The sequence below is a fragment of the Leisingera sp. CC-HEC093 genome, assembly GCF_059429195.1.
This window is the reverse complement of record NZ_JCAIJR010000002.1, coordinates 1-57,374: the sequence shown is the minus strand read 5'-3', so window position 1 is coordinate 57,374 and position 57,374 is coordinate 1. Positions and strand designations below refer to the sequence as shown.

At 65.7% G+C, this 57,374-nt stretch carries 43 protein-coding genes and 1 pseudogene (1 of these 44 running past the window's edge); 14 read left to right on the top strand and 30 right to left on the bottom strand.

Going from position 1 to position 57,374, the window contains the following annotated elements; translation table 11 throughout:
• Together AC5STB_RS20345 and AC5STB_RS20340 are read right to left on the bottom strand one after the other, a co-directional pair.
• Window positions 1–953: the 5' portion of a hypothetical protein gene (locus tag AC5STB_RS20345; RefSeq protein WP_495444684.1), read on the bottom strand. Its footprint begins 142 nt before the window's first position; the window shows 953 of its 1,095 coding nt (coding positions 1–953); it begins with the start codon at window positions 951–953; the stop codon falls past the left edge of the window.
• A gap of 24 nt (window positions 954–977) precedes the next feature.
• A complete protein-coding gene (locus AC5STB_RS20340; protein WP_495444683.1) occupies window positions 978–2,105 on the bottom strand; it encodes a hypothetical protein in 1,128 nt (375 codons plus the stop codon).
• A 199-nt stretch (window positions 2,106–2,304) separates the two neighbouring features.
• On the opposite strand from AC5STB_RS20340, the gene glf reads away from it, so the two are divergent.
• On the top strand, window positions 2,305–3,468 hold the full coding sequence (glf, locus tag AC5STB_RS20335) for a UDP-galactopyranose mutase (protein WP_495444682.1): 1,164 nt from the start codon (window positions 2,305–2,307) through the stop codon (window positions 3,466–3,468).
• Between the two features lie 31 nt (window positions 3,469–3,499).
• Here glf and AC5STB_RS20330 read toward each other — a convergent pair whose 3' ends face one another.
• The 4 genes from AC5STB_RS20330 to AC5STB_RS20315 all read right to left on the bottom strand — a co-directional run bounded on the left by AC5STB_RS20330 (window position 3,500) and on the right by AC5STB_RS20315 (window position 9,633).
• Window positions 3,500–4,537, bottom strand: a complete 1,038-nt coding sequence (locus tag AC5STB_RS20330) for a hypothetical protein (protein ID WP_495444681.1) — start codon at window positions 4,535–4,537, stop codon at window positions 3,500–3,502.
• 7 nt (window positions 4,538–4,544) lie between these two features.
• On the bottom strand, window positions 4,545–5,573 hold the full coding sequence (locus AC5STB_RS20325; protein ID WP_495444680.1) for a glycosyltransferase family 2 protein: 1,029 nt from the start codon (window positions 5,571–5,573) through the stop codon (window positions 4,545–4,547).
• Window positions 5,574–5,582: 9 nt separating this feature from the next.
• Window positions 5,583–6,107: a hypothetical protein gene (locus AC5STB_RS20320; protein ID WP_495444679.1), complete on the bottom strand. Its 525-nt coding sequence runs from the start codon at window positions 6,105–6,107 to the stop codon at window positions 5,583–5,585.
• Window positions 6,108–6,249: 142 nt separating this feature from the next.
• Entirely contained in the window at window positions 6,250–9,633 is a 3,384-nt protein-coding gene (locus AC5STB_RS20315; protein WP_495444678.1) for an exostosin domain-containing protein, read from the bottom strand.
• A gap of 304 nt (window positions 9,634–9,937) precedes the next feature.
• Between AC5STB_RS20315 and AC5STB_RS20310 the strand changes: the two genes are divergently transcribed.
• Window positions 9,938–10,324 carry a hypothetical protein gene (locus tag AC5STB_RS20310; RefSeq protein ID WP_495444677.1) on the top strand — a complete coding sequence of 129 codons (387 nt, stop codon included), beginning with the start codon at window positions 9,938–9,940 and terminating at the stop codon, window positions 10,322–10,324.
• Between the two features lie 32 nt (window positions 10,325–10,356).
• Here AC5STB_RS20310 and AC5STB_RS20305 read toward each other — a convergent pair whose 3' ends face one another.
• Complete coding sequence (locus AC5STB_RS20305) at window positions 10,357–11,406, bottom strand: glycosyltransferase family 10 domain-containing protein (RefSeq protein WP_495444676.1); 1,050 nt, start codon at window positions 11,404–11,406, stop codon at window positions 10,357–10,359.
• Window positions 11,407–11,681: 275 nt separating this feature from the next.
• Here AC5STB_RS20305 and AC5STB_RS20300 point away from each other — a divergent pair, with 275 nt between their 5' ends.
• The 9 genes from AC5STB_RS20300 (at window position 11,682) to AC5STB_RS20260 (ending at window position 21,865) form a co-directional block, all read left to right on the top strand.
• Entirely contained in the window at window positions 11,682–12,653 is a 972-nt protein-coding gene (locus AC5STB_RS20300; RefSeq protein WP_495444675.1) for a hypothetical protein, read from the top strand.
• Window positions 12,653–14,248, top strand: a complete 1,596-nt coding sequence (locus AC5STB_RS20295) for a hypothetical protein (protein ID WP_495444674.1) — start codon at window positions 12,653–12,655, stop codon at window positions 14,246–14,248. The genes AC5STB_RS20300 and AC5STB_RS20295 overlap by 1 nt, the downstream gene beginning before the upstream one ends.
• On the top strand, window positions 14,245–15,216 hold the full coding sequence (locus AC5STB_RS20290; RefSeq protein ID WP_495444673.1) for a sulfotransferase family protein: 972 nt from the start codon (window positions 14,245–14,247) through the stop codon (window positions 15,214–15,216). The genes AC5STB_RS20295 and AC5STB_RS20290 overlap by 4 nt, the downstream gene beginning before the upstream one ends.
• A gap of 83 nt (window positions 15,217–15,299) precedes the next feature.
• Window positions 15,300–16,418, top strand: coding sequence for a GDP-mannose 4,6-dehydratase (gmd, locus tag AC5STB_RS20285; RefSeq protein ID WP_495444672.1), 1,119 nt, complete (start codon window positions 15,300–15,302; stop codon window positions 16,416–16,418).
• Between the two features lie 4 nt (window positions 16,419–16,422).
• Complete coding sequence (fcl, locus tag AC5STB_RS20280; protein ID WP_495444671.1) at window positions 16,423–17,403, top strand: GDP-L-fucose synthase; 981 nt, start codon at window positions 16,423–16,425, stop codon at window positions 17,401–17,403.
• Window positions 17,404–17,420: 17 nt separating this feature from the next.
• Entirely contained in the window at window positions 17,421–18,428 is a 1,008-nt protein-coding gene (locus AC5STB_RS20275; protein ID WP_495444670.1) for a GSCFA domain-containing protein, read from the top strand.
• 2 nt (window positions 18,429–18,430) lie between these two features.
• Window positions 18,431–19,375: a hypothetical protein gene (locus AC5STB_RS20270; protein ID WP_495444669.1), complete on the top strand. Its 945-nt coding sequence runs from the start codon at window positions 18,431–18,433 to the stop codon at window positions 19,373–19,375.
• 53 nt (window positions 19,376–19,428) lie between these two features.
• Window positions 19,429–20,865 carry a mannose-1-phosphate guanylyltransferase/mannose-6-phosphate isomerase gene (locus AC5STB_RS20265; protein WP_495444668.1) on the top strand — a complete coding sequence of 479 codons (1,437 nt, stop codon included), beginning with the start codon at window positions 19,429–19,431 and terminating at the stop codon, window positions 20,863–20,865.
• Between the two features lie 13 nt (window positions 20,866–20,878).
• Window positions 20,879–21,865, top strand: a complete 987-nt coding sequence (locus AC5STB_RS20260; RefSeq protein WP_495444667.1) for an ATP-grasp fold amidoligase family protein — start codon at window positions 20,879–20,881, stop codon at window positions 21,863–21,865.
• 29 nt (window positions 21,866–21,894) lie between these two features.
• Here AC5STB_RS20260 and AC5STB_RS20255 read toward each other — a convergent pair whose 3' ends face one another.
• Window positions 21,895–23,079 (bottom strand): DUF2793 domain-containing protein, encoded by a 1,185-nt coding sequence (locus AC5STB_RS20255; RefSeq protein ID WP_495444666.1) that lies wholly within the window; start codon window positions 23,077–23,079, stop codon window positions 21,895–21,897.
• Between the two features lie 274 nt (window positions 23,080–23,353).
• On the opposite strand from AC5STB_RS20255, the gene AC5STB_RS20250 reads away from it, so the two are divergent.
• Complete coding sequence (locus tag AC5STB_RS20250; RefSeq protein WP_495444665.1) at window positions 23,354–25,588, top strand: calcium-binding protein; 2,235 nt, start codon at window positions 23,354–23,356, stop codon at window positions 25,586–25,588.
• A gap of 634 nt (window positions 25,589–26,222) precedes the next feature.
• On the opposite strand, the gene AC5STB_RS20245 is transcribed toward AC5STB_RS20250, so the two are convergent.
• From AC5STB_RS20245 to AC5STB_RS20215, 7 genes are all read right to left on the bottom strand, one after another.
• Window positions 26,223–26,879 carry a PIG-L deacetylase family protein gene (locus tag AC5STB_RS20245; protein ID WP_495444664.1) on the bottom strand — a complete coding sequence of 219 codons (657 nt, stop codon included), beginning with the start codon at window positions 26,877–26,879 and terminating at the stop codon, window positions 26,223–26,225.
• A 2-nt stretch (window positions 26,880–26,881) separates the two neighbouring features.
• A complete protein-coding gene (locus AC5STB_RS20240; RefSeq protein WP_495444663.1) occupies window positions 26,882–27,661 on the bottom strand; it encodes a sugar phosphate nucleotidyltransferase in 780 nt (259 codons plus the stop codon).
• Between the two features lie 45 nt (window positions 27,662–27,706).
• Window positions 27,707–28,975, bottom strand: a complete 1,269-nt coding sequence (locus AC5STB_RS20235; protein ID WP_495444662.1) for a methyltransferase domain-containing protein — start codon at window positions 28,973–28,975, stop codon at window positions 27,707–27,709.
• A 22-nt stretch (window positions 28,976–28,997) separates the two neighbouring features.
• Window positions 28,998–30,179 carry a class I SAM-dependent methyltransferase gene (locus AC5STB_RS20230; RefSeq protein ID WP_495444661.1) on the bottom strand — a complete coding sequence of 394 codons (1,182 nt, stop codon included), beginning with the start codon at window positions 30,177–30,179 and terminating at the stop codon, window positions 28,998–29,000.
• The gene (locus tag AC5STB_RS20225; RefSeq protein ID WP_495444660.1) at window positions 30,176–31,405 is read right to left on the bottom strand and encodes a class I SAM-dependent methyltransferase; all 1,230 of its coding nucleotides are present in this window, start codon (window positions 31,403–31,405) and stop codon (window positions 30,176–30,178) included. Before AC5STB_RS20225 ends, AC5STB_RS20230 begins: the two co-directional genes overlap by 4 nt.
• 3 nt (window positions 31,406–31,408) lie before the next feature.
• Window positions 31,409–32,455 (bottom strand): NAD-dependent epimerase/dehydratase family protein, encoded by a 1,047-nt coding sequence (locus tag AC5STB_RS20220; RefSeq protein WP_495444659.1) that lies wholly within the window; start codon window positions 32,453–32,455, stop codon window positions 31,409–31,411.
• A gap of 326 nt (window positions 32,456–32,781) precedes the next feature.
• Window positions 32,782–33,720 (bottom strand): hypothetical protein, encoded by a 939-nt coding sequence (locus AC5STB_RS20215; RefSeq protein WP_495444658.1) that lies wholly within the window; start codon window positions 33,718–33,720, stop codon window positions 32,782–32,784.
• A gap of 563 nt (window positions 33,721–34,283) precedes the next feature.
• Here AC5STB_RS20215 and AC5STB_RS20210 point away from each other — a divergent pair.
• Complete coding sequence (locus AC5STB_RS20210) at window positions 34,284–36,707, top strand: right-handed parallel beta-helix repeat-containing protein (RefSeq protein WP_495444657.1); 2,424 nt, start codon at window positions 34,284–34,286, stop codon at window positions 36,705–36,707.
• Window positions 36,708–36,760: 53 nt separating this feature from the next.
• On the opposite strand, the gene AC5STB_RS20205 is transcribed toward AC5STB_RS20210, so the two are convergent.
• From AC5STB_RS20205 to AC5STB_RS20145, 13 genes are all read right to left on the bottom strand, one after another.
• On the bottom strand, window positions 36,761–37,900 hold the full coding sequence (locus AC5STB_RS20205) for a glycosyltransferase family 4 protein (protein WP_495444656.1): 1,140 nt from the start codon (window positions 37,898–37,900) through the stop codon (window positions 36,761–36,763).
• Window positions 37,897–39,072 (bottom strand): glycosyltransferase, encoded by a 1,176-nt coding sequence (locus AC5STB_RS20200; RefSeq protein WP_495444655.1) that lies wholly within the window; start codon window positions 39,070–39,072, stop codon window positions 37,897–37,899. Before AC5STB_RS20200 ends, AC5STB_RS20205 begins: the two co-directional genes overlap by 4 nt.
• A gap of 28 nt (window positions 39,073–39,100) precedes the next feature.
• A complete protein-coding gene (locus AC5STB_RS20195; RefSeq protein ID WP_495444654.1) occupies window positions 39,101–40,282 on the bottom strand; it encodes a glycosyltransferase family 4 protein in 1,182 nt (393 codons plus the stop codon).
• Window positions 40,263–41,252 carry a glycosyltransferase family 2 protein gene (locus AC5STB_RS20190; protein ID WP_495444653.1) on the bottom strand — a complete coding sequence of 330 codons (990 nt, stop codon included), beginning with the start codon at window positions 41,250–41,252 and terminating at the stop codon, window positions 40,263–40,265. The genes AC5STB_RS20195 and AC5STB_RS20190 overlap by 20 nt, the downstream gene beginning before the upstream one ends.
• The gene (locus AC5STB_RS20185) at window positions 41,239–42,090 is read right to left on the bottom strand and encodes a glycosyltransferase family 2 protein (RefSeq protein ID WP_495444652.1); all 852 of its coding nucleotides are present in this window, start codon (window positions 42,088–42,090) and stop codon (window positions 41,239–41,241) included. The genes AC5STB_RS20190 and AC5STB_RS20185 overlap by 14 nt, the downstream gene beginning before the upstream one ends.
• Before the next feature lie 2 nt (window positions 42,091–42,092).
• Window positions 42,093–43,034: a sulfotransferase gene (locus tag AC5STB_RS20180; RefSeq protein WP_495444651.1), complete on the bottom strand. Its 942-nt coding sequence runs from the start codon at window positions 43,032–43,034 to the stop codon at window positions 42,093–42,095.
• Window positions 43,003–44,325, bottom strand: a complete 1,323-nt coding sequence (locus AC5STB_RS20175; RefSeq protein WP_495444650.1) for a hypothetical protein — start codon at window positions 44,323–44,325, stop codon at window positions 43,003–43,005. Before AC5STB_RS20175 ends, AC5STB_RS20180 begins: the two co-directional genes overlap by 32 nt.
• Window positions 44,326–44,368: 43 nt before the next feature.
• Window positions 44,369–46,735: a glycosyltransferase family 4 protein gene (locus tag AC5STB_RS20170; RefSeq protein WP_495444649.1), complete on the bottom strand. Its 2,367-nt coding sequence runs from the start codon at window positions 46,733–46,735 to the stop codon at window positions 44,369–44,371.
• Entirely contained in the window at window positions 46,732–47,904 is a 1,173-nt protein-coding gene (locus AC5STB_RS20165; protein ID WP_495444648.1) for a glycosyltransferase family 4 protein, read from the bottom strand. Before AC5STB_RS20165 ends, AC5STB_RS20170 begins: the two co-directional genes overlap by 4 nt.
• A complete protein-coding gene (locus tag AC5STB_RS20160; RefSeq protein WP_495444647.1) occupies window positions 47,901–48,773 on the bottom strand; it encodes a sulfotransferase family protein in 873 nt (290 codons plus the stop codon). The genes AC5STB_RS20165 and AC5STB_RS20160 overlap by 4 nt, the downstream gene beginning before the upstream one ends.
• Before the next feature lie 9 nt (window positions 48,774–48,782).
• The gene (locus tag AC5STB_RS20155) at window positions 48,783–50,639 is read right to left on the bottom strand and encodes an ABC transporter ATP-binding protein (protein WP_495444646.1); all 1,857 of its coding nucleotides are present in this window, start codon (window positions 50,637–50,639) and stop codon (window positions 48,783–48,785) included.
• 227 nt (window positions 50,640–50,866) lie between these two features.
• A complete protein-coding gene (locus tag AC5STB_RS20150; protein WP_495444645.1) occupies window positions 50,867–51,856 on the bottom strand; it encodes a DUF6492 family protein in 990 nt (329 codons plus the stop codon).
• Window positions 51,857–52,053: 197 nt separating this feature from the next.
• A complete protein-coding gene (locus AC5STB_RS20145; protein WP_495444644.1) occupies window positions 52,054–53,025 on the bottom strand; it encodes a UDP-glucuronic acid decarboxylase family protein in 972 nt (323 codons plus the stop codon).
• Window positions 53,026–53,335: 310 nt separating this feature from the next.
• Between AC5STB_RS20145 and AC5STB_RS20140 the strand changes: the two are divergent.
• A pseudogene (locus tag AC5STB_RS20140) lies at window positions 53,336–53,506 on the top strand (IS110 family transposase); the annotation flags it as partial.
• 76 nt (window positions 53,507–53,582) lie between these two features.
• Here AC5STB_RS20140 and AC5STB_RS20135 read toward each other — a convergent pair.
• Entirely contained in the window at window positions 53,583–54,341 is a 759-nt protein-coding gene (locus tag AC5STB_RS20135) for a hypothetical protein (RefSeq protein WP_495444765.1), read from the bottom strand.
• Between the two features lie 228 nt (window positions 54,342–54,569).
• Window positions 54,570–56,840: a GumC family protein gene (locus AC5STB_RS20130; protein ID WP_495444643.1), complete on the bottom strand. Its 2,271-nt coding sequence runs from the start codon at window positions 56,838–56,840 to the stop codon at window positions 54,570–54,572.
• Window positions 56,841–57,374: the final 534 nt, after the last annotated feature.

The window sequence follows — 57,374 nt, the reverse complement described above, 5'->3', positions numbered from 1 at the left end:
AAAAAGGCCTCCTGGCCGGTCAGCTGGCTGAGATAGGCATGGATCGGGGCAAAGGCCTCTGCCAGCTCTGCCCGCCGGGCGCTGCCGAACAGCTCGACATCGCCGCTGGGGACCGGGCTGATGCCCTGGGGGGCGGTCAGGAAGAATTCGCGCAATGCCTGCGCCTGGTCCGGCGGCAGCGTGTGGTTGGCGCGGCGGATGATTTCATAGGCTGCCCGCGGCAGCCCCTTGTTGGAGGGCCCCTTCTGCGGCAGGCCTTCGGGGAAGCCGCAGCTGACCTGGGCGGTGAAATCCTGCACCGAACCGCCGGCCGCCAGGATGTCGCTGTAATTGCGCAGATGCAGCCGGCAGCCGCTGAACTCGCGCACCCAGGGCTCCACCATGCGGCGGTAGTCGAAATGGATCGAGCCGGTCTTGGTTCCGCCGGGGCTGGACAGCGGTTCAAGCTTGTGGCCGAAGCGCAGCCGCTGGCCGAACCAGGAGGCGGTGTATTCATCGGGCCGCCGCAGCGCGCAGTAGAGCTCGGCCTCCGCATCCGGGAACAGGCTGTGCAGCTTTCTGATCATGTCCTCATGGCCGGCGCCGAGGTTGGCAAACACCTCGGAGCACAGGATGACGGTTTGCGGCTGCAGCACCTCCACCTGATGGCGCAGGGCGTTCAGCATCGCCTGCAGGCCAGGCAGCGGCCCGTGCCAGGGCGGGGTGCTGCCGCCGGTCTTGACAGCCAGCATGCGGAAGCCAAGCGCGTTGTGGGGCTCGCGCACGTTCATGCAGCCCAGGACCGGTTTCTTTTGCCTGCCCAGGGCCTGCGCCAGCAGATGCGACATGCCTTCGCTTTCCACTGCCGGGTAGAGGATGCCCTGCTCCAGCAGGGCCAGTGCATTGCGCGCCAGAAAGGCCTGCAGCGCGGTGGAGCCGACCTTGTGGTGGCCGAAATAGAGGATGACTTTCATGCGGCGGTCTTCTTGGGTTGTGGCTTATTCGGCGGCATCGGCCTTGCGGGCCTTGCGGGCCTTGCGGGCCTGTTCCACGTCGCGCACCCGTTTGGCATGCAGGAAGGCCGGCCAGTTGACACTGGTTTCCTCGAACAGCCCGGCGATCATGCCGGACATCAGTTCCAGCGAGCGCAATTCGGAGGCGCTGAGATAGTCGGCCGGTTCGGTGGATTGCGGTTCGGCGATGGCTTTCTCCACCGCCGCGTGCAGCTCGTTTTCCAGCAGCGGTTCCCCGCCAAAGAATTCCCGGTCCATATTCCGGGCATCGGCCATGTAGGTGTCGCGGATGTCCGCGGCCAGGCGCTTGTGCAGCTGCAGCCTGGTGCGCGCGGGCGGCGGCGGCAGGTGTCCGGCCAGGCGGGCGATTTCCCAGCCTATTTTAAGCCGGAGCTCTTGCGGTGCCTTCAGATGCGCCTGCAGCACCTTCAGCCGCATCAGATCCTCCAGGCAGAGTGATTCATTGGCCTGGCTGTCGCCGGTGATGGTGAATGGAATGCCGCCAAAGGCATGATGGATGAAATCGCTGACCACATCGCCCTGGTGGAGCTGGCTGCGGATCATCGGGCGCAGCGTGAAGGCTTCGCCGAAATGTTCCCGCCAGGCGGCAAACCGGGGCAGATAGATGAACTCCTGCACCTTCTTGCGCCTTTCGGCAAAGGTTTCGAGATCCGCTTTCAGTGTTTTCGGCACCCCGGCTTTGGTGCGCTCCGAAAAACTGGACGTCAGGCGGGCAGCATGCGGGCGCACGTAGCAGAAAACCCGGATCTCATCGGCGGCATCGGCAAAGAAGGTATCGATCACCTCCCGCAGCAGTGCGGCAGGAATTTTCTCAAAGGCTTCCGCCGAGATCAGGGTGAAGTCCGCTTGCGAGTTCCGGACCCGCTCCGCCAGATTCACAATTGGTTTTGCCGCCGCCTGCCTGGCTTCGGGGGTCTTGGCTTTACCGTAATTCAGGCATTGGTCCCCCAAGGCATTACGGGCCAGCTTTGCAGGGTAGAAGACACTGTGCCCGTGCAGCGTGACCAGTTGTTCGGCAAAGGCCAGCTGGATCGAGGTCGAGCCCGTCTTGTGATCTCCGATATGGAAGATGAGAGTCTTGCGGTTCGGCATCTGGCGGCGGGTCCCTCGTTGATACACAGGTCCCGCCTGCTTTACGGCATTCGCGGATGCGGAACAATCGCTTCGGTCCTGCCCGCCGGTGGTTTGCTGCCGCTTTGCCGCCCGCCCCCTTGCGGCAGGGAGGCAGATCCCGTTTAACCGGGAAAGGCACAGGGCCCCGGGCGGGGGGCAGATGGAACAGGACAAGCACATGAACATTCTATGCGTGGGCGCGGGGCTCTCGGGCGCGGTCATCGGGCGGCATCTGGCAGAGGCGGGCCACAGCGTCACCGTGGCGGACAGCCGGGACCATGCCGGCGGCAACTGCCATACCGAGCGCGACGCGGAAACCGGCGTCATGGTGCATGTCTACGGGCCGCATATCTTTCACACCGACGACGCTGAGGTCTGGGAGTATGTGAACCGTTTCGAGACCTTCAAACCCTACAAGAACCGGGTGAAATCCACCACCCGCGGGCTGTCGGGGGAGCAGGAAGTGTTCTCGCTGCCGGTCAACCTGCACACCATCAACCAGTTCTTCCGCAAGACGATGCGCCCGGAAGAAGCGCATGATTTCATCACGCAGGAGCAGGCCGACACCACCATCGAGGATCCGCAGACCTTCGAGGAGCAGGCGATGCGGTTTGTCGGCAAGGATCTCTACGAGGCGTTCTTCAAGGGCTACACCGTCAAGCAATGGGGCATGCACCCTTCCGAGCTGCCCGCCTCCATCCTCAAGCGGCTGCCGGTGCGGTTCAACTACGACGACAACTATTTCTTCCACCGGTTCCAGGGGATGCCGGAGAACGGCTATACCGCGATGATCGAAAAGATCCTGGATCATCCGGGCATAACCGTCCAATTAGGGACTGTTTTCGAGCGGTCCCAGGCGGCGGAGTATGACCATGTGTTCTATTCCGGGCCGCTTGACGGCTACTTCGGCTACGAGCTGGGGCGGCTGGGCTACCGGACGCTGGATTTCGAGCGCTTCACCCATCAGGGCGACTACCAGGGGTGCGCGGTGATGAACTACGGCGAGGAATCTGTGCCTTACACAAGGATCACCGAGCACAAGCATTTCAGCCCTTGGGAAAGCCACGAGGGGTCGGTCTGCTACCGCGAGTTCTCGCGCCTGGCAGAGCCTGGCGACATTCCCTATTACCCGATCCGCCAGGTGAAGGAGAAGGAGCTGCTGGCGGCCTATGTCGAGCAGGCGGAGGAGACGAGCGGCGTCACCTTCACCGGGCGGCTCGCCACCTACCGCTATCTGGACATGGATGTGACCATCCGCGAGGCGCTGGATGCGGCGCGCGGCTTTCTGGACTGCCAGGACGCGGGCAAGACGGCACCGGCGTTTTTCGCAAGCCCCCTGTAAGGGCGGCCCGCGCGGGGGCAGGCGTGCCGGTTCAGGTGCTTTGGCGGCGGATGAATTTGCGCAGCCGCGCCCGGGCCTCCTCGTCCAGCAGCTCCGCCCGGCTCCAGTCCTGGCTGCGGGCGGCGCAGAGCGCATCGGTGCGGGTGGCAAACAGCGCCGCCAGCTGGCCGCGTTCGGCCTCCAGCCGCCGGGTGATCTCCTCTGCCATGGCGGCGCTCAGGTGCAGGCTGCTGCCGCGGGCGGGGCCGGGCGGGGCGCCGCGGGTGAAATCCCGTTTCAGCAGCTTCGGGCGCAGCTGCGCATAGACCGGCTGGCTGACCCGGGTCTGCACATATTCGATTTCGGCCAGCTTGCGCGGCTGGATGCGGCTGTTGCGCCGCTCTGCCGCCCCGGGGGCAGGCAGGCTGAGCAGGCTGCAGAAATCGCTCAGCATGTCCGGCGCATCCAGGTCCGCAGGCTCGTTCGAGCGCAGCATCAGGCTGCCGGCCGGAAGCCCGTCCAGCAGCATCCGGGCAAAGCCGAGCAGCGAGGGCAGGGGAAAGCCGTAGTTCTCCTCGAAACAGCTGAGGTAGCGGCTGATGCCGGGCGGGCCTGCGGCGAAAAAGGCCGCCTTGTCGATCCCGAACAGCCCGGCGCGCAGGAACTGCGCATAGCTGGATTCGGCGAAGCCGTAGGGGTTGCGGAAATAAGCAACCAGACGGATCTGCCAGTCCGGCATCTGCTGCTGCAGCGCCTCCGTCAGCGCCGCCAGCCTGCCGGTGTAAAACGCATTGGTCCAATGCTCGCAGGACAGCAGGATGCGGCGGCAGCCGTGGCGGTCCGCCTCGGCTTCGATCTCTGCCAGGGCGGCGGGCAGGTCTTCTGCCGCCATCCGGTCCAGCGGGATGTGGTTGCGGTAGCCGGTGGCAGAGCGGTGGCTTTGCGGGTAGCAGAGGCCAAGCTGCAGATGCTGTTCATAGGTTTCGGCCATGTGGCGCTGGATCGTGGTGGAGCCGCATTTGGGCAGGCCGATGTGCAGCCAGACCTGGCGCGGGCGGCGGCGGCGGGGAAGCAGGGCACGCAGATCCATGGCAGGATCAGGCCCGGCGGCGCTCTGCGGCGGGCGGCTCCTGCAGGCCGGGCAGGTTGGCCGGGGCATGGGCGGCGATCAGATGCAGGATCCGCTCATAGGCCTCCGGCTGCAGGCGGCGCAGCTCGGCCCGCTGCGCGGCGGTCTGGTTGTGCTCCAGGAAACCGGCGGCGGAGGCGGCCAGGCGCGGATGCAGGCCGGGCTGCATCCGGTCCCGGATCCAGCCGATCAGCCCCAGGGTGAAGGCGTAGAACGGCAGGCCGAGGCCGCGCTCCGGTGCGCGGCGGATCTCCTGCGCGATGGCCTCGAAGGCCTGGAACACCTGCAGCCGCTCCGGGCCGAACCGGTTGGTGAGCCGCTGGCCGGCCTCATTGACGAAATGCACCACGCCGATATGGTCGCTGGCCAGGATGCGGCCGGCTTTGAGGAAGCTCATCCAGTGCAGCTCGACGTCGTTGTGCACCGAAATCTCGGTGCAGGTGATGCCCTGGGCGTGCAGGAATTCGGTCCGGTAGATCTTGTTCCACGGGTAGTTCGCGGTCTGCGCCAGCTGCGCGGCGGCAGCGTCGGAGACCGGCGCCAGCGCCCCCCGGGCCAGGCCCGCGGCAGCCCAGAACGCCTGGTCATGGCAGGGCTGGCCGAACAGGCGGTCTTTTTCCAGGCGGCTGTCATGGTGCTGGAAGATGCAGAAGTCGAAGTCCCCGGCCTGGGCCAGGGCAGCGCAGAGGCAGCGCAGTTCGCGGGTGGGCCGGTCATCGGCGTCGAGGAACAGCAGGTGCTGCGTGCGCACTTCGCGCAGCGCCAGGTTGCGGGCGGCGCCGGCGCCGCGGCTGGGTTCCAGGCGCAGCACCGTCAGCCGCTCTGCTGGAAAGCCGGAGGCCCGGGCCAGGGCGGCGGCGGCCACCGGTTCGTCCGAGCCGTCATCGGCCACGATGACCTGGTGCGCCAGGTCCAGCGCCGCCAGGCCGGCCAGCAGCTGGATCAGGTGGCTGGTGTCATTGCGGACCGGAATGGCAATGGTCAGGTCAAGCGTCATGGCAGCAGCTCATAGCGCAAAAAGGTAAAGATGATGCAGATGGATCTGGAAATCCTCGCAGGGGAAGAACAGCACCAGCTCGCGCCAGGGGGCGGTCAGCGGCAGCTCCTGGCAGCTGTCGAGGTAGAGCGCATCCAGATGGCTGGCCGGACGCTCTGTGGCGAGGATGTGCTTGCCGAAGAAGGTGTCGGTGAAGCCGCCGTCCGCCAGCCCTGAGCGCAGGCAGGGGCGGATCATCCAGGGCTCGGGGCCCGCGGCGCGGCAGGCATAGCCCAGATAGGTGATGTCTTGCAGCCCGCCCAGCGGCAGCGCCAGATGCAGCGCCACCCATTCACCGCGGCCCGCCGCCCTGGCCTCCAGCTCCAGGAACCGCCCCGGCGGCGACCGCCAGCGGCCGGAAAGCCCGAGGCCGGGATCGGCATTGAAAAACAGTCCCGGCGCCAGCTCCGTGGTCTCCGGCGCCAGCGCACCGGCATTGCCATGGTCGTGAAAGCGGGTCAGCTCCGGAAGCGGAAGCAGGGGCTCGGTCAGCATGGGTCAGTTGTCCGGGATGTGAAGGGGGCAGTCAACCTTTGATTGTTCTGTCGGCAGAGGAGACGGGGCACATCCGGCAGGGCTGATCTGCAGCCCTGCCGACCAGGATGGGTGCGGCTGTGGTCAGGCTGAGGCGGGAAGGTCAAGCTGCAGTTACCTCCGGTACTGCGGGTGCGGCGGCAGGCGGTGTTTGCATACAGGCTTCCAGTGCGGCCACAACGGCACCGGCCACCCGCTGCCTTTCGGAGGCGATTGCTTCCACGTCCGTAAACCGCTTTTGCAGGGTGCGGGCGGTTTCGAGCCAGGCTTCGGCAAAAGCCGTGTCGGGGGTGAAACTGGCAATCCGCCCGGCTGCCGTTGCAGCGTCTTGGCCGTAGGTGTTGATCATGCAGCTGTCTGGGACCAGTTCCAGCACCCGGTGCCGGGATCCTGCATAGTAAGTAGGGATGCCGCCAACCACGAAGGCGTCGAAGATCTTTTCCGAGATATAGGCATTCTGGTGGGTGTTCTCATAGGCCGAGGCGATGCGGACTTGCATGTCCAGGGCGGCGAGCTTGTCCAGGTGCCAGTCCGGCAGCGCCTGGCGCGGGGCGTCCGAATGCCAGCCTTTGCCGGCCCTGACAGTGCCTGTCAGTTCCACCTGGCGGGCCACTTCGGTGCGGTACACGCTGAGCCCATGCACCTCTTGTTCCGGCCAGGACCTGCGGTAGGGCTCGCCATCGCGCACCTCGGCGTAGAACGCTGCTGGGATGGCGGCATCCTGCCAGTGGCGGCAGAGCGCTTGCGGGCTCAAGTCCGTGTGGCGGGCCAGGAGCAGCCCGTAGCGGGCCTGGAAATCCTCGCGGGTCAGCAGAAAATAGGGAATGTTCTGGAAATCGAAGATCTCCGAGTTCGAATGGTTGAAGAAGCTGTAGCCGAGTTCCGCTCCGTCATGCTGCAGCAGCCGGTCCCGTTCGGCGAAGCCGCCGCTCCAGACTGAATCCCACAAGGGTTCTTCTGATATCACCGCCAGCCGCAGCTGCGGCTGGACGCGGGCGGCCTCTTGCAAGGCTTGCGCATTTTCCCGCAGATCCAGGTTGAAACCGGTCAGCACCAGATCGGCGGCGGCGGGGTCCTGAACGAAGTCCACCTTGCCCTGCACCAGCTTCCGGAACGGCGCATAGGCGAGCGGGGTGCGGTTGGAATGGCGGCCGAAGAGGCAGACCCGCAGGCCGCTGCCTGCGCCAAGGGCCGGAGCGCTCACCGGGGTGCGCGCGGCGCGGCGCCGCAGCAGACCCAGCACCCGGTCCAGGTGCTGCAACTCGGCCGAGTCTGCCGCCAGCAGGCCGCGGGCGGCTTGCTCCATGGCGGCCGCGCGGCGGTCCTGTTCATGCGCCCGCAGGGCGTCGGGGCCGCCCAGCAGCAGGCTGGTGGCCAGGTTTTGCAGCAGGAAGGCGGCATCGTCCCGGCTGGGGCGGTCCTGGCGTTCCAGATTGTCCTGCAGAGCCGCAAGGAAGGCCGGGCGGGTGCTCTCCCCGGAGGCGGGCTGCACGGCAGGCTGCGGCCGGTCCGCGGCTTCGAGCATGAACTTCTGCAGGTCGTAGATGAAGGCGTGCGGGCCGTAGAGCGCCCAGAGCTGCCGCCCGGCGTGGCGCATCCGCGCCAGGGCGTCCGGATCACTTGCAATCTCTTTCAGGCGGGCGGGCAGGGCCCGGATGTCTTCAGGGGTTTCGCGGCAGAAGACCGCCGCCTGCTGCCACAGGTCCGGATTGCCCGGCGGGGCGTAGGTGTCCGCCAGGATCACCGGGATGGCGCCGGCGCCGAGGCTTTCCCACAGGCGGATGGAATTGGGGCCGGACCCGGACGGGCACAGCGAGAAGACGCTTTGCGCCAGCGAGGCCTTGAACTGCTCGGAGGCCGACTGGTTGATCAGTTCGTCGCCCTTCTTGGCGTTGCCTGTCACCTGATGATCGTAGACCACCTTGTTGTAGTGCCAGCTGTCGCGGCCGATGATCAGCCCTTCGGAATGGTCCTTTAGGATGTCCAGGATCCAGGCGCGGGAATCAGTCAGATAATGCTGGTTGGACTTCGCACCGATAAAGGAGAACAGGTAGGGCCGCTCGGGCTTGGCGTATTCCTCGGTCGTTTCGGTCACCTGCACCGGATAGAGCGGGAACGGGCGCAGGGCCGGGCCGGATGCGCTCCCGGCCCCGGCGCTTTCCATGTCCGCATGGGTGCAATGGGTCCAGAAGATGCGGGAGACCCCGGCGTCCTCGAAGAGGTGCAGGAACTCTTTCATCTTGATGTGCTGGCAGACGGTGACCTTGATGGTGTCTTTGGGCAGCAGCCGGCAGAACGCGCGGAAGGCCTCCAGGTGCTGCTTGTGATCGGCAGCCTTGCGCTGCAGCTTGTCGATCAGGGTGGCCCAGGGGTAGGCGGCATAGGTGATGCCTTCCGGCACGGCGCCCAGATCGCGCAGCTGATGGAAGGCGTGCTGTTCGGTGATGGCCGGGAACTGCCAGTCCCGGTCGAACGCCAGAATGTTGTCCTTGAAGGTGATACTGTCCTCAAGGGGCGGCGCTGCAGCCGGGCGCGGCGCCGGCCTGGTCTCTCCGGCCGGGCGGGGAGTGCCGGTGTGCAGGACAGCTGCATCCGTTTTTTTCAGGTGCCCGGGTTTTCTGCCAAACACAGCCATGTGGTTCTGCTCCAGCAGCGCTCCTTGATCTTCCCGGGTAATCCGCATGCTCCCATCGCTGCTGGACAGCACCAGCAGGCGGCGGCTGGCGCCGGTGCCGGGCAGCGCCTGCAAGGCCGCCTGGCGCTGCGCCGCAGGCAGGATGGCCTCCAATGCTTGGTCCAGATCCTTGGGGCGGTCCTGATGGAGAGCAAGAAGCACCTGCGCTTGCGCCAAGGAGGCACGTTGCGCAAACTGCCGCCAGATATTCCAGTCAGCGGCCTGCTTCAAGGGGATGATGTGCTTTTCCGGTTCGATGGCATCCCACAGCCACCTGCGGAAAAAGACGCCTTCCGGTTGCAGAGCAGCCCAATGCCTGCCGTCGCAAAGGCCTTGTTTCATGGCTTGGGTGGAAACCGGCGCATCTGCCTGGGGCAGCGGCATGCCGTCCCGCAGCGGAGCGGACAGACCGCTGATCCAGGAGGCTTCCTGAGGTTGGAACTGCCTGGCGGCTGCGGCAATAAAGGCCAGGGCGCCCGGGGCGAGCATGCTGCCGGCGGTGATCCAGGTAAGAAACCCGCTGCTGGAGGCCTGGAGGGCGCTGATGCCCTTGCACAGGGCATCGTACATACCCGCATCGGGTTCGGAGCTGTAGCTGAACTCCAGGCCGGCGCAGTGCAGCGGGATGCGGCTGGCGGCCAGTTCCTTCTGCCACCAGGCCAGCCGTTCAACGGTGCCGTCATCCGAACCGCCGTCCTGCACATGATACCGGATATAAAAACCGCCGCCCTGGGTGATGACGCTCTGAATGGTCTGGTCCAGGGTTGCGGCGGCGTTCAGACAGGGGGTGGTGATCGAAATGGTGGGAAGCATGGCACTCGGCAATCAGGTCCGGGAATAGGCCCCAGCCCTCTAGCACCGGGAGGGCGGGCGCACAACCATGGGATAAGTGCGGGTTGAAACCGGCAGATTTTTACCGGACTCTGAGGCCCGCATACGATACTGAAAGGATCTTTAAATGGCGCCCGCCGGTTCTGCTCCCCCGTTTCCCTCCCTTGCGTTTTTGCACGGCCAGATTGCGGAGCTGTCTGCGGCGCCCGCCAGGCAGGTGCGCGCAGGCCATGTGAACCTGGGGAAGGATATTTGGCTGTCCTGCGACCCTGGGGGACAGGCGGGCATGGCAGTGCGGCCGGACGGGGAAAGCGGCGGTTTCCTGCTTGAGGTGGAGAATGGCGGCAGCGGCCGCTGGTGCTGCCTGGGCATGCACCTGCCTGCCCGGGTCCTGCGGCAGGTGCGCTACGCCGGCCTTCTGGCGCGGCTGCACAGCGATTGCCTGGTCGCCTACATTCCGGTGCTGCGGTATTTCCGCAAAGCAGGCGGGCTGCAGGATGTGCGGGCCGCGGAGGCCGTCGTGATGGCCCCGGGCACGCGCGAAAAACTGTCCAGCATCCCGGTCGATGCCGGGCTGCTGGAGCAGGCGGACAGCTGCGAGCTGAACCTGTTCTTTGAAAGCAGCCGGTTCAGCGCGGCGGTGGCCCGGCTGGAGCCGCTGCTGATCCTGTAAGGGGGGAGCGGCGCCGGGCCGCGCGCAGCCGTTCAGCCGCCATCCAGAATCCCGGTGAGTTCCGCCAGCAGCGCAGTTTTCAGGCGCTGGCGCTCCTGCTGCCAGTGGCGCGGATTGCACAGCAGGGCGGCAAGGCGGTGCTGTGCCGCGGTATAAGCCGCGCAGGTTTCCCGAACCCATGCGCGGCTGTCCCACGGCAGCCCGTCGAGCCGGGCTGCGGCTTCGTCCGGGGTGAGCCCGTGGAGGTTCAGCCAGGAGCCTTCCGGCAGGCCGAACCCATGCATCCGGTGTCCCGGCGCTGCCCAGTAGGCGGGCAGGGCACCGCAGGCGAAAGCGTCAAAGATCTTTTCCGTGATGTAATCGGGGTGATGGGTGTTCTCAAACGCCGCCAGAGTCCGCTGGCGTCTGTCCAGAAGCGCCAGCTTGTCCAGGTGCCAGTCGCTGAGCTGGCGGCGGTCCGGGCTGGCCTTGTTCCAGCTGCGCCCGAAGTGTTCAATGGGGCCGGCCTGGCAGCGCTCTGCCACCTCAGTGCGCCAATGGCAAAGCCCGGCCAGCCCGGCCTCTGGCCAACTGACGGAGTGAAAGGATTCGGGGCGGCGTTCGAACATGAATGAGAGGCGGGTGGGGCGGCTGGTGAAGGCATCCTGCCAGTCCTGCGCCGACAATTCACAGTTGCGCTTGAGCCGTGCCGCATAGGCATTGGCAAAGCGATGGTTGGTCAGCAGGTAGTAGGGGATCTTTGCAAAGCGGAAGATGGAGGAGGTGCAATGGTTGAGCTGGTGGACCGGAAGCAGGCCGAAGCGGCTGTCGAGGGTGCGCTGCCGCGCCAGCGGCTGGCGGCCCCAGATGGTATCCCAGAAGGGTTCCTCGGAGAGCAGAACAACCGGGCGCCGCCGTTGCCGCCAGTCTTCAACCAGCTCGGGGCGCGCGTTCTCGATGTCCAGGGGATGGGCAAACACATAGATGTCCGCCTGATCCGGACGTTCGGCATGGTCGATCTCGCCGGAAAACAGGGGCGCGAGTGCGGAATAGCTGAGCGGTGTGCGTTGTGCATGCGCCCCTGTCCTGAAAACCCGTATCATCCGCCTGCTGTCCTGCCGTTTCCGTCCATTCGCGGCGGGGCTATAGCAGAGCAAGGCGGACACTGTCCCGCTCAAAAGCGCGATTGGGGGGGGCGCGGCTTGCCATTTGACAGTGGAGGCTCTTAAGAAAGCACGAGATGAAACGAGGGCAGGCACGGCAGAGTCGGCGAACCGGCAGCGGGTTCAGCCCTGGTTTGAGCGGGGCGGGCGCCGAGTGCATTGATTGAGGTGGTGTATTTATGACAGGTGAAGCAAATGGGCGAACTTTGCAATCAGTGATTGATTCGGTCCAGCGTGTGGTGCTGTGGAGCCCTGCAGGGGAGCTTCTGGCGGCTCCGGTGCAGGAGCTGCTGAATACCCGTTATGCGGTGGACGCCGCCGTGGATTTGCCGCAGCCGACTGCCGGGGAGGTGGTGCTGCTGATGTGCCGTTCTCCTGCTGAGCATCTGTGCCAGGCGCTGGTGCAGGATCAGAATCCTGGGCTGGCCCTGCAGGCGTGGCAGGCACAGGCGCAGGCGGTTCTGGCTCTGCAGCGGCGGAACCGGCGCCAGGTCTGCATTTTCGATGCCGGTCAGATCAGCCGGGCGCCGGAGGCGTTCCTGGCGTATTTCGGCCTCAGCGGCAGCGCTGCGGAGCTGGTCCGGCTGGCAGATCAGGACGCGCCTGATCCCGTCTTGCTGGCGCTGGCCGCAGAGCGGCTTCGCTCGGACCCCGGGCTGGCGGCCCTGGCCGGGGAGTTCGCAGCCTCCCGGGTGCCGCTTGCTGAGGCCGCTGCAGGGTCGGATGCGGCGCTGGAGGCCTATCTTGAACAGCAGGAGATGATGCTGGAGCTAAGCCTGCTGCAGGACCAGCAGCGCAGCATGTATGAGCAGGCAGAAGCGCTCTACTCCGCCAAACTGGCGGCCGAAAGGCAATTGGAGGAAGCGGAGCTGCAGGCTGAACAGCGGCTTCAGCAAATGCGCAACGGACTGGACAGCTATCAAAGCCAGGTGGAGGCCCTGCAGGCGGAGCGGGACAGGTTGCGCGCAGATACCGCCACAGCGCAAGAGCGGCTGCAGTCGAAACAGGCGGTGCTGGATGCGGCTAGCAGTACAATTGCCGAATTGGAGGCCGTTGCCGGGACCCGCGCCCGTGAGGTGCAGGAATTGAAAGAGCAGATCCGCCGTTTTGAGGCTTCGAAGTCTTTCCGGATCACAGCTCCTTTCAGGCGGTTGCGGCAGATTATGAGCCTGAAAGGGTATGCCTGATGGATTTCAAGCTGTCTGTGCCGGTCACCCATGTCTTGCATATTGGTGCAGGCTGCGGAGCCGAAGCCGAGGCCTATGCGGCGGCGGGGCTTAATCCCGTTGTTCTGGCGGATGCGGATCCGGCGGCGGCTAGGCAGCTGCAGGCGCTGGCGGGGCGGTTTTCAGCGGTCAGGAGCGTGCAGGCTGCGGTGACCGCTCGCAAGGATGCCCGGACGTTCTTCCGAACCAACTTTGCGGATTTGAACAGCCTGTCGCGCCCGGATGGATTGCGCGGATTGTTCCCGGGGTTGGAGGTTTTAGCCGAGGAGCCTGCCGAACCGGTGTGCCCGCTGCAACTGCTGGATGGGTTGAATTTGCCGGAAGGCGGCGCCGGCCTGTTGGTGCTGGAGACGCCTGGTGAAACAATGGGCATTCTCGCAGCGCTGGCGGAGGCTGGGCGGCTGGCGCAGTTTTCAGCGATCCGCATTCAGGAGGGGCTGGAGTCGCTCTATGAGGGGGCGCCGGGGATGGCAGCCATCCGCGCGCAGTTGCAAGCCCTCGGCTATGACACCTGGATGGACGCAGCTTCAACTGATCCTGACCGTCCACATGTACTGGCATGCCGGAGCCGTGCCGGGGGCGAAGCGGAGAAGCTGACGGCGTGGGTGGCGGAGCTGGAAGCAGAAAACCAGTGCCAGGCGCAGGAATTAGAAGAGGCGGCGTCCGCCCGCAGCGCAGCCGCGGTGGAAGCGAAGAAGCTGGCTGCGCGGATGGCGGAGCTGGAGGCGGAAAACCAGTGCCAGGCGCAGGAATTGGAAGAGGCGGCATCCGCCCGCAGCGCAGCCGCGGTGGAAGCGGAGAAGCTGGCTGCGCGGATGGCGGAGCTGGAGGCGGAAAACCGGCGCCAGGCGCAGGACCTGGACGAGGCCGCCTCTGCCCGCAGCTGTGCCGGGGGCGAAGCGGAGCGGCTGGCTGCGCGGGTGGTGGAGCTGGAAGCGGAAAACCAGTGCCAGGCGCAGGAATTGGAAGAGGCGGCGTCCGCCCGCAGCGCAGCCGCGGTGGAAGCAGAGAAGCTGGCTGCGCGGATGGCGGAGCTGGAGGCGGAAAACCGGCGCCAGGCGCAGGAATTGGAAGAGGCGGCGTCCGCCCGCAGCGCAGCCGCGGTGGAAGCAGAGAAGCTGGCTGCGCGGATGGCGGAGCTGGAGGCGGAAAACCGGCGCCAGGCGCAGGAATTGGAAGAGGCGGCATCCGCCCGCAGCGCAGCCGCGGTGGAAGCGGAGAAGCTGGCTGCACGGGTAGCGGAGCTGGAAGCGGAAACAGCGGCTAGTTCTGAGGCCCGGCAGGCCGCAGAGGACAAAGCGGCTGCAGCCGGGGGCGAAACCCGGCAGGCGCAGCAGTCCCTGGCAGTGGCGCTGCGGCTGCAAAGCCGCCGCGAAGCGGATCTGAAAGAATTGCAGAAGCGCTACAGCGCTCTCCTGCAGCGCCAGGAGGCGCAGGAGGATCTGCTGCGCCGCACCAGCGCCTGCCTGGGCTATCTGATGGATGACAGCGCGCCGGAAGAGGCCCGGCCGGTGCTGGCCGCTGCCGCCGCCCTCAGCAACGGCAGCGGCGCATGAGCCGTTTGGCCCCGCCGCAGCCCCTGACACCGGCCTCGAAACGGGCCCCGGCAACGGATCTGGAGCGGCAGCTGGCGCTGACCGCCGCCGCCGCCCAGCAGGATGCCGCCCTGGCTGGGCGGCTGCAGTCCTCGGCAGAGCTGCCGGAGCTGCTGGCAGAAGGGGAAGGGCTGGCGGGCAGGCCGCAGCCGCCGCTGCTGCGCACGGTGCATCATTTCGCCTGCACCGGCGGCACCCTGATCAGCCGCTGCATTGCCGCGATGCCCTGCACCCGGCTGCTGAGCGAGGTCGATCCGCTGAGCACGATGACCCACCGGCACGGCTTCCTGCCCGCCGATCTGATCGGCCTGGCCAAGCTGGGCTCCAGCCCGCCGGAGCAGGAGACGCTGCTGCGCATCTTCCTGGCCGGGCTGGCGGCGCTGGCGGCGGACACCCGCGCCGAAGGCCGCGACCTGATCCTGCGCGATCATGCCCACAGCCATTTCTGCTGCGGCAGCGCCATCCCGGAACGGCCGTCGCTGCGCCAGATCCTGGAGCAGGGCGGCTACCGGCTGCAGAGCCTGGTCACCGTGCGCCATCCGCTGGATTCCTATCTCAGCCTGCTGCAGCGGGACTGGGTGCATTGGCAGCCTGCCACGCTGGAGGAATACGCCTGCCGCTATCTGGCTTTCCTGGATCACTACGCCGGGGCGGAGCTGCTGCGCTACGAGGATTTCGTGGCCGAGCCGCCGGTGCGCATGCAGCAGATCTGCGATATCCTCGGGCTGGCCTTCAACCCGGACTTCCAGGATGATTTCGCCGCCATAGCGCTGTCCGGCGACAGCGGCCGCCGCGGCGAAGTGATCGAACCCCGGCCGCGGCGGCCGGTGCCGAAAGAGCTGGTGCAGGAGGCCGGAGCCTCTTCCGCCTATGCCAGCTTGTGCACCCGCCTGGGCTATGACCCGGAACCGGGCCGGGAATCCGCCTGAACGGGAAACCTGCTCTTCTCTTCCCGGCGCATCTGCCCTAATCACAGGGCTAGCGTTTGAGGCAGACAGTACAGGGTTTTGCAATGAAAAAAGCACTCATCACCGGCATCACCGGCCAGGACGGTTCCTACCTGGCGGAATTCCTTCTGGAGAAGGGGTATGAGGTGCATGGCATCAAGCGCCGTGCCTCGCTGTTCAACACCGAGCGGGTGGACCACATCTATCAGGACCCGCATGTGGACAATGCCCGCTTCAAGCTGCATTACGGCGATCTGACCGACAGCTCGAACCTGACCCGCATCCTGCAGGAGGTGCAGCCCGACGAGGTCTATAACCTGGGTGCGCAGAGCCATGTGGCGGTCTCCTTCGAGAGCCCGGAATACACCGCCGACGTGGATGCCATGGGCACACTGCGCCTCCTGGAGGCGATCCGCTTCCTCGGCCTGGAGAAGAAGACCCGCTTCTACCAGGCCTCGACCTCGGAGCTTTACGGCCTGGTGCAGGAAACCCCGCAGCGCGAGACCACGCCGTTCTACCCGCGCTCGCCTTATGCGGTGGCCAAGCTCTACAGCTACTGGATCACAGTCAACTACCGCGAGGCCTACGGCATGTATGCCTGCAACGGCATCCTGTTCAACCACGAGAGCCCGCGCCGCGGCGAAACCTTTGTGACCCGCAAGATCACCCGCGGCCTGGCAAATATCGCGCAAGGGCTGGAGCCGTGCCTCTATATGGGCAACATCGACGCGCTGCGCGACTGGGGCCATGCCAAGGACTATGTGCGGATGCAGTGGATGATGCTGCAGCAGGAGGCGGCCGAGGATTTCGTGATCGCCACCGGCAAGCAGTATTCGGTGCGCCAGTTCATCGCCTGGTCCGCCGCCGAGCTGGGCATCCACCTGGAGTTCTCCGGCACGGGCGTTGACGAGACCGCCACCGTGGCCATGGTCGAGGGCGATAAGGCGCCGGCGCTGAAGGCAGGCGATGTGATCATGCGCATCGACCCGCGCTATTTCCGCCCGGCAGAGGTGGAGACGCTGCTGGGCGATCCCGCAAAAGCCAAGCAGAAACTGGGCTGGGAGCCGGAGATCACCACCCAGGAGATGTGCGCCGAAATGGTCGCCGAGGACCTGAAAACCGCCCGCCGCCATGCGCTGCTGAAGGAGCACGGCTACGATCTGCCGGTCAGCGTGGAGGGCTGAGGCGATGGCGGCAAAGATCTACATTGCAGGCCACCGCGGCATGGTCGGCGGCGCCATCCTGCGCCGCCTGGAGGCACGCAAGGCGGCAGGCGAAGACCTGGAGCTGATCACCCGCACCAGCGCCGAACTGGACCTGACCGATCAGGCCGCAGTGCGGGCGTTCTTCCAGGCGGAGAAACCCGATCAGGTGATCCTGGCGGCGGCCAAGGTGGGCGGCATCGTTGCCAACAATTCCTACCCGGCTGAGTTCATCTATAAAAACCTGATGATCGAATGCAATGTGATCCACGCCGCCTTCGAGGCGGGCGTGCAAAAGCTCTTGCAGCTTGGCTCCTCCTGCATCTACCCGAAGATGGCGCCGCAGCCGATGGCGGAGGATGCGCTGCTCACAGGCGTGCTGGAACCCACCAACGAGCCCTATGCGATTGCCAAGATTGCGGGCATCAAGCTGTGCGAAAGCTACAACCGGCAGTACGGCGTGGATTACCGCTCGGTGATGCCGACCAACCTCTATGGGCCGGGCGACAATTTCCACCCCGAGAACTCCCACGTGCTGCCGGCGCTGATCCGCCGCTTCCACGAGGCGGCGCAATCGGGCGCCGGGAGCGTCACCATCTGGGGCTCGGGCACGCCGCGGCGCGAGTTCCTGCATGTGGACGACATGGCCGAAGCCTCGCTGTTTGTGATGGATCTGGATACGGAAACCTACCAGCGCGAAACGCAAGCGATGCTCAGCCACATCAACGTCGGCTGCGGCGCGGATGTGTCGATCCTGGAGCTGGCGCAGCTGGTGGCGCGGGTGACCGGCTTCAAGGGGGAGATCCTGACCGATCCCTCCAAGCCCGACGGCACGCCGCGCAAGCTGATGGACGTGTCGCGGCTCAAGCGGCTGGGCTGGCAGGCTTCGATCAGCCTCGAGGACGGGGTGCGCGGCACCTACGGCTGGTTCCTGGGGCAGACGGTCTCTGAACTGCGCAGCGCATAAACAAAAAGGAGTTTCAGATGCAACGGTACTTTTCCAAGGATGCGCTCCGCATTGCGTTTAAGAATAAATTCAAGCGGTGGGTGCCAGTCGTCGAAGCGGAAAAAACAGATGCGAATACCGCCATGGCGCGCTTCAAGACCGGCAGTTACATGCCGGTTCATGTGGATCCCAAGTTTTTCATTCCTGAAACTGCTTCAGTTTTCACCATCGGCTCCTGCTTCGCACGGAATGTCGAAAATACCCTGGCCGCCAGCGGCGTAGATGTCATCACCACCCGTTTCGATTTCGATCGGGAATTGCTGATGAGCAGTGTCGGGGCTTTGAACAACAGGCCGAATCCGAGGTCTTTGCTCAACAAATACAGCACCCAGGCTATCTACAGCGAACTGGAGCGGGTGCTGGAAGGCACCAATCCTCCGGACCATGGTTTCTTGGAGGTCGAAGATGGCAAATGGGTCGATCCTCAGCTTGCTGCGATCCTCAAGCCCTTGCCGTTTGACGTGCTTTCCGCACTGCGGGATAAGGTTGAGCAATTGGTTCTGCAAGTGCGCGACGCCGATGTTGTTTTTATTACGCTTGGGTTGAGCGAAACTTGGTTTGACACCGTGTCGGGGCTGTTCTTGAATTCCAGCCCGCCGCCCCGCCTGATGAAATCAGCGGGCGAACGCTTCGAGTTCATCAACAGCAGCTATGACGATTGCTATACTGCGATCGCCAAGGGGATTGAGCTGATTCGGAAGTACAGCCGCAAGGATGTATCCTTTGTGTTGACTGTGTCGCCTGTGCCGATGTCTACTACTTGGAGCAGCGTTGACGTTATTACTGCCAATACCTATTCCAAATCCCTGCTGCGGGTGGTCGCGCAAAGCCTGGCGGGTAAACATGAGTACATTGATTATTTTCCCAGCTATGAGATGGTGACGAATTCGCCTCGCAATCTGGCCTGGGGCAGTGATGAGCTGCATGTGGCGCCGGACATGGTAAATTTTGCGGTTTCCCGTTTTATGGCCAGTTACGTGAAGTGAAGATGCAACAGGTTTTGGTTCTGGGCTTCAGTGTGACCGCTGAGAACCCCGGGTACATCGAAAAGGTTCAGGGAATCCTGCAAGATAATGCAGGTGTAGCTTTGCGCAAAATCGGTCTCGGCGGGATGCAGCCTTTCCATTTGCGCCATCTCCTTGAAGAAATCGTAGAAGATTTTGCCCCGGATCATGTTGTTGCGGAATTCGCGACACCGGGCTTCCGGCAATTCTCGCGTTTGCCTGCGGATCACAACGAAACGGTGAATAGCTTGCTGCATCTCTGTGCGGCACGTGGAATTGCACTGTCCTTCCTCGATCTGCCTCGTGCGGACGTGAATGCGGAAACGGATTGGGTTTATGAGATGCATGCTCAGGCATGCCGCATGGCCGGCCTGACTTACCGTAAGGCCCCCGAGAAAGAGGGGCTGCTGCGTGACGTGGTCCACCCGACGCCGGAGGGAGTGGATGCCTATGCCGGAAGCCTCTTGGAGTTGCTGGAGCAAGAGCCTGCGGTGCCTGTCCGGAATGGCGGCCAGACAGCTGCGACAGGCGGCTATGGTGCCATTAATATCGGTCGTGCCCTGTGCGGCGGGGCGGGCTTGAGGACCTTTTCCCGAGGGGGGTATGAGGTGAGCTGCTTTCCCTTGCCTGCAGGCGAGGCGGTGACGCTGGAACTGGAGGCCCCGGTCCGCATCTGCGGCATGAATTATCTCATGGGTCCCTGCACAGGCACGGTCCGCCTGTCGAATGGCGCCGCGGAACGGTTTGTAAAATGTTATGATCAGTTCTGCTATTACGAGCGTCTTGGCTCGCAAACCTTCGAACCCGTGACCTGGGATCGTATCACATTCGAACAATTGCCTGAATTGCCCGAAGTTCCTTTGCTGAAAGGAGAAGCAGACAGCTCAGAGCGTTTCGGTCATGTGGTGCATCTGCTTACGTTGCCCTGAAGCATATCCGGTAGTATTTTCTTCCTCTTGTTCCCAGCGAAAGTTCCTCTGGCATGATTACCCCCATCCTCCTCTGCGGCGGCTCCGGCACCAGGCTGTGGCCGCTGTCGCGCAAAAGCTACCCCAAGCAGTTTGTGCCGCTCACTGGCGAAGAGACGCTGTTTCAGGCCTCGGCGCAACGGCTGTCCGGGGACGGCTTTGCGGCGCCGCTGGTGCTGACCAATTCCGATTTCCGCTTCATCGTGACCGAGCAGCTGGCCGGCGCGGGCATCGATCCCGGCGCCATCCTGATCGAGCCCGCGGGCCGCAATACCGCGCCGGCGGTGCTGGCGGCGGCGCTGTGGCTGGAACAGAGCGATCCGGACGGCCTGATGCTGGTGGCGCCGTCGGACCATGTGGTGCCCGATGCCGCCGCCTTCCGCGCCGCGGCGGCCGCGGGCGAGGCGGCGGCGCGCGCGGGCCGGCTCGTCACCTTCGGCATCAAGCCGGACCGGGCGGAGACCGGCTACGGCTATCTGGAGCTTGACGGTGATCCCGGCGCCTTCGAGCCCAAGCCCATCGGGCTCAAGCGGTTTGTCGAAAAGCCGGATCAGAAGGCGGCGGAGAAGATGCTGGCCTCCGGCCGGTTCCTGTGGAATGCGGGCATCTTCCTGTTTTCGGTGCAGGCCATCCTGGCCGCCTTCCGCCAGCACGCGCCGGATCTGCTGGCGCCGGTGCAGGCGGCGGTGGATCAGGGCCAGTGCGACCTCGGCTTCCTGCGGCTTGATCCGGAGGCCTGGGCGGGGGCCGCGGACATTTCCATCGACTATGCGGTGATGGAGAAGGCGGACAACCTGGCCGTTGTGCCCTTTGCCGGCGGCTGGTCGGATCTCGGCGGCTGGGACGCGGTCTGGCGCGAGGGCGCGCGGGATGAAACCGGCGTTGCGGCCTCCGGCCCTGCCACCGCGATTGATTGCGAAGACAGCCTGCTGCGTTCGGAGGATGATAACCTCGAGCTGGTCGGCATCGGCCTCAGGAACGTGATTGCGGTGGCGATGCCGGACGCGGTGCTGGTGGCGGATGCCTCCCGCGCCCAGGACGTCAAGCAGGCGGTGGCGGCGCTGAAGGCGAAGGCGGCGAAACAGGCCACCGAGTTTCCCAAGGACCACCGCCCCTGGGGCTGGTTTGAAAGCCTGGCGGTGGGCGACCGCTTTCAGGTGAAGCGGATCCATGTGCATCCCGGCGCGGCGCTGTCGCTGCAGAGCCATCACCACCGCTCAGAGCATTGGATCGTGGTCGAGGGCACCGCCCGGGTGACGGTAAACGACGAGGTGAAACTGGTGACCGAGAACCAGTCGGTCTACATCCCGCTGGGCGCGGTGCACCGGATGGAGAACCCGGGCAAGGTGCCGATGGTGCTGGTCGAGGTGCAGACCGGCAGCTATCTGGGCGAGGACGACATCATCCGTTACGAAGATGTCTATGCCCGCGGCCAGGGCGCCAAGGGTTAGGGCTGTGCTGCTGATGGACGGGCAAGGGGCTGCACTGCAGGAGGGCTGGGCGCCTTGCCCGGCCTTGCCCGGCCGGGCAAGGCCGCTGCTGCGCGCGGGGCGGCGGGCGCTGCAGGACGGGGCCAGGGCCGAAGGGCTGGCGCTGATCGGGGCGGCCTGCGCGCTGGATGCGTCGCTTGCCTGCCGTCCCTGGGGGCTGCTGCCGCATCTGCAGACCGAAGGCCGGGACGGCCTCCGGCAGCGGATGCGGGCACGGCTGCAGTCCTGGTACGGGAGCCCCCGCAGCCAGGTGCATGCGCATACCGCGGCGCTCAGCCGCAAGACGGCGATGCGGACCTATATCGAAGACCTGGGCCTGCCGCTGCCGCGGCTGTACCAGGCGGCCTCCGGGCTGGAAGCGCTGGATTGGGCGGCGCTGCCGGAGCGGGTGGTCATCAAGCCGCAGAATGCGTCCTCCTGCAGGGGGGTGATCGTGGCAGCGGCAGGCTGGGACCATATCGGGCGGGCCGCCTGCGGCGGCGATCTGCCGGGCTATGCCCAAGCGCTTTACGGCCGCAGTTTTAAAACCCCGGTGCCGGTCATGGCCGAAGAGCTGCTGACGGATGTGCAGGCGGCAGAAGACCCGGCGCTGGTGATCCCGCGCGATTTCAAGGTGTTTGCCGCGGGCGGCCATGCCGGCTTTGTTTGCGTGCATGACCGCAACGCCCCGGACGGAAAGCGCAGCCTGGCCACGGTGGACCGCGAGGGGCGCCGCCTGCCGCATGCGGAAAAAGGCTGGCCCGAGGCGGCGGCGTTCACGGTGCCGTCCGGCTATGGTGCGCTGATTGCCATGGCCGAGCATCTGTCGCGGCGGCTGCCCTGGCTGCTGCGGCTGGATTTCTACCTGACCACGCAGGGGCCGGTGTTCGGCGAGCTGACCACCTATCCCAATGCCGGGGGAAAGTTCACCGGTTTTGCCCGCCGCACGCTGCTGCAGATGTGGGAGCTCTGGCCCGACTGACCTGCCGCGGGCGCAGGCCGGGCCCGGCGTTAGCGGACCAGCCACTCTTCCACCTCCGGCGCGGCCTGCCGCATCCGGATCCAGCCCGGCGCCGCCGGCTGGCCGCGGCGCAGGCGCAGCTTGCCCACCAGCCCCACCAGCGCCCATTCCGGGCGCTCTGCCCGCGGCACATAGGCCCGGGCCGGATCATAGGCGGGATTTGCCAGCGGGTGCCCTTCCGCATCGCGCAGCAGCGCGCCGTAGGCGTCGCGCTGCCAGCGCCCTTTCCATCCGCCCATGTCGCCGTCGCCGATCACTGCCGGGCTGGCGCTGATCACGCCGGCGGGCGTCTCGCCGGGCTTTGCGGGGCGGATCTTGGCTCCCGCCAGCACCACCGAGATCCCGCGGCGGTCCTCCGCCCCGGGGTTGCCGTCTGCCCATTCGAACCATTCGGCGTAATCGGCGCCGCCGCCGGTCCAGGCGCCGGTGCAGCTGCCGTTGCCATCGGCGCCAAGCCGGAAATCCGGGCTGCCGCTGCCGGCCAGCAGGTAGTCGGCGCTGCCGCCGGCAATCTCCAGATGCGCCGCCGGGCTGGCGGTGCCGAGGCCGGCATAGCCGCTGGCTGCGGCCACCGTCAGCGCCGTGTGCCAGCTGCTGCCGTCGCCGGAGACCTTGACCGAAAGGTCGTCGTTGCCTGCGAGTCCGATTTCGGCGCGGCCGCTCCAATTGGTCTGCAGCAGCAGCGCGGCGGTGCCGGCGGCGGCGGCCTTGTTGATCTTCAGCTGATGGCCGCTGCCTGCATGGGTCAGCAGTGTCGCTGGCCCTGCCACCGACAGCGGATTGGCGGCATCCGCGGCGGTTCCCACCCCGACGCGGGCGAGGTTCTGGGTTCCGGCGGGCGGCAGGATCCAGGCGCTGCCGTCCCAGATCCTCAGCTCGCCCTCAGCCGCGCCCCAGGCGCGCCAGCCGGGCCGCGGCGCCAGGAACAGCCAGCCTTCGCCCTGCCAGACCGCGATCTGCTGCCCATGGCCGGCCCAGGCGCCGCCAGGGCTGGCTGCCAGCACATGGGTTTCGCCCAGGCCCGGGCTGGCGGGGGGCGTGACAGCCTCGAAGCCTTCGGCACTGAGCTGCACCAGCGCATCCAGCATCTGCAGCGCCTCATTGTGGGTCACATGTTTCTGCGCCTGGGACGGCATCAGATAGGGCAGGGAGAGGGTCGGCGAGGCCTGGGTCATGGCTGGGCTCCTGTTGCGGGGCGGATGGGGATCTTGCGCGCCAGAGTGCCAGAGCCGCGTCAAGGCGGCGCTAACGGGGCGTACGCTGCTTGCGCAACACCCTCTCGGCGCGGACGCGCGGGCTGCGCCTGTTCCGCCCCCGTTCCCGCCCTGTTCGCGCAATTGTCGTCAATCTGTAAACAATGTCCCTGATTTTGCCCGTTTTGCTTCCCGTTTTGCGCCGCGCCCGCCCGCCAGTTTCGGCCCCGGGTTTGGAGACGCAAGGGAGCGGGTCATGGCATTGGCATTCAGCGGACGGTTCGGCGCAGGGGATTTGATTTTCGGCAGCGATCTGCGCGATCTGGAGATCGCGGTGCAGGACGGCCAGGCCATGCTGTACGCGATCACCGGGATGAACGGCGGCATCAGCTGCTGGCGGCTGGATGGCGGCAGCCGGCTGCCGCAGCTGCAGGAGCAGGCGCTGCACGGGCAGGCCTCCCTGCGCACCGGCAGTTTCCAGCTGGCAGAGACGGGCGGCGGCCTGCGGCTGGTGCAGGCGGGCACCGCTGACGGCGCCTTCACCTCCTGGGGGCTGCAGGCGGACGGCAGCCTGGGCCGCCAGGCCAGCACGGCGCTGACGGCGGCGGAGCCGGGCGGGTTCGGTGCGGTGGCGGTGCTGCAGCTGGGGGATGGCAAGAGCGCGTTCTATGGCGTCTCCCAGGGCAGCGGCCAGCTGCAGGGCTGGCGGCTGGATGCGGCGGGTGCGGCAGAAGCGGCAGCGGGCCGCGCGGGCGGCGATGCGGCCTATGCGCTGGAGGGTGCGGCGCTGCTGGCCGCGGTGCAGGGGCCGGGCGGGCCGGTGCTGCTGGCGGCGGATGCGCAGGGGCTGCGGAGCTACCGCGCGGCGGCAGACGGCGATCTGTCGCCGGCCGGGGAACTGGGGCTGGAGCAGGGGCTGGCGGTTTCAGCCATCACTGCGCTGGAAACCGTTGAGGCGGGCGGGCGGACCTGGGTGCTGGCGGGCGCGGCGGGCAGCAGCTCGATCAGCGTGATGGAGCTGGACGCAGGCGGCGGCCTGCGCTTTGCCGGCCAGGTGAATGACACCCAGGAGACCCGGTTCGGCGGCCTGGCGGCGCTGGAAGTGGTGGAGGCGGATGGCCATGTGCTGGTGGTTGCGGCTGGCAATGACGGCGGGCTCAGCCTGTTCCGCCTGGCGCCGGACGGGCAGCTGATCCACATCCGGGCGCTGGAGCAGGCGCCCGGGACGGGGCTGCAGAATGTGACCGCGCTGGAAGCGGCGGCGGTGGACGGCCAGCTGCAGGTGTTTGCCGCCTCCGGGGCGGAGGGCGGCGTCAGCCGGTTCAGCCTGCCGCTGGCGGAACTGGGCGTGGTGCAGACCGCTGAGCCCGGCGCCGGGCAACTGGCGGGCAGCGGCGGGGATGACCTGCTGATGGGCGGGCAGGGCAGCGCGGATCTTTTCGGGCTGGGCGGCGATGACGTGCTGGTGGCGGGGGCTGGCGGCGGGCGGCTGACGGGCGGTGCCGGGAACGACATCTTTGTGATCACTCCGGACCCGGCGGCGGTGACGGTGGCGGATTTCACCCCCGGTGCCGACCTGCTGGACCTGTCGGCGTTTGACCGTCTCTACAGCCCGGCGCAGCTGGCGGCTGAGGAGACCGCCCGCGGGATTGTGCTGCAGGCCGGGGAGACCCGGATCACCGTGAACAGCGCCGAGGGCACGCCCTTGACGCTGGAAGATGTGTTCGGCCCGGCGCTGCGCTTTGCCGCGCCGGACCGGCAGGACCTGGGGGTGAGCCTGCCGGGCGGCAGTTTCTGGGGCGGCAGCGGCGGCGACCGCTTGTCGGGCAGCAGCGGTGCCGACGCGCTTTACGGGCTGGGCGGCAGCGACCGGTTGCTGGGCGGCGGCGGGCGGGACACGCTCAGCGGCGGCGGCGGCGATGACCTGCTGGAGGGCCAGGGCGGGCGCGACCGGCTGGCGGGCGGCAGCGGCAGCGATGAGCTGGCGGGCGGCGGCGGCGGCGACTGGCTGCGGGGCCAGGGCGGCCGTGACACCCTGCTGGGCGGCGGCGGCGGCGACCGCCTGTGGGGCGGCACGGCGGCGGATCAGCTGCGCGGCCAGGCCGGGGCGGACAGGCTGCTGGGCGGCGGCGGAGCCGACCGGCTGTGGGGCGGTGGAGGCGCAGACAATCTGCTGGGGCAGGGCGGGCGCGACCGGATTTGGGGCGGCGGCGGCGATGACCGGCTGAATGGCGGCCGCGGCGATGACCGGCTGGCGGGCGGCGCGGGCGCCGATGAATTTGTCTTTGCCGCCAGCCACGGCCGCGACACCATCGCGGATTTCACCCCGGGCAGCGATTTGATCAACCTGGGCGGCACTGCCGCGGCCGGGGTCCAGGACCTGGAAATCAGCGGCCACGACGGCGGCACGCTGATCCTTACCGGGTCGGGGCAGGTCTTCCTGCAGGACCTGCTGCCGGAGCAGCTGGCGGCGGATGATTTCCTGTTCTGAGCCGCAGGCGTCCCGCCACCTGGCCGGCGGGTTTTGCCGAATGCGGTCCCGGACCATGGTTCCACAGGGCAATTCGCGGGCCGGGACCATAGATCCGCAGTCCAAGGTGGCTGATGCAAGAGAGGCGCAGCGCCAGCAGGCAGATTGCTTTTGATTGAAATACCGTCCCGGAAGAAACAAGCGCAGACCTGTTTGCCTTCTGGCCGGCACTGCAGGCTTGCAGCTTTGGCTGCAGCCAACGGGCCGGGGTGGAGCAGCTGCGCAATGACGTAGTGGAGCTGCGCCAGCAACTGCGTGAGTTTGCCCGGGGCGGCTGGCGTTGGCCGAATAGGAATTCAGCGGCCGCTGCAACCGCGTCCCGGCGCCTCACCGGATATACCGCATCCGCATGTGCACCAGGATACTCCAGGTCGCCATTGTGCGGTTCTGGCTGCGTTTTCACCGTTCGCGTTCCTGGAAATCTTCGCTCAGTTGTAAAGTCGAGGCCTGTAGATTTTGAAAGTTATTTACATAATCAGGATTACCCGGTTTTGCCTGCCGCCGTGTTTCATCCGGGAGGCAGCCACAGGCGCGCGCTCGGCCGGCCGGCGAGAGAGCTTTCCTGCCGGAAACAGCAGCCCGAAGCCTGCCGCGGCTAGGCCTGCGGCGGGCCGCCGATGCTGATCTTGCGGGCATAGAACCCTTCCGCCAGATGCTCCGGTGCGTTGCATTCCAGCCCGCGCAGCCGCATCAGCCCCCGGAATGTCAGGTCGTCGAACCAGTGTTTGTCCGCCTGGGACGCAAAACAGGATGTCAGGACCGCGATCTTGCGGTCGGTGTCGGCGGCGGAGGCGGGCACGAAGACATTCGGGGAGCCGAGGCCGCCATCCCATTTGGGGATCTCGTATTCCAGGATGGTGTGATTGCGGAAGGTGTTCCATGTCGCCTGCGACACGGCCCGGTGGTCCTGGTGCAGGTCGTCGCCGTAATGGGTCAGGATCAGGTCCGGATCAAGCGGCTTCAGCGCCTCGAAATAGCTCTTGAGACTGCTCATCTGCGCCGGGAAATGGCCGTCCCGGAATTCGCCGAGGCGGATGTCGGACCCGCCCGCCCCCTGCAGGAACCGGCGGGCGCTGTCCGCGGCTTCGCCGCCGCGCACCCCCGCGGCCGAACACACCACCCAGACCACCCGGGCCGCCGGGTTTTCGCGCACCAGCCGGAGCAGGGTTGCACCGGCGCCGATCTCAATGTCGTCGCTGTGCGCGCCGAGGCAGAGGATGGTCCGGAGGCTGCCGAAACGGAGGCCCTGCATGGCTAGTCCGTTCTCCAGACCCGCCAGGGGGTATCCCCGGCTGCGACCCGGTCGTCGAGCGCCTGCTTTTCCTTGAAGGTGTCCATGCAGGTCCAGAACCCCTGGTGCTGGTGGGCAAAGAGCCGCTGTTCCCGCACCAGGCGGTCGAAGCCTTCGATGACCAGCTCTTCGCCTTCGTGCAGCTTGTCGAAGATTTCCGGGCGCAGCACGAAATAGCCGCCGTTCATCCACATGCCGGACTCCTTCACATCCGAAATGCGCGAGATCAGCCCCTCGTTGCCGAAGGACACCAGGTGGAACGAATAGGGCGGCTTCACGCAGCAGAAGCCGGCCACGGCGCTGGTGCCGGAGAATTCGGAGATCATGGCGTTCAGGTCCATGTCCGTCAGCGTGTCGGCGTAATTGGCAAGGAACATCTCCTCGCCCTCCAGATGCTCGCGCACTTTCAGAAGGCGGCCGCCGATATTGGTGCTTTGGCCGGTGTCCACGAAGGTGATGCGCCAGTCGCTGATATCATTGCCCAGCACCTGGATCTTGGCGCCGCCCTGCTCGAGAATGAAATCATTGGTGAGGCATTCGTCGTAGTCGAGGAAGAACCGCTTGATCGTCTCGCCCTTGTAGCCGAGGCAGAGGATGAATTCCGTATGCCCGAAAGCGGCGTAGTAGCGCATGATGTGCCACAGGATCGGGCGTCCGCCCACCGGCACCAGCGGTTTCGGGATCTGGTCGGAATAGTCGCGGAGCCGGGTCCCCTGGCCGCCGCAAAACAAGACTACCTTCATCTGCCGTCCTCCGTTTTTTGTCTTCCCCTGCGCGGTCCCTCCGGATCAGGCGCGTTTGGGGAGGCGTGCGTTCAGCGTCTCGACCTCCGGCACGAAGCGGACGATTTCGGCGCCCCATTCCGCGGTGTAGGAGAGCTGCTGCGAGATCTCGCCGAAAAAATTCCAGGGCAGGACGGCAATGACGTCCGGCCGTGTTTCCGCGATCTTTTCCGGCGCGAAGACCGGGATCCGCGAGCCGGGCAGGAAGCGGCCCTGCTTGTAGGGGTTGCGATCGACGGTATAGGCGATCAGGTCGGTCTTGATGCCGCAGTAATTCAGGAAGGTGTTGCCCTTTCCGGGAGCGCCGTAGGCAACCACCTGCTTGCCGGCCCGGTTTGCCTCAATGAGGAAGGCAAGCGCCGCGCGTTTGGTTTCGCGCACCTGTTCGGCAAAGGCGGCATAGGTTTCGATCCGGCCGAGCCCGGCCGCGGTTTCGCGCTCCTCGAAGGCGCGGAGCCGGGCGGTGGCCGGCCTGCCGCTGTCTTCGCTGCGGCAGCCGAAAACCCGCAGCGAGCCGCCGTGCGTCGGCAGTTCCTCAACGTCGAACAGCGTGATCCCGTGATGGGCAAAGATGCGTTTGGCCGCGGTCAGCGAGAAATAGCAGTAATGCTCATGGTAGACCTGATCGAACTGGTTGCCTTCCATGGTCGCCAGCAGATGCGGGAACTCGATGGTCATCACCGCGCCGGGGCGCATCATGATCTTCAGCCCGGCCACGAAATCATTCAGGTCCGGCACCTGCGCCATGACATTCTTGCCGAGGATCAGATCGGCGCCGCGCCCTGCGTCCGCCAGCCGCCGCGCGGTGTCCGTTCCGAAAAACGCGACCTCGGTCGGCACCCCCTTCCCGATGGCGGTCTGCGCGACATTGGCGGCGGGTTCGATGCCGTAGCAGGGCAGGCCCATTTCCACGAAATGCTGCAGCAGGTATCCGTCGTTGCTGCCGACCTCGACCACCTGGCTTTGGGCGTCCAGCCCGAACCGCGCCTGCATGTCGTGGCAGTACTGGCGGGCATGGGCGACCCAGCTGTCGGCAAAGGACGAGAAATAGGCATATTCCGAGAAGATATGCTCGGCCGGAACAAACTCGTCCACCTGGGCCAGAAAGCAGCTGTGGCAGACAAAGGCATGCAGCGGGTAGAACGGCTCCATCTTGGCGTAATCCGCGGCTGCGACGTAGCTTTCGCACAGCGGCGACATGCCGAGATCAACAAGCGAGTGGCGGACCTGTGTTCCGCAAAAACGGCAGGGAAATGAACCAATTGGAGCACTCATAAAATCACCATTCCATACAAAATCACGCGTCAAAGAGTACAGGCCCCATACCCATCCGCGCAAGCGATTGTTCCACTTCGGACCTGTAGACCGGGTTCATCAGCACCACCGTGTCGGGCGGATCTGCCGCCAGATCTTCGGGCGAGACGATCCGCTGCCCGGTGCCGGCCAGGAATTTCCCGCGCTTGAACGGGTTGATGTCGATCACCTGCCGGATCACGCTGCTGTCCGGCAGCATGTTGAGAAAGCCGACGGCCTTGGCGCCGCCGCCCCAGATGGCCACGGAGCGCCCCTCCTGCTGCCAGAGCTGCAGGCGCTGCTGCCAGGTCTCGCGCTTTTGCTGCTGGCCCTGCGCGAAGCTGCGGACCTGCGCCCGCAGCTGTGCCAGGCTTTCCCCGGTGCCGGGGCCGCTGCCGGCACCGGCCGGGTTGGCGCGGGCCTCGATTGACAGGAACTGCCGCTGGTAAGGCTCGCTGGTCCGCAGCACGTCGAACCCGGCTTCGGTGAAGGCGCGGGTCAGCGAGGCCGGGGCGAAATAGGAGCAATGCTCGTAGATGATGTCCCAGACCGACCCCTGCCGCACGATCAGGTCGATATTCGGCACCTCGAAGTAGATGGCGGTGCGGGAGGGATCCGGGATCGAGCGGTGGATCATCCTGAGAAAGGCGATCGGGTCGGGAATATGCTCGAACACGAAGCGCGAGGTCAGAAGGTCGGCCTGCAGCTTTGCGTGTTCTTCCGAATAATAGCTGTTGCTCCAGACAACCCGCTCAAAGCCCGGGGCACTGGGCCGCTCGCCTTCGAAGGACGGATCGAAACCGTAGCCCCGGTTCGGGCCGGCCGCGCAGAGCATGGCCAGGAAATCGCCCTTGCCGCAGCCGATGTCGACAATGGTCTTGCCCTGCAGCGCATAGGTTCCGGCCAGCCGGGCGACCAGCGTTTCGCTGTAGGCCTGGAAGGTCGGCGAGAAATGCAGGGAATTGTCGTAGCGCTGGTCATAGTCGAGGAGGCCGGGGTCGAAGCGGGTGTTCCAGACGAAGCCGCACTCCGGGCAGAAGGCCAGGGAGATGTCCCCCTTGCGGCAGGCCCGCGCCGCGCCGGCCTCCTCCCACAGCAGGCCGATGAGCACCGGCTGGCTGCCCAGTTCAAAGAAGATGTCTGCGGTTTCTGCGGCGCAGACCGGGCACGGCGGGACGCTGTTCATGCGGGCACCCTTTCGGACGGGCCGTCATTGGCGGTGCAGACCTCGGGGGAGAGGCCGCGCTGCGCCAGGGCGGCGGTGATTTCCTCGCGGTAGACCGGGTTCATGACAATCACCACGCCGGGCGCAAACCCGGGCAGATCATCGGGGCTGACGATCGGCATCGGGCAGCCGGGCATATAGGCGCCGTGCCGGGCCGGGTTGATGTCGGCCACGCAGACAACGCTTCCGGGCAGCCCGATGGTGGTCAGGAAGCCGACGGCCTTGGAGCCGGAGCCCCAGAGGGCAACCCGCTTGCCTGCCTGCTGCCAGGCGGTGAACCGCGCCTTCCAGGCGGCGATCCGGCGGGTGGCCGCGGCGGTGAACTGCGCAATCAGCGCCGCCGTCTCCGCAGCGTCATCCGCCTCCGGCGGCAGCGGGTCCGGGACGGCCCCGGCCGGGGCCGCCTCAAGCACCAGATACTGGTCCTGATAAACGCGGCGCACCCGCAGCACATTAAAGCCGGCCAGGGCAAAGGCCCGGGACAGGGAGCCGGCGGTGAAATAGGAGGCGTGCTCGTAGTAGATATCCCAGAACGCGCCCTCTGCCAGGATCCGCCGCAGGTCCGGCACTTCGAAGCCCAGCCGCACCGCGCGGCTTTTGCAGGCGCGGCGCACCAGGCGCAGGAAGCCCGCGACATCGCCGGCATGTTCCAGCGTGTGGCGGCAGACAATGAAATCCGCATCGGCCGGAACGTGCCTGCTGGTGAAATACTCTGGGCGGATGCGGATGTTCTCCGCAGTTTCCGGCGCCCGGCCCGGGCGGAAGGCCGGATCGAAGCCGGTCCCGCGGGCGTCCGCGGCGGCACAGATGAGGCGCAGGAAATCGCCGCCGCCGCAGCCGATCTCAAGAATGCGGCGGCCGCTCAGATCATAGCGCCCGGCCCAGTCCTGCGCCAGGCGCCCGGCAAAGCCGGCAAAGGTCTGCGAATGGCTCTGCGAATCCTCGTAGCCGTCGCCGTAGGCGACGAGGCCCGGATCAAATTCCGCATTGAAGGCGAGGCCGCAGGCCGGGCACCAGTGCAGCGCCATATTGCCGGAGGGAAACGCGCTTGCGGCCTCCGCGCCGGGCAGCAGCACGGTGCTCTGGGCCGGAATGTTGTCTGCCCGGTACAGCGCGGCGGTCCGGTCCGCCTCCCCGCAGGACGGGCAGCGGGTGCCTGCATCCCTGTTCTGGCCGGCGGTTTCCATCGCTCAGTGCGCCTGCGGCCGGGGGCCGTTCCAGCGGAGGTCCTTGTCCAGGGCCGCGCGCTCAAGGTGATCCTTCAGTGTCTTCAGCCGGATGAAGCGGCTGCCTTCGAAATCTTCCATCCTGAGACCGCTCCGGCGGTAGGAGGCCAGCAGCTCCTCGATGCCGGCGGGCACGGTCCAGACCGGCTCGAACCCGGGCAGCCCGGTCTCGGCCCGCGAAAAGTCGACGCGGTAGCATCTGGTATCGGGGCCGCCGCCGGGCTCGTAAACGATCCGGCTGTCCGGCACGATCCGCGCCACATGTTCGGCGACATCCCGGACCTGGTAATTCTCCGATGACCGGCCAATGTTGAAGGCGGTGTCATGAACGGCGCCGGCCGGCGCCTCCAGCGCTGCGAGCACCGCCCGGCAGATATCCTCGACATGGACCAGGGGGCGCCAGGGCGTGCCGTCGCTCTTGATCAGCACTTCGCCGCTCAGATGCGCGTAGCCGACCAGGCTGTTGACCATCAGGTCCGCGCGCAGCTTGGGCGAGGCGCCATAGGCCGTTGCATTGCGCAGATAGACCGGCGAGAACCCGGGGGCCGCGAGCTGCGACAGGACCGCCTCGCTGCGGACCTTGGATTCGCCATAAGGCGTCACCGGGTTGAATTCGGCATGTTCATCCAGCACGTCATCGGGGCTGGCCGCCCCGTAGATCGAGCAGGAGGAGGCAAACACGAACCGCGGCACCCCCGCCGCCTTGGCCGCCTGCCCCAGAACCGCCGTGGCATCGGCGTTGATGTCATAGGTGCAGGCCGGGTTGATATCCCCCATCGGGTCGTTGGACAGGCCCGCGAGATGCACGACCCCGTCGGCGCCGTCGAAATCGGCGGCCGTGACCGAGCGGATATCCTTGCGGATGATCCGGTCCGGGCGCGGCACATCCGACAGTGCGCAGTCTTCGAAGTAGAAGGTGTCGAGGCCGGTTACCTGGTGCCCGCGTTCCTTGAGAAAACCAACCAGAACGGCCCCGATATAGCCATCGTGGCCTGTCACAAAAACTCTCACGCTAAAATTCCCTAATCCCCGTTTCCTTGCCAGACAGCCGCAGTCTTCGCCCTTTGGGGCCGCGCGCGCCGGCCCCCGCCGGAACAGCCGCCTGCCGCCCATGCAGCCCCGCCGCGCATCAGTCTCGTTAAAGGGATCGCGCGGCCAGGAGTGCCTTATAAAACTCTACTTAGCCTTGCCGCATCGCAGGTAAAGAAATTCCCTGCTTTTCGGCAGCACTGTCGGCCAGGGGTCCGGCGGACAGGGTCAGCCCGGGGGCGGCCGGGCGCCAAGCCCCTGAAATGCTGATGTTTTGGCACCAGCGCTGCGCCGGTGCCAGGCCGGCCTTAGATTTTTATCCACGCGGACACCGTCAGCGCCAGCCGCTCGAACAGGCCGGACCCGGGGCCGGGGGCGGCGGATTTCCGGAGCCGGATGCCCTGGCTGCGCGCATCGTGTTTGGTGATCCGGACATTGCCGGTGAAGGCGTGGGCGTTTGAGGTGTCAATCACGTTGCCGCCGCTGATCCCGAAACTGACGGCGGTGCCCAGCCAGGCCCCGATCCGGCGCTCCACCGCCTGCGGCGCATCGCAGAAATCATCGTAGCTGACCTCCAGGTACTCCTCCTCCCGCATCCTGCGGGTCAGCCGCCTGATGGCGAACCGGTGATAGAGAAGCCAAAGCACATAGACCGGTGCCGCCAGGGAGGAATACCGCGGGTTGCGCCTCCGGGCCCGTTTGAGGCGCGACGCCAGCAGGCCGGGCGCCCGGCGTTTGAGCACAATCACCCGGATCTCGAGGTCCGAGTAGAGCCGGAGCGCTTCGAGCCGCCGCAGGTTCTTGGAGGCATCGACAACGGCACGGGCCCCGAAGGCCTGCGGCAGGGACCGGATGAAGGTCGCTGTGCGCCCGGCGTAGTCCCGGAGGTCGCTTTCCGGGAAAACCGCGTGCAGCGGAACCCCGAGAGTGATCAGCAGGCGCTTGCGGGCCGGCAGGTCCCGGCTGTCCAGGAACCGCAGCCCGGACTGGTTTTCAAGCTGCAGCGACGGGGGCGCGGAATCCGTTCCGGCCCCGGTCAGCCGCTTCGCCTTGCTCCAGAACGGGCAGTCCGCAAGCGTCTTGCGGCAGAAGCACTGCCGGTCGTCGTGCCAGTCGTTTTCGAGAAAGTTGGCCTCTCCGAGGTTCAGGAAACCGGGGCTGTTTCCCAGGGCCATGGAAAAAACCGTTGAGCCGGAATAGGGAAAGGACGCGATATAGATCAGCACCGGCCCCGTCTGTTTTTTCATTGTTCCAATTGCCCGCTCGTGCTGTTTGGAGAAAGACCGTGAACGTGAAATGCCGTGCCGCCAGGCACGCGCCCGCATTCATTCTCCCATAAGTTTCATGAGGCAGGCCTCTTTCGTCAATCCGTTTTATTGCGGCCTGGCTGCAGCCGGGGCGCAGGGACCGGGGCCTGGCCCTCCGGCATCTCAGCCCGGCCAAGCCGCCCCGCCGGCGGCCATGGGCGAACAGAGCCTGATACGGGCCGGCAGAGCCGGATGCGGCCTGGGTCTGACCCGGGGGCATCCGCGGAAATACACCAGCCGGACAGGCCGGACCGGCGGTTTCACGCCTGATCAGGGCCTGTGCCGGGATTGGAGTTGTCCCAGAGGGCGCTTTCGAACAGTCATGGCCCCGCTATCGAGCAGGCACATTCAAAGTTTCCCGGGGGCAATCGGACCCGCGGTGCCAAGCTGCGCATGTGACCCCGCTGCGCAAAACAAGAGGGATCAGGCAAAGCCCGCTTTCCCTGCCAATGACTGAACACTCGCAAAACGGCTCTGAACGGCCGTCCGCGAAAGGAAGATCTATGACTGTTTACTATTCCTCCGACCTGGGCTGGGCAGCCGGTCAGAATGTTACGAGCCAGCTTGCGGAGCTGGTCAGCAAGGTTCTGAAGCCTGGCGACACTTTGGTGCTCGACCGGATGCACGACCTGAACGCCGGTATGGAGATCCAGCTGCCTGACAATGTCACCCTGGCAGCAGAAAACGGCGGCGGCTTTGACCTGCAGAACACCAATGCCTCCAACCGCAGCTCGATCCTGATGGGCAATGGCGGCACGCTCAACAACATCACCATCACCGCCAGCGGCGCCCCGGACACCGATTTTGAGGGCCTCAACCCGCAGCTGGGCACCGATTTCCACCGCGGCCGGGCGATCGGCATCCACGACGCTGATGATGTCACGGTGATCAACAGCAGCTTTGCGGGCAATATCGACCAGTTCCTGAATGTCCACGACAGCGACAACCTGGTTGTCGAGAACACCCATTTCACCGGCGCGCGGACCCAGCTGCTGATGGGCGGCGACGTGGCGGACGCGCTGATCTACCGCAGCCATTTCGAAGAGGCGGTCGGCGACGGGATCAAGACGATCGACGGCCGCAACACCGGCACCCGGGTGATCGAGAGCCTGTTTGAGAACAACACCCGGGACGGGATCGACACCACCGGCGGCTTTAAGGACGCGGTGGTCAAGGACTCTGTTTTCTACCGCAATTTCAGCGCGCTGGACATCAAGTCCCCGATCCATGATTCCGGCGACATGACCCGCCCGCATGTGAACAGCAACATCCTGATCGACGGCGTCCATATCTCCGGCTCCAACAGCGGGATCGTGACCACCTTCACGGATTACACCGGCAAGGTCACCGCCGCGAACGCCGACAGCTATATCCCGCACGACATCACGGTGACCAACTCCACCTTCGAGAATGTCGGCCGGGCGTTCCTGATCAAGGACGGCTACAACATCACCTGGTCGGACCTGGTGTTCCGCAATGTGGACAGCGAAGCGCGGATCATGAACAGCGACGCGCCCAACGGCTGGCACCGGCTGAGCGACGGCAGCCAGAACATCGGCGGCGACTACTCGACCGCGCCGGTGCAGAACCGCTCCGCCGACGCGCTGTGGGGCTTTGAAGCAGGTGCCAGCGGCACACTGGGCAGCGGAGAGCCTGCGCCCAAGCCGACCCCCGAACCGGCGCCTGAGCCGGCCCCCGAACCGGCACCTGAGCCGGCTCCCGAACCGGCGCCGGAGCCGGGCCCCGCGCCGGAAACCGGCACTGGCGGGACCGGAAACACCCTGTTCCAAGTCCAGGGGGACACGGAATTCCGCGGCAGCAACGCCTCTGTGATCGAGGTTGCGCCCACGAACAGCCTGAAGGCGGATGCCGCCACCATTTCGTTCACCTTCAACGCGGATGACCTGAAAGGGACCCAGGGGCTCGTGTCCAAGGATGCCTCCGGCTATGAGGCCGGCAGCGGGCATTTCACGGCCTATCTCGACGGCAGCAGGCTGAAGGTCCGGTTCCAGGCGGATTCCGGCGACGAGACATTTGTGGTCAGCAATATCGGCGCAAACACCAGCTACGAGGTCACGGCGGCCTTTGGCGGCGGCAAGGTTGCGCTCTGGCTCGATGGCGCGCTGGTTGGCGAGGCCGCCTCGGACATGACCTGGACAGGCAACGGCGAGTATCTGCAGATCGGTGCCAACGGCTGGGCCAGCGGCGCCGGCAAGGCGGGTTTCAGCAACGCCTTCGACGGCACCATCTCGGACTTTGCAATAACCGAAGGCTTTGCCACCACGCCCTCCGAAGGCGGCCAGACCGAACCGGCGCCCGAACCCGAACCGGCGCCTGCACCGGAACCCGCGCCCGAACCGGCACCGGAACCGGCGCCTGAGCCTGACAATGCCGGGGTGCTGTTCGAACTGGCCGGGGCCACCGAGTTTGACGGCAGCAAAGGCTCTGTGGTCGAGGTTGCGCCAACGGAGAGCCTGATGACCGACAGCGCCCTCCTCTCGTTCACCTTCAACGCGGACAGCGTCAGCGGCCGCCAGGGTCTTGTCTCGAAGGATGCCGCCGGGTCGGACGCGGACAGCGGCCACTTCACCAGCTACATCGATAACGGCAAGCTCAAGATCCGGTTCCAGCAGGACGACGAGGACATGGTCTTTGTGGTGAACAACATCCAGGCCGGCCAGGACTATGATGTCGCCGCCGGCTTCAGCGGCGGGCAGGTCGGTGTCTGGGTCAATGACGAGCTGGCCGGCCAAGCCGACTTCGGCATGGATTGGTCCGGCAATGCCGAATACCTGCAGATCGGCGCCAACGGCTGGGCCAGCGGCACCGGCAAGGCGGGATACCGGGACGTCTTCGACGGCACCATCTCCGACGTTCTGATCACGGATCCGGACCTGGTGTCCAATCAGGCCGGCGACCTGTTCTGATCCGGTGCACGGCCCGGGCCGGCGGTGTCAGGCCGCCAGCCCGGATACATACGCTAACCGGCGGCGCGCTGTTGCGCGCCGCCGGCCGCCAGCCGGTCCAGCACGGCGGTATAGGATTGAATGACGAACCTCTCGTCGTATTGCGCCTCAATCAGGGCGCGCCCGGCGGCCCCCATGGCGGCGCGCTCGGGCAGGGTCATGCGGGCCATCTCCAGCATCGCCCGGGACAGGCTGACGGCATCCCGGGGCGGTACAAGGAAGCCGCTTGTTCCCTCTTTCACCACATCCCGGCAGCCCGGCATATCGGTGGTGATGAGCGGCCGGCCGCAGGCTGCGCTTTCCAGCAGGATCCGGGGCGTCCCCTCGCGGTAGTAGCTGGGCAGGACGACGCAATCGGCAGAGCGGATACAGGGAATGACATCCCGCACCGGCCCGGCATAATCTACGATCCCTTCTGCGGCCCAGCCCGCAACCGTTTCCGCCGGAACCGCCGCGGCGCCCGGGGTCTCGGGGCTGCCGATAATCCGGAAGGTTGCGCCGGGGATGCTTTTGCGGACGCTGCGCGCCGCCTCGACGAACTCTCCGATGCCCTTTTCCCAAAGCAGCCGCGCCGCCAGCAGGAAGACAGGCGGGCCGGATGGCGGCGGCAGGGGCAGAACCGCAAAGCGGGCAAGGTCGACGCCGGATCCCGGCAGCACGGCCGCCCGCCCGGGCGGCACGATGCCGGCGGCCAGGAACTGGCTGCGGTCCTCCCGGTTCTGGAAAAAGACCACGGGCGCGGTCCGGAAGGCGGCCGCATAGAGTTTCCGGATGCTGGCATTCAGGAAGGATTTCTTTGAAAACACCGACCCGAGACCGGTGATATTGGGAATGAGCGGAATGCCCAGATGCCGGGCCGCCAGCCCCAGGTAGAGGTTGTTCTTGATGGTGTAGCTGAGAACCGCGTCCGGCCGGATCCGGCGCAGATGCCGGTAGGCTGCAGCAAGCGTGGCGGCTTCGCGCGGCGGCGAGACCCCGCGCCGGTCCATCCGCAAGCCGACGACCTGGCAGCCGGTTGCCTCCAGTTCGGCGGTGTAGCCGTCGAACGGCGCCAGCAGGACGATCTCATGCCCGTCCTGCTGCAGCGCGCGGATCAGCCCGGCCCGGAAATTGACGAGGTTGAAGGAGGTGTTTGCAGAGATCAGGAGTTTCATTCCGCCTGCCCTCCTGCCTGTCCTGCCGCCTGCTCTTCTGCCTGCCCCCGGCGCGGCGCGCGGCTGCGGAGAGCGGGTTTCAGCCGCTGCCGGAGCGTTCTGAGGGCCGCGTGCCCGGAGACGCCGATCAGCTGCGGCAGCTCCGGCCAGCCGGCCTGTTTGGCCGGGGGCCGGTCTGCCACCAGGGAGTGAAACAGCGCCGCCCATTCCGCCTGGCCGGCCTCGGGGCCGTAGGCCCGGACCGCTTCGGCCCGGCTGGCCGCGCCCGCGGAACTGCGCAGGGCCGGGTCGGCGGCCAGCCGGGACAGCGTGGCGAACCAGTCCTCCGTGCTTCGGCACAGAAAGCCGGTCTGCCCGTCCGCAATCGCCTCTGCAAAGGCGGGGGACGGGGAGGCCACCGTCGGAACCCCGAAGGCGGCGGCTTCGATGAACTTCAATTCGCTGCGCGCGCGGGCGAAATCGCAGGCCGTGTCGAGCGGCGCCAGGTTGATATCAATGCCGCCGAGAAGCCCGATGAACTCGGCATAGGGGCGAAACGGCTCTATGCGGAACCGTTTGCCGAAGGCGTGGAAGTCCGGACCGGCCTGCAGCTTGCCGCCCACAACCAGCCGCACGTCCGGATTGGCCTGCAGGAGCTTCAGCAGCGCGGGGGCGATCATCGCGAAATCCGCATCGTGATGCGCAGAGCCGCTGAAATAGCCTATGGTGACAGCCCGCCCCGGCCGCCGCGCCCGGGCCGCCGCCGCGCCCGTCTCGATCACTGTCCGGGACAGCTTGTTGCGCAGGATCCGGCAATCCGGATGGAAGGCCGCCACCCGGCTGTGCAGGACGCTGCCGGACACCGTGACCGTGTCGCACAGCCGCATGGTCTGTTCGATGGAGGGGGCGAAGGAGGTGCTGCCGGGCGTTTCGGTCACAAAGTCGTCGATGTCGAAGACGATCTTCGCGCCGCGCCTGCGGGCCAGGGCCACGATCCGGCGGGTCAGGGAATCGCAGCGCACCCGGTGCAGCACCAGCAGGCGGCAGCGCGCGGCCGGCGCCGCCAGCAGATGGCTGGCCCGGGCCGACAGCCCGGCCGCGGCCAGAAACCGCTTGGGCTGCATGCAGCGGATTTCGGTGGTGCCGTAGCCGAGCATCGGACGGAAGGACAGGAACTGGACATCGGCCGTCATGCCCTGCCCCCTTTTGCGCGGCCGCGCTTCACGGCGCCAGCCCGGCATAGATCTGTTCCATGACCCTTGCGCAATCCGACCAGCGGTAGCGCCGTGCATGGGCAAGCCCCGCTGCCGCCATCCGGTCGCGGGTTGAGCGGCACAGGCAGATGGCGGCGAGGTCGGCGGCAAAGACCTCAGGGTCTGTGGTGTCGGTAAGCCGTCCGGCGCTGCCGGCAACCTCCGGCAGCGAGCTGCGGTTTGACGCCAGCACCGGGGTTCCGCTGGCCATCGCCTCCAGGACCGGAAGGCCGAAGCCCTCGTAGAGCGAGGGGTGCACATAGAGATCAGCAGCCTGGTAAAGCGCCCGCAGCTCTGCGTCGGACACAAAGCCGGCCAAATGGACACGCTCCTTGAGGCCGGGGGATGCCAGTTCTGTCTGCAGCGCGTCATGGTCCCAGCCGAGGCCGCCAACGAGCACCAGATGGTGGGGGATCTCCTCCTGGACCCGCGCGAAGGCCCTGAGCAGCCCCTGGATGTTCTTGCGCGGGCTGATGTGGCCGGCGGACAGGATGATCGGCACGCCGCCGGGCACGCCGGGCAGCGCCTGCAAAAGCGCCATGTCCGCGGGTTCAAAAAACGCCTCCGACACGCCTTCCGGCACGACGCGCAGCCGGTCCTCGATTGCCGGGCCGACATAGCTGCGGACCTCATCGGCGGTGGTCTGAGACACGCAGACGATGACATCGGCCTTGCGGACCGCCTGATCGAGGCTGCGCTGCATGACCCAGGGCCGCGTATTGCGGAAATATTCGGGATGGGTGAGCGGGCCCAGGTCATGAATGGTGACGGCAAAGGGCTTGCGGGTTGCAACCGGGTAGCCCAGCGAGACCGCGTGGACCACATCCACCGGCAGCCCGAGGCGCGTCTCGATGGACGGCCAGTCGAGAAAGGTCCACAGCAGCGAGGTGCCGCGGCGCCCCAGTCCGGTCAGGCGCAGCCCGGTCTCTGCCGCGCGCTGTGCGAAGGCGTCAGGGGGCAGCGAGCTCCAGCCGGCAACGGGAATGATATTGGGGCCATTCAAGCGGCGCAGCGCGGTGAACAGCTCGCGCGCATAGCGCGCCAGCCCATGACCGGCCCTGTCGGCGAACTGGTTGGCGAAATAGGCGACATTGGGAGCAGAGGCAGAGGCCGCCGCTGCGGCCGCGGGCCTAGTGGCTTCGTATTGCAAGAGCAGTCCCTCCGAAGATGGCGTTCCATCCTGCGCGCAGCGGCCTGCGCAGCCCGGCCGGCAGGAAGGCGCCGAGCAGCGCGGCCCAGGTGCCGACGGCCGGCGGCCAGAGCGCGAGCGCCGTCAGATAATGGCCGATGGCGCGGCCGCGCCGGTTCAGATAGTGCAGATGAACCCGCCCGGCCCGGCGGTGGTAGCTGGCCAGCGCGGCCAGCCGGACGCGCAGCCCCCGCGCCTGCCTGAGCGGCGCGTATTTCCCGAGAATGCGGCGGTAGGCGGCCAGTTCGCGGGTCGGGTCGGACACGGTCCGCGGACCGCCATGCTGGCGCAGATCGACCAGCGCTTCCGGCACGCACCCGATCTTCGTGCATTGCGCGAGGCGGATCCACATGTCCCAGTCCTGCCGCGCCATGAGCTCCTGATCGAAGCCGCCGGCCTCCTCGAACAGGGCGCGCCGCGCGATCCAGGCCGAGGTCGGCGCGGTCACATCGCTGACCAGCAGCGCGTCCAGCAGGTCGCCTTCGGGATAGGCGTGCCGCGGTTGCGAGATCACCGCGCCGCTCCCGGCATCGGTTTCCCGCAGGCCGGTGTATGCGGCGCCGAAGCCGGGGCGGGCCTCAAGCAGCGCCACCTGCTTGCGCAGCTTGGCCGGGTGCCAGAGATCGTCGCTGTCGAGAAAGGCGACGTAGCGGTGCTGCGCCAGCGCGATGCCGCGGTTTCTGGCCGCGTTTCCGCCCAGGCGCTCCTGGCGGACGAGGTGCACCGCGAACGGCGGCTGGCTGTGCCGGCGCCATTGGCCGATCCGCCCGGCGGTGCCGTCGTCCGAGCCGTCATCCACGATGATGACCTCTCCGGGCGGCAGCTCCTGCTGCAGGATGCTGTCCAGCGCATCGCAGATCAGATGCGCCCTGTTGTAGGTCGGGATCACCACCGAGACCAGCGGCGCGCGGGGGCCGTCAGAGCTGTGCATCTGTCTGGCCCTTTGCTGAGACCTGCCGCTCGAGCGTGCCGCGCTCCACCCGGTTCTGCCGGTCCCAGACCAGCGCCCGGACCCGGAACACCGAGGTGGCCGAATGCAGCGCGGCGATGAGCCCCGGGGTGCCGTCGAGAAACCCCCGCTGCAGCACATAGCGCTTGGCGAACTCGACGAGCGGGCCCGCCAGCAGGCTGAGGCCCCGGATGCGGGTGCCGGTGCGGGCGAGATCCTCGGCGTTCATGGCAACATAGCGCGCGCTTTTCTGCAGGCGCTCCGCAAAGGAGCTTTCGTTGAGATGGGCGATCTTGCGGGTGAGCTGGCCGGTCCGGGGCCCGCCGCCGTCGATCTCGCAGGCTTCATGAAGGCGGCCGGTGAACCGGTGGCAGCCGCGCCGCGCCAGCTGCGGCCGGTTCCAGGAATCCCAGCCGCCGTGGTTCACCGGCCGGTGCAGAAAGTAATTCTGCCGCCGGTACCTGTAGGCGTCAAAGGCGCCGCTGCCGATGCTTTCGGAAATTTCCCGCGCCAGCCCCTCCGGAACCCGTTCATCGCAGTCCAGATGCAGCAGCCAGTCGCCGGTTGCGGCGTCAATGCCGGCGTTGCGCTGGCCGGCGTACCCCCCGGCCTCGGTCATGGCATGGGAGATGAACCTGACCTTTTCCCCGGCCGCCTGCGCGATCCTGGGCGTTTCGTCGGTGGATCCGTCATCCACGATGACGATCTCGTCGGCCCAATCCGCGAGGTTGCGGAGCAGATGCGGCAGGTTTCTCTCTTCGTTGCGGCTGATCACAACAGCCGAAAGCGTCGGCCGGCGGCCGGGGGTCTGGGCTGGCATCTTCACGGGTCCTTCTGCAGGAGGGCACGGAGCCGGAAAAAAGCCGGGCGGACGAAGCGGTCGCGGCAGCGGTTCGCCCAGAGGCGCAGCCTGCGCCCGGGCGGTGCGGCGGGAAAGGCCGCCGGAGCCGGGCCGCCGTCCGCGGCCGCGCGGCCGAGTGCGGCGTCCGGGTAGCCCAGGAACCGCGCCATCTGCCGGACCGCCGGATGCAGCCTGAGCCGGTAGCCGGCATCGTTGCGCCACTTTTCCCCCGTCCCGGTGCGGGTTCCCGAGCCCATCGCGCTGTCCGGGGCAATGCCGATGAACTGCGCAATATCTTTGAACCCGTCCTGCGGCGATGCGGTCAGATCCTCGTAGCGCACGCGCATGCAGCTGCCTTGCGGCAGCATCTGCTCTATTGCCAGCAAGTTGCGGCAGCCGTTGAGCCAGGCCAGCTGCCGGGTCTCCGGATCGGTTCCGAACAGCTTGGCCGCCGAATACATCACCCCATGCGGATTGCGCACCAGCCCGATGACTTTCACCGGCAGATCGGTCTGCTCCACCCATTCCAGCAGCAGGCTGAGCGCCGCCCATTGCGCCAGGATCTGCGGCGATTTCTCAAAGAACACCGGGGCCGGGCTGTTGCGGCAGAGCGCCTCCCAGCCTTCGAAGACAAGGGCGCGGTCCGCTGCGGGCGGCGCGAACTGCGGAACGCAGCGCGCCAGCAGATCGACCATCAGGGCACGCGCATTGCCGCGGCTGCCGTAGCCGGCATAGCGTTTGCGGGCCGCAAACAGCGGCCCCGGCAAATCCAGCAGTACGGCCGCCATCAGCCACCAGTGGGTCTCCAGGTACCGGTGCGGCGAATAGGCGGCGGTCTCCACCGCCGGATGGCGGCAGAGCTCGTTCTGGAACATGGTGGATCCGGAACGCTTATCCGAAAGCAGGATGACGACGGTGGTCATGGCTCTGTCTTATGCTGGGGCGCCGGCGGGCCGGGGCGCGGAAACGGGATGTTGCGGAAACGAGGCCGATGATCAGAAACAGGAGCATGGCCCCGCGCGGGGTGGAGACGGGGGCGTGGCCGAACATGGCCCATGGCACGATTGCAACGAGGGACAGGAACAGCGGCTGTGCGAGAAGCTTGTCCATCGTCTTGCGCCGCTGCAGCGCCACGCTGCCGATGCGGAACAGCGCCCGGGCAATCAGGCTGATATAGAGCAGCGCCGCGAGCATGCCGTAGGAATAATAGGCCATCGCGAACACCGCATGGGTGGCCTGGCCGTTCTGTTCCGCCCGGGCGCCCGCGGAGGTGTACCGGACGGCCGTGCCCTCGCCGGCCAGCAGAAAGCCGGGGTTCTTCAGGGCATGGGTGAACGGTTCGGAATAGGCCAGCGACCGCTCGCTTTCGCGGCTGTGCTCGTAAGGGCTCTCGATCATATTGCCGACGCTGCGCTCCAGGCGCTCAAAATAGAACACCTGCGAGCCGATGCCGACGAAGAAGACGATGCCTGCCCCGATGGCAACCGGCAGGAGGATCCCGCGCTTCATCTGCCAGAGCCCCAGGAAAAAGACGGCGATGACGACCAGGGCGCTGGCCATGAGCGGGCCGCGCGAATAGCTCATCAGAACCCCCATCGGCGCCAGCAGGCAGGCCGCGAACGCAAGCCTGCGCCATTCCCCGATCATCCAGGGCCAGCGCAGCAGCAGGGCCGCGAAGGGCCAGCAGACGTTGATGAAGGTTGCCCCCAGGATCGACACGCCGACCAGCGTCCGCCCGCGGATCCCGCGCTCGGGCGTGTCGCCAAGCATCTGCTGCAGCTGGTTGGCCGCCGGCTCCAGAAACCGGCGCGAAAAGATCAGATCGCTGACCGTTCCCCGGGTTGCGGGCAGGGAGGTGAGGATCATCAGCGATGAGGTCACGATCACCCCGGCCACCATCGCCTTGAGCAGCAGCTCAATGTCCCCGCGGGAGCGCACGTAGACCGGGGCCAGGAAGAACAGGCTGAAGGCAAGCGCCGTGCGCCCCATCACATAGGCGGATTCCAGCAATGTGCCAAAGCTGATCATGCCCGAGATCTCGCTGATGAGGGCGATCACGAGGAGGGTGCTGACAGTGCCCGAATACCTCAGCCGCTGCTGCGGCAGCCGGGGAAGTTTCTGCGCCGAGACGAGCAGGAGGAGCACAAGCACATCGGTCAGATAGACGGGCAGCGGCCCGATCTTCAGATTTGCCTTCGGCACCGCGACAAGCACGAAGATAAGCAGGGCAAACAGCTTGATGCCCGGTGTCAGATCCTTATGCAACATGGGCCGGCCTCGCTTTCAGGCTCTGATAAAGTGTTCTGTGGGCCGCAGCAAAGCGGGCGGTATCATATTTCTTCGCCGCCTCGAACCCTGCCGCGCCCATGCGGCGGCGCAGCCCGGGATCCTCTGCCAGCCGCTGCAGCGCCGCGGCGATGCCCGCGGCATCCGCGGGCGGCACCAGCAGCGCGGCCGCGCCGTCGCGGCCGACGGTCTCGCGCAGGCCCGGCACATCCGAGGCAACAACCGGCAGCCCGGCGTTCATCGCTTCGACGGCAGCCAGCCCGAACCCCTCCCACGCCGAGGGGATCAGGAAGATGTCCGCCGCTGCAAGCAGGGCCGGCACATCCTCCGTATGGCCCAGCAGATCCACGTGATCGGCAATCCCCAGTTCGGCAATCAGGCGCTCCAGCGCCGCGCGCTCGCTCCCTTCGCCGGCAATGGAATAGCGCCAGCCGAAGGGGCCCAGGCGCGCCACCGCGCGCAGGGCGGCGGCATAGTTCTTGGCCGGGGTCAGCCGCCCGGCAGACACGATCCGCAGCGGTCCCGCTCTGCCGGGGCGCTGCGGCAGCCGGGCAAATGCCAGCGGGCAGCCGTTTGCGATCACGGCGGTGCGCCCGGCCAGCCAGGGGCGCGCGGCGAGCAGCTCTGCCTCGACGCTGCCGCTGACCGCGATGACCTTCTCGAAGGCGCGGTAGACCCGGTCGTCGATCAGGCCGCCCAGGGCGTGGCCGCGGCGGCGGTTGGAGGTGCTGTGCTCGGTGAAGATCAGCCGCCCGGGCAGGCGGCCGGCCTGGGCCAGCAGGGCGGCATGGGCGCTGGCGGGAAAGAGATGCACATGAACGATGTCCCCGGGCGCAATCCCGCGCGCATAGGCGCCAAGGCGCAGCAGCGCCCGCGGATCGTAGGGGCTTGCCAGCCCCAGCGAAACGGCGCCGTCGAGACCATCGGTGCTGCAGGCCTCAAGCGCCACCAGCCGGGCATCGGCGCCCGCCTTGCGGAGCTCGCCGTGGAGCAGCCGGGCCATGCGCTCGGCGCCGCCGCGTTTCAGGTCGATACTGTTGATGATCTGGTGGACCCGCATCGTGCCCGCCGCCCGGGCGTCGGCCGGCGCGGCCCCGGCCGACGGCGCCGCAGGCCCCCTGCCCCGGCCTTGCAGCCTGGCTGCCATGCTGCGCAGGGCCTTGTAGGAGCGGTCCGGCAGCAGCTGCGCCATCAGGCGCGGGCGGAACATCGGGTCGGGCGCGAACCGGTGCCAGGGAACCGGGGTCCAGGCCGGCGGTGCCTCGGCAAGGACCGTCTCGAACAGTGTTTTGTACGCTGCTGCGCAGGCGGTGTGCGAGAAGCTGTTCCGCGCCGCCGCCGCCACTGCCCGGCTCATCCCGGCCAGCCGGGCGCGGTCGCCGGCCAGGGCCGCGATTGCGGCGGCCGCGGCCTCTGTGTCGCCGGTGTTGCACAGCAGGCCTGTGCGCCCGTCCTCCAGCAGGTAATCGGTGATCCCGGGCAGCCGCCAGCTGACCGGCACCGCGCCGGCCATCATCGCCTCCAGCAGCGCGTTGGGGCAGCCCTCGAAATGCGACGGGAACAGGAACACGTCGGTGCGGGCGAGAAACTCCGGAATTCCGCCGGGCAGCAATGCGCCGGCAAAGCGCACCCGGCCATCGGCGGTCCGGCTGCCCAGGGCCGCGCGCAGATCCGGCTCGTGCTTCCCTTTCCCGGCGATGTCGAGACGGTAGCGGACGCCGAGCGCGTCGAGCCGGTCCAGAATCGGCGGCAGGTGCATGACGCCCTTCTGCCGGTGCTCCAGCCGCCCGAGAAATCCGAGCGACAGCGTCCCGCCGGTGCCGCGGGCACGTGCGGCGGCGGCTGCAAACCGCGCGGCCGATGTTCCGTTCGGGATCAGCTCGATCCGTTCGGGGCTGATGCCGCAGCGGCCGGTGAGCTCATCCCGCAGCCGGGGCACCAGGGCGATGAAGCGGGCGGTGCGCTCCTGCCCCATCAGCGCCATCCGGTAGCCTTCGTCAAAGCCGTTGGCGCAGCGCGACAGCACCCTGATCTTTTCCGGCAGATGCGGCAGGGCGCTGAGGATCGCAGGGGAATTGACCCCGATCACGATGTCGACCGCGCTGTCTTCGCACCATTGGGCGAAGGCCATCGCCTGCTGTTTGAGGCTGCGGGTCTCCGCCGCGAGCTGCACGCAGCCCTCGTCGATGAACGGCGGCTCGGTGATCTCAGCCTGATCGCGGCCGGCCGACACGCAGCGCAGGTCGATGCCATGGCGCAGAAGCTCGGGCCGCAGGTTGCGGTATAAAGTGAAGGTGCCGCCGTCTTTCGGCACGGATCCAAAGGCGACCCGGATCATATGCCGGCCTCCAGCGGCCCGGGCTGCGGGCATGCGGCGGGGGCTTCATCGCCGAAGATCGCTTGGCGGAGCTGCCGCGCCAGCCGGTGCGCGTCGAAATATTCTTCGACCCGGGCCCGCCCGGCCTGCCCCAGCATGCGCGCCAGCGCCGGGTCCCGGGCCAGCCGCAGAATGCCGGCGGCCATTGCCCCGACATCTTTCTCCGGCGACAGGAACCCCGTCTCCCCCTGTATGACGGTTTCGGAAAAACCGTTGTGGTCGGTGACCGCCACCGCGGCGCCCGATGCCATCGCCTCGAGCAGGGAAATCCCCTGGCTTTCCTGGTCGCCGTTGTCTGCGGTGACCGAATGCTGGATGAAGACCGCCGCCCGCGCCAGGCGCGTCTTCACCTCGTCATGCGGGCAGGCGCCCAGCATCGTGACCGCGGCCTCAAGCCCCAGTTCGCCGATCACCGCGCGGCAGGCCTCCCTTTCGGGGCCGTCGCCGATGATTTCGAGCCGCAGCGGCGGATGCTCCTGGCGCGCCCGGGCAAAGGCGCGGATGGCCAGGTCGGGCCGCTTTTTCCGGGTGAGCCGCCCTACCGCAAGAACCAAGCCGGGATCCTTGCGGCTGTGTGCCGAAAATTCGCCGGCTTCGATGCCGCAGGGGATGACTGTGATCTTGCGGTCCGGAATGCCGATGCTTTCGAGCACGCCTGCGAAATGGCGCGACCCGCAAAAGAAGCCCTGGGCGCTCTGCGCCAGCATCCGGTAGGCAAGCCGCATGTCCCGCCGCCGCCCGAGGACCGTTGCATCATGACCGTGGAAATTGACGAACAGCGGAAGCCCGGCCTGGCGGCAGAAGACGCGCAGCGCGCAGCCGGTGGTGCCGAACTCCGCAAGCACCGCGGTGGCGCCATGGGCCTGCAGGAAGGCCCCGAGCCCGGCCTCCTCCCGCCGCGACAGCGAAGCGCGGTAGCCCGTCCGCAGGAACCTGGCCAGCGTTCCGAGCCGGTTGCGCCTGGAGGGGCCCCCGGCGCGCACGCAATGGAAGGGGATGCCCGCCGGCGGCGGCTCCTGGCAGGCCAAGCCGATGCCGACGGTCTGCCCCGGCCGGATCAGGCGCATATGCTGCCGGACATAGGTCTCGGCAACGGCATTCGGGTTCTGGGTCGCGATTGCCAGACTCATCGCCGCCCCTCTCTCTCGGCGCTGCACAGGCGGCCGTAGAGCGTATCGCACAGCAGCTGGATCTGCGGTGTCAGGAACGACGGCTGGCGCACCCGGGGGGTGATCCGGCGGGTCGTGAGCGGGAACGCCAGCCAGGGCCGCGCCAGCCCGACCGATTGCCTCAGCGCCCCCGTGCAAGCATCGGGCCTGTCGAGCAGCGAGCGGTAGTCCAGCGGCCTGATCCGGCTATCCCTGCTGAGGCCGAGATCGAAATACGCCTCATTCCGCCGCAGCCAGTAGAGCGCGTAGATATCCCGCTGGCGGGCGGCGCTGCCGGGTTCTGCGGCGCTCATTTCACCGGCCGAGGCATGGATGCCCTGCCACAGGCCTTCGAGGTCCCAGTGATTGCCCGCATCGGTCTCGACGCGCCGGGACACCGCCTCGAAATCCCCATCCCACTTGCGCATCATCGACGCCACCACCTCATCCGCGCGCCGGAACATCCAGACCGCCCGCGCGCCCTCGACGGCATCGAGGATCTCTGCCGCCCGGTGCGACGCCAGCAGCGAGCGGGCAACGGCGAAGCGGCCGCGGGCGGTCTTGAGCCGGGCGCGCAGCTCCGGCGGCGGCGGCCAGACGGTCTTGTCCCGGTCAATCGACAGGTCGCTGAATTCGCCGAACACCACCGAGCGGGGGTCGGCGCGGAACAGGCGCTCCAGATGCGTGGTGCCGCTGCGCTGGCAGCCGAAGATGAACAGCGTGGCCCTGGGCTGCGCCCTGGTCAGGCCGTGGAGCACCCGCTTGCTGCTTTCGAACAGCTGAAAGGACTGCGCGGAGATCCGGTATTCGAGTGAGTTTCTGATGCGTTCCATGGTCAGCGGGTACTGCATCGGCGCCCCCTAACCCTGGAGCGGGACCGGTGCGGCCGGCCCGGCGTCCGGACCAGGGGCCTGGCCATTGGCCCGGCGGGTCCCGGCGCCGCCGTCCTGATCCGTCAGATCCTCGTAAGAGCCGATCCCGCTGATCCGGCCGGCCTCCAGGGTGACCACCGTGTCGCAGCTCTGCACGGTTGCCAGCCGGTGCGTCACCATGATCAGCGTCCGTTCTCCGGCCAGCTCGCTGATCTGGTCCATCACCAGCGTCTCGGTGCTGTTGTCCAGCGCGCTTGTCGCCTCGTCGAACGCGATGACCTTGGGCTGGGTGTAGAGGGCCCGGGCAATGGAGATCCGCTGGCGCTGGCCGCCGGAGAGCCGCACGCCGCTTTCGCCGACGAAGGTCTCGTAGCCGTCCGGCAGTTCCTCCTGGATGAAGGTGTCGATCTGGGCCATCCGCGCCGCCGCGCGCACGCGGGCGTGGTCGACCTCGGCCCTGGGGAGGCCAAAGGCGATATTCTGGGCCACCCCGGTGTCGTAGAGGAAGACTTCCTGCGGCACATAGCCGGCATTGGCCCGCCAGGCGCGGATCCGGCTGTGATCCAGCTTCTGCCCGTCAATCAGCATTTCGCCTTCAGTGGGCTCGATCAGGCCGAGAAGCAGGTCCAGCAGGGTCGTCTTTCCGGCACCGGTCTGCCCGACGATGCCAAAGGAGGTTGCCGCGGGGATGGTCAGGCTGATGTTCTTCAGGCTGGGTTCGGCGGCACCGGGATAGGTATAGGAGACGTTGCGCAGTTCGATCGATTTTTCGAACGGCATTGGGGCGATTTCCGACCCGGGCAGCTCCTGCAGGCCGGAGCTGTCGGCCAGATCCTGGTGAATGGCCTCGGCGGCCACGGCGCTCAGGCGGATGGCGACAACCGCCGTGTAGCCCTTCTGGAAAGCCGGCATCATGCGGTAGACGGCAAGGGCGAAGACGCCGATCACCGGCAGCACCGCCGCCATGCCTGCGCTGCCGATCCCGCCGTTCTGCCGCATCAGGGCAAGGGTCAGGATGACAATCCCCCCGATTGCAAACAGCTCGATGATGAACTGCGGCACCTGGCGGACCGTGCCGGATGCGGCGCTGTAGGCCGCGAACTTGACGGAATGCGGGTGGTAGCTGCCGATAAGCGATCTTTCCCGGTTGAACAGCTTGGCCAGCTTGCTGCCCCGCAGCGCTTCCCAGGCCACCCGGTAGCGGGCCCGGTTTTCATCATACATGACCTGGCCGAACCGGCTGGTCAGCCGCCGCACCGTCAGGAACAGAATGGAATAGAGGACGCCGAAGATGGCAAGCGACAGCAGCGTGATCGCCGGGTCGACATAGAACAGCAGGGCCAGCATCAGAATGATCGACACCAGCGATTGCGCGATGTTGAACAGGGACCGGAACACGTCGCCGACCACGCGCCCGGTCTCGGCAAGCATGTTCGACACCAGCTCGCTGCTGTGGCGCTGCAGCATGAATTCATAGGGCTGCCGCAGATAGGTTTCCAGGAGCCGTGCCGACAGGCTGTGCTTGCGCATCTCCAGCCAGCGGTTCACCAGGTAGAGCGTCAGTATCTTCATGCCGGCGCTCACCAGCAGCACCAGCAGGAACACCACGCCGATGGCGATGGCGAAACTGTCCGCGCTCTCGAAGCCGCCGGCCGAATAGGCCCGCGACAGATACGTGTTCTCCTCAATCAGCCCCGGATTGCCGATGATCCGCAGGAACGGAAAGATCAGGCCGACGCTCAGCACTTCCGCGAAACCGCGCAGGCAGATCAGCGGCAGCAGCCTGGCTGCCGACGTGCGCTCTGCAGGCGTCAAAAGGGAAAAAACGGTGCCCAGGCTCTTCATGCCGCGCCCCCGCCGGAGGGGCCGGGGATCAGCGGGCGGCGGGCGGCGGAAAGCAGGGGGCCGGAAGACTGTCCGAACATGTGGACGCGGAAACTCACCAAGAACTCTTATCCTTCTAAACGCAAACAGCGGCAGCCGGGGCCGCCCAATTCAAAACACCCTTTCCGCCCGGCATCACAACCGCATTGGCAGAGACCCTACTAAGACTGTTCCGCTGCGGGCAAGTATCAAGGCTCCGGGCGGAAAAGGAACGCCCCGCCTGCGGCAAGCCCGCGCGCCTCCAGGATCTTGCGGATCCGCGCCCGGTGATCCGGCCGCAGGCTGTTCACACGTGCGCTGTGAATTGAGAAGACGCTCCTGGACCTGTTCTCGACCATCGTGATCATGCTGTCGACCGTTTCGTCATCCATGTTCCTGTTGATGCCGGCCGCAGGTTGCAGCCCCTCATCGAACAGGTTCTGCCAAGCGCCGTGGTGACGTGTGACATAGGCGTAAATCAGCATGAACTCCGACGCCTTGCACCCCGATCTACGGGCGAGCGGCTTGTGCCCGAAATACACTTGAACGGGTCCAAACTTTTCTTCGGCCTCGGTCAGACAGCCCCTTAGAACATCTGCCCGGACGCAATAGGGTGTTGTGCTTGGCGGAATGGGCGTCTGATCGGAAGGCGCGGGAATTCCAAAGACGCGGAAGGAATTCTCCATCCACGTCCGCTGCGCCTTGCCGGGCATTTCGAGGAAGCTGAGCGCCTTGCCCTCTGCGGAGATGAAATCGGACCGGCCCGCCTTGCGGACAAAGAAGTTCTTGGCATCGAGGATCAGGACAAAACCGTCCGGCACAAGCCTGGCGGCGCAGAGCTTGAAGGCCTGCTGCATGAGCCAGCCGTTATTGCCGCGCCACCCGGCTTTGACCCGGAACGGGATTCTGTCCCGGTTGTGGACCACGGCGCGCTTCAGGGCGCCTGCCGCCCCGCCGCCCCGATCCGAGATGATGTCCTCCGGCACGGAAATCCGGACGCGGTCCGCCAGATCCCCGTACAGAGGCAGCGCCTCGCGGACCTGGCGGACGCATTCCTGCTGCTGCCGGTCATTGATGATGATATGAATTGCGGACAGGTCGCCGGGCTCAAAAAACGCAGCCACGGATTGGGCTTGCAATCTGAGGTTTCTGAGCTCCTCCAGATACACCACTGTAACGATAGTTATTTTTTTTGTCATTGGAACCGACACCAGCTGGTTGCTGGGAGAATGTTTCAAGGATACCGTCAAGTTAGCTCACCCCTGGCAACATCAATCAAGGATTTTTCCTCCAGGCGGCGCTCCCAGCGGTTCGCGGCGCGCAAAAGTCCAGAGGGCATGTGCTGAGGGCAACCGGCTTTTGCAACTCTGAACCAAAATGCCGTAGCTTCCGAAGATCAGGTGGGAAAGAATTCAGGCAGTGTTCGCTCAAAATGTTCGATTGTCCAGCGGAGCCCTTTGTCGAGTGGAATTTTTGGTTCCCACCCCAATTGTTCTTTGGCGGCACTGATGTTCGGTCTACGCCGTTTGGGGTCGTCCAATGGAAGCGCTTGTTCTATTATTTGTGAACTGGAGGCGGTTTGCATGACTGTCTTTTCCGCCAGTTCCCGGATGGTAAATTCACTCGGGTTTCCCAAGTTAATAGGGCCGGTAACACTTTCCTCGCTATCCATCAAACGGAGGAGGCCATCCACGAGGTCACTAACATAACAGAACGATCTTGACTGGCTTCCATCACCGTAAATCGTTATTGGTTTGCCAAGAAGAGCCTGTACAATAAAATTTGATACCACACGGCCGTCGCAATGATGCATTCTCGGCCCATAGGTGTTAAAAATTCTGGCAACTTTGACAGCAAGTCCTTTTTGCCTATGGTAATCAAAGAATAGGGTTTCTGCACAACGTTTTCCCTCATCATAGCAGGACCGAGGCCCTATGGGGTTTACGTTTCCCCAATAATCTTCTTTCTGCGGGTGAACCTCAGGATCACCGTAGATTTCGCTTGTCGATGCCTGCAAAATCTTGCAGTTAAGGCGTTTGGCTAATCCAAGCATGTTGATCGCTCCATGCACGGACGTTTTGGTTGTCTGCACTGGATCATGCTGATAGTGAATAGGCGAGGCTGGGCAAGCCAAGTTATAAATCTCGTCCACTTCAACATAAAGGGGAAAGGTCACATCGTGGCGCAGGAACTCAAACCGGCGATGATTGTGAAACTTTTCTATATTCCTCTTTGTGCCTGTGAAGAGGTTGTCCACACAAAGAACTTCGTGTCCTTGGTCCAGCAGGCTGTCAATCAAGTGGGAGCCAATGAAGCCGGCGCCGCCCGTGATCAAGATGCGCTTGCGGCTCTCGTAAAGTCTCGCCATAGATGTACATCCCTATGTTCGCACTCTTTCTGCATGAGCGCGCGTTCTCAACCGATCGAAGGTAAAGAGGCAAAAAAACTACGCGTTTCGCGTGCTACCATGTGGGATTTGGCGCACTCATATGAAAAGGCAATGCTGGAGACAGGCGAAGGGACCTTGGGATGTAACTTTTCGGTCTCTGTAACCTAGTGAGGGACAACGGGCTATTACTACTTGTCCGCCAGAATGCACGGGCTTTGACGCTGTAACCGCCCCCGACGGCATCGGCGTGCCAAGGTGGGATCGCAACAATCCATATTGGGAGGCGGTCATGTCGGAGATAATCACGGTCGGACTGGATCTGGCGAAGAATGTGGTCCAGGTCCATGGTACAGACAGCAATGGTAATGCTGTTTTACGCAAGAAGCTCAGAAGGGCCCAGATGCTTGAATTCTTCGCCAAGTTGCCGCCCTGCCTGGTGGCGATGGAGGCCTGCGGGGGGCGGTTACAGCATCAAAGCCGAATGCACGCCACAAACCCGATTTCTTCAGAAAGGAGAAGTCCGTTTTCCGGTTGTCTCAGGGGTTTGAATCCAGCGCAAAGCTTTTCTTCAGTTTTGGAGTCGCAGGTCGAAGCATCAACATCTTTCTTACGGCTCTTTGCAGCGAGCCACCGAATACAAACTGTGTCCCGGTTAGATTGCCGCCATAGGCGATGTTCTTGACGGCGGCAGGAAAGGGAATGAACTGATAGTCGAGATCACGCTGACCAAGGACGATTCTCGCGTTTTGATGACCGTTCATAATTGGGGCAAAACCTCCCAACAAGTCATCAAGATTGGAGATAATTACACTTCCACATAGCCTGTCGAATGTAGTCTTGTGGTGTCTGACCAGAAGCGATCCGTTGTACACGAAACCGTTATTCACGATGAAACGGTCGCATGCGCTTTCTTTTACGTGCTCGCATAATTTTCGATGGACACGGTCATCGGCATCCAAGCTCATGTAAAGAAAGCTCGGATTGGATTTGTATTTTTCCAACCCCAGGGAGATCTTATTGCCTTTGTCTAATTTGTAGCCCCGCTGTGTGTCCGGAATTGGCAGATCAACCGACAAGGTCGTAATTCTGTCGTCGGCTGGAAGACCATGCGGCGGCTCGTGGCAGACAATAATGCATCGCCAGGAACGCAGTGTTTGATTTTGAAGCGAGCGGAGAGTGCCAATGCAGGCGCGCGACGTAGCCAGCCAATCTGTGCAGGTCTCTCGAGACCTGAATGGCACTATGAAAGTGATATTTCTATCCATAAACGGTTCGCCTGATACAATCGTGAGCATCGCATTCATAATGGTTTTGTCAAGCTTGTGATGTGCCGCGGCCGGAGTTCGCGCGCTTTCATCATGCTCACGGGCTGGCGCCGTGAACGGACTTATGCAGCTGAGGCGCCCGCAATCACAATCCCGCCTCTTGTGGTCGCCGTGCTTCTGCCCCGGCGGCGCCGGCCGCAGAGCAATGCAATAGTGCTCTTGGAGAGGACCTCGCGGCCAGAAAGACCGCCGCGCATCCTAGCTGAAATAGCTGCCGTAGCGGCGTTTGTAGGTGAATTCGTTGTCGGTGTATTTCCTGGCCTGCGACTGCGACACCAGCGTGAAGACGCATCCCGAGACATGCGCATTCATCGAGCGCAGCTCGCGCAGCCCTTCGCGCACGGCGTTCTTGCTGGTGTGGTTCCAGCGCACCAGGTAGATGACCGTATCCGACAGTCTGGCCAAGAGCCGGGCGTCGGTCACCGCCAGGGTCGGCGGGGTGTCGAGGATCACCAGGTCGTATTCTTCGCGCAGCTGCTCGATGACTGCAGTGAACCGTTCGGATGACAGAATGTCGGCCGGGCTTTCGCAAAGCTTTTCTGACCGGGAGAGGGCGAGGATATCCAGGCCCGAGGCCGGCTCTCTGGTCAGCGCTTGCGCGAGTGTGCACTCCTTGCGCAGATAGCTGGCCAATCCGGGGCGCATGTCCCGCAGCAGGCGGCTGCGCCGCAGTAAGGAGACGGTCCACTGGCGCTTGTGCTGTTCGGTGACCCCCGGGAACCTGGAGTAGACGATGGCATTGCTGTCATCCCGGAAATCGCAGCACACCAGGATGGTCCTGCGGCCGGTGCCCTGGCTGGCCAGGCCGGTCAGGAAGGACAGCGAGCTTTTGCCCTCTCCGGGAATGGAGGAGGTGAACATCACCACCTTCGGCTCGCGGGCCGGGTCGCTGTAGAGGATGCTTGTGCGCAGGTTGCGGATGCTCTCTGACAGCAGGCTCTTGGGGCGCGCCATGAATTTTCTGCCGAGCGTCTTCAGGTTGCGCCGCATGCCGGTCATCGGGATCGAGTTCAGCACCGGCAGCTGCGAGACGTCGGCCAGATCGCGCGGCTCCCTGATGACCTGGCTGGTGTGCTCGCGGATCAGAAGCCACAGAAAGCCCAGGAACAAGCCGCCGCCGACCGCCGCCATCATGGTGCGGGCGCTCACCTCGTAATCGGGGGTCGCGGGCGCGTCGGCGGTTGACAGGATACGGGCGTCCGCCGATTGCAGGTTGGCCTGTTCGGTGATTTCCTTCTGCCGGGTGACAAAGGTCTGCAGCAGCGTCTGGTTGGACAGGACCTCCCGCTCCAGCCGTTCGATGGCAAGCTCGTCCGCCGTCTGCTCGATTGCCGTCACCTCGAGCGTGCGCACCATGCCTTGGAGCTGGGTTTCGCGCTGTTCGAGCGATTCCACCTCGAACTCGAGCGCGGCCACGATATAGCCGGCCTCCTCGCGGATGCTCTCGTAAAGCTGCTCCAGCAGGGCCGAGTTGCGCATGTTGTTCCGCATCGCGCTGCCGCCCGCGATGGCATTGTCGCCGGCCATGTTCTCGCGGATGCTGATCTCGCGCCGCCGGAACTCCGCGATCAGTGCGGATTCCCGGAACTCGGTGACCGTCCAGAGGTTCTCCTCGGCGGCCAGAGCCTGCTTGGCCCGGTCCCGGCGGGCCCGGGATTCCGCGATGCGCAGGCGGATGGAGGCGAGCTCCTGGTTCAGGGCCGTCAGCTGGACACTTGTCATCTGCGAGCTCTGGGCCTGCCGGTTGGCCAGCTCCAGGCGGGCGGTTTCCAGGTCTTCCTCTGAGGAGGCGACGTTTTTCTTCAACTCCTTGATGCGTTCGTCGACCAGCTCGACCACCGTGACGACATCCCGGTTTTTCGAGTCTTTCAGGAAGGAAATATACTCGTCGCTGATCGTGTTCACGATCCTGGCGGATTGCGCGGGATCGCGGGAGGAGTAGGCGATCTCGATCACACCCGATCCATTGACCTGAAAAATATCCATGCTGGCGCGCAGGGTGTCGATTGCAGTGCGGGTGCCCTTGGCATACTGCTCCTCGGCTGTCAGCGGCACCGGCGCAACCGGCGGCGGAGCGGCGGACAGCCCGAGCGCCACCAGCGCGCCTTTGACGGTTTCCTTGGCCAGCGCCATGCCGGTTTGCGGTGCCTCATCGGGGGGCGCGGTGACTGTGCCGTCCTCATTCAGCGTGACAAGCTCAAGCTGTTTGACCACCTGTTCAAGCAAGGTGGTCGAGTTCAGGATCTCAATCTGGTTGCCGATCGTGGTTCCGTTTTCCGGTTTGGTCAGAACATTCGAAAGATCGACGATCTGGACCTGCTCGGGTTCGAACAGGATGCTGGTGGAGGCGGTGTAGACCGGTTCCTGACGGGCCACGATGACGGCGCCGATCAGCATTCCGATCAGCCCGCAACCCAGGATCGCGAGCTTGCCCCGCCACATGAGGGCTGCAATTTCCCGCAGATTCAAGCCGTTGTCGGACGGGTTTTCATATACAAGGTCGAAAGATTCAAATTCGGGGGCGCGTGCCTGGCCCGATCCTAGACTATTCACTTTAACTGGCCTCGCAACTTGTTAACTGGCCTCAAAACTTGCGGCATATGCCTATATATATGTCCCAGGGTCCAATAAGCCAAAGCTCCATGCAATAATCTGTCTCCGGCCTGCCAGAGCCGTTTGCGGCGGGCCGCAGCGGTGCCCGGAAAAGCCTTGGCGTCTGCGGACCGGCAGGCCCGCTCCGGCAGGGCTTGCATTCCGGACTTCCCTTCTGAGGGCGGGCTTGATAAAATTAACGTTACGCCGGGAGTGTCCGGCTGGGGGGATCAGGGGATTGGATTGAATGGCGCAGGCCCGGCCCGGGCCATGAAGCCGCTAAAACCCCGCATCACCTGCGTCTAAAGACGGTTGCATCTGAGTTTTCCGCGAATTTCTTGCGGGAAGTGTAACTGGCCCTACACTGTTTTAAAGGGCCGGTGGTTTTGAGTTTCCCGCGAATTTCCTGCG

What these genes read in the sequence shown, in the direction of transcription:
- AC5STB_RS20340 (WP_495444683.1), bottom strand. Translation starts at nt 2,105, where the DNA reads ATGCCGAACCGCAAGACTCTCATCTTCCATATCGGAGATCACAAGACG.
- glf (WP_495444682.1), top strand. Translation starts at nt 2,305, where the DNA reads ATGAACATTCTATGCGTGGGCGCGGGGCTCTCGGGCGCGGTCATCGGG.
- AC5STB_RS20330 (WP_495444681.1), bottom strand. Translation starts at nt 4,537, where the DNA reads ATGGATCTGCGTGCCCTGCTTCCCCGCCGCCGCCGCCCGCGCCAGGTC.
- AC5STB_RS20325 (WP_495444680.1), bottom strand. Translation starts at nt 5,573, where the DNA reads ATGACGCTTGACCTGACCATTGCCATTCCGGTCCGCAATGACACCAGC.
- AC5STB_RS20320 (WP_495444679.1), bottom strand. Translation starts at nt 6,107, where the DNA reads ATGCTGACCGAGCCCCTGCTTCCGCTTCCGGAGCTGACCCGCTTTCAC.
- AC5STB_RS20315 (WP_495444678.1), bottom strand. Translation starts at nt 9,633, where the DNA reads ATGCTTCCCACCATTTCGATCACCACCCCCTGTCTGAACGCCGCCGCA.
- AC5STB_RS20310 (WP_495444677.1), top strand. Translation starts at nt 9,938, where the DNA reads ATGGCAGTGCGGCCGGACGGGGAAAGCGGCGGTTTCCTGCTTGAGGTG.
- AC5STB_RS20305 (WP_495444676.1), bottom strand. Translation starts at nt 11,406, where the DNA reads ATGATACGGGTTTTCAGGACAGGGGCGCATGCACAACGCACACCGCTC.
- AC5STB_RS20295 (WP_495444674.1), top strand. Translation starts at nt 12,653, where the DNA reads ATGGATTTCAAGCTGTCTGTGCCGGTCACCCATGTCTTGCATATTGGT.
- AC5STB_RS20290 (WP_495444673.1), top strand. Translation starts at nt 14,245, where the DNA reads ATGAGCCGTTTGGCCCCGCCGCAGCCCCTGACACCGGCCTCGAAACGG.
- gmd (WP_495444672.1), top strand. Translation starts at nt 15,300, where the DNA reads ATGAAAAAAGCACTCATCACCGGCATCACCGGCCAGGACGGTTCCTAC.
- fcl (WP_495444671.1), top strand. Translation starts at nt 16,423, where the DNA reads ATGGCGGCAAAGATCTACATTGCAGGCCACCGCGGCATGGTCGGCGGC.
- AC5STB_RS20275 (WP_495444670.1), top strand. Translation starts at nt 17,421, where the DNA reads ATGCAACGGTACTTTTCCAAGGATGCGCTCCGCATTGCGTTTAAGAAT.
- AC5STB_RS20270 (WP_495444669.1), top strand. Translation starts at nt 18,431, where the DNA reads ATGCAACAGGTTTTGGTTCTGGGCTTCAGTGTGACCGCTGAGAACCCC.
- AC5STB_RS20265 (WP_495444668.1), top strand. Translation starts at nt 19,429, where the DNA reads ATGATTACCCCCATCCTCCTCTGCGGCGGCTCCGGCACCAGGCTGTGG.
- AC5STB_RS20260 (WP_495444667.1), top strand. Translation starts at nt 20,879, where the DNA reads ATGGACGGGCAAGGGGCTGCACTGCAGGAGGGCTGGGCGCCTTGCCCG.
- AC5STB_RS20255 (WP_495444666.1), bottom strand. Translation starts at nt 23,079, where the DNA reads ATGACCCAGGCCTCGCCGACCCTCTCCCTGCCCTATCTGATGCCGTCC.
- AC5STB_RS20250 (WP_495444665.1), top strand. Translation starts at nt 23,354, where the DNA reads ATGGCATTGGCATTCAGCGGACGGTTCGGCGCAGGGGATTTGATTTTC.
- AC5STB_RS20245 (WP_495444664.1), bottom strand. Translation starts at nt 26,879, where the DNA reads ATGCAGGGCCTCCGTTTCGGCAGCCTCCGGACCATCCTCTGCCTCGGC.
- AC5STB_RS20240 (WP_495444663.1), bottom strand. Translation starts at nt 27,661, where the DNA reads ATGAAGGTAGTCTTGTTTTGCGGCGGCCAGGGGACCCGGCTCCGCGAC.
- AC5STB_RS20235 (WP_495444662.1), bottom strand. Translation starts at nt 28,975, where the DNA reads ATGAGTGCTCCAATTGGTTCATTTCCCTGCCGTTTTTGCGGAACACAG.
- AC5STB_RS20230 (WP_495444661.1), bottom strand. Translation starts at nt 30,179, where the DNA reads ATGAACAGCGTCCCGCCGTGCCCGGTCTGCGCCGCAGAAACCGCAGAC.
- AC5STB_RS20225 (WP_495444660.1), bottom strand. Translation starts at nt 31,405, where the DNA reads ATGGAAACCGCCGGCCAGAACAGGGATGCAGGCACCCGCTGCCCGTCC.
- AC5STB_RS20215 (WP_495444658.1), bottom strand. Translation starts at nt 33,720, where the DNA reads ATGAAAAAACAGACGGGGCCGGTGCTGATCTATATCGCGTCCTTTCCC.
- AC5STB_RS20210 (WP_495444657.1), top strand. Translation starts at nt 34,284, where the DNA reads ATGACTGTTTACTATTCCTCCGACCTGGGCTGGGCAGCCGGTCAGAAT.
- AC5STB_RS20205 (WP_495444656.1), bottom strand. Translation starts at nt 37,900, where the DNA reads ATGAAACTCCTGATCTCTGCAAACACCTCCTTCAACCTCGTCAATTTC.
- AC5STB_RS20200 (WP_495444655.1), bottom strand. Translation starts at nt 39,072, where the DNA reads ATGACGGCCGATGTCCAGTTCCTGTCCTTCCGTCCGATGCTCGGCTAC.
- AC5STB_RS20190 (WP_495444653.1), bottom strand. Translation starts at nt 41,252, where the DNA reads ATGCACAGCTCTGACGGCCCCCGCGCGCCGCTGGTCTCGGTGGTGATC.
- AC5STB_RS20185 (WP_495444652.1), bottom strand. Translation starts at nt 42,090, where the DNA reads ATGCCAGCCCAGACCCCCGGCCGCCGGCCGACGCTTTCGGCTGTTGTG.
- AC5STB_RS20180 (WP_495444651.1), bottom strand. Translation starts at nt 43,034, where the DNA reads ATGACCACCGTCGTCATCCTGCTTTCGGATAAGCGTTCCGGATCCACC.
- AC5STB_RS20170 (WP_495444649.1), bottom strand. Translation starts at nt 46,735, where the DNA reads ATGATCCGGGTCGCCTTTGGATCCGTGCCGAAAGACGGCGGCACCTTC.
- AC5STB_RS20165 (WP_495444648.1), bottom strand. Translation starts at nt 47,904, where the DNA reads ATGAGTCTGGCAATCGCGACCCAGAACCCGAATGCCGTTGCCGAGACC.
- AC5STB_RS20160 (WP_495444647.1), bottom strand. Translation starts at nt 48,773, where the DNA reads ATGCAGTACCCGCTGACCATGGAACGCATCAGAAACTCACTCGAATAC.
- AC5STB_RS20155 (WP_495444646.1), bottom strand. Translation starts at nt 50,639, where the DNA reads ATGAAGAGCCTGGGCACCGTTTTTTCCCTTTTGACGCCTGCAGAGCGC.
- AC5STB_RS20150 (WP_495444645.1), bottom strand. Translation starts at nt 51,856, where the DNA reads ATGACAAAAAAAATAACTATCGTTACAGTGGTGTATCTGGAGGAGCTC.
- AC5STB_RS20145 (WP_495444644.1), bottom strand. Translation starts at nt 53,025, where the DNA reads ATGGCGAGACTTTACGAGAGCCGCAAGCGCATCTTGATCACGGGCGGC.
- AC5STB_RS20135 (WP_495444765.1), bottom strand. Translation starts at nt 54,341, where the DNA reads ATGCTCACGATTGTATCAGGCGAACCGTTTATGGATAGAAATATCACT.